35 protein-coding genes and 1 pseudogene (1 of these 36 running past the window's edge) are annotated in these 57,671 nt (G+C 72.1%); 14 read left to right on the top strand and 22 right to left on the bottom strand.

Annotated elements, in window-relative coordinates:
- The 13 genes from MTDSW087_RS07165 to MTDSW087_RS07105 all read right to left on the bottom strand — a co-directional run.
- Nucleotides 1–934: the 5' portion of a caspase family protein gene (locus MTDSW087_RS07165; RefSeq protein ID WP_186383764.1), read on the bottom strand. It extends 1,070 nt beyond the left edge of the window; the window shows 934 of its 2,004 coding nt (coding positions 1–934); it begins with the start codon at nucleotides 932–934; its stop codon lies beyond the left edge, outside the window.
- A complete protein-coding gene (locus MTDSW087_RS07160) occupies nucleotides 918–4,775 on the bottom strand; it encodes a beta strand repeat-containing protein (protein ID WP_144762199.1) in 3,858 nt (1,285 codons plus the stop codon). The genes MTDSW087_RS07165 and MTDSW087_RS07160 overlap by 17 nt, the downstream gene beginning before the upstream one ends.
- 52 nt (nucleotides 4,776–4,827) lie before the next feature.
- A complete protein-coding gene (locus tag MTDSW087_RS07155) occupies nucleotides 4,828–6,603 on the bottom strand; it encodes a ShlB/FhaC/HecB family hemolysin secretion/activation protein (protein ID WP_186383763.1) in 1,776 nt (591 codons plus the stop codon).
- Nucleotides 6,604–7,238: 635 nt separating this feature from the next.
- Entirely contained in the window at nucleotides 7,239–7,544 is a 306-nt protein-coding gene (locus MTDSW087_RS07150) for a hypothetical protein (RefSeq protein WP_238179067.1), read from the bottom strand.
- A gap of 88 nt (nucleotides 7,545–7,632) precedes the next feature.
- Nucleotides 7,633–10,392 (bottom strand): type VI secretion system ATPase TssH, encoded by a 2,760-nt coding sequence (gene tssH / locus MTDSW087_RS07145; protein ID WP_144762194.1) that lies wholly within the window; start codon nucleotides 10,390–10,392, stop codon nucleotides 7,633–7,635.
- Nucleotides 10,389–11,414, bottom strand: a complete 1,026-nt coding sequence (tssG, locus tag MTDSW087_RS07140) for a type VI secretion system baseplate subunit TssG (RefSeq protein WP_144762191.1) — start codon at nucleotides 11,412–11,414, stop codon at nucleotides 10,389–10,391. The genes tssH and tssG overlap by 4 nt, the downstream gene beginning before the upstream one ends.
- The gene (tssF, locus tag MTDSW087_RS07135; RefSeq protein ID WP_144762188.1) at nucleotides 11,411–13,360 is read right to left on the bottom strand and encodes a type VI secretion system baseplate subunit TssF; all 1,950 of its coding nucleotides are present in this window, start codon (nucleotides 13,358–13,360) and stop codon (nucleotides 11,411–11,413) included. Before tssF ends, tssG begins: the two co-directional genes overlap by 4 nt.
- Nucleotides 13,361–13,394: 34 nt before the next feature.
- Nucleotides 13,395–13,943: a type VI secretion system baseplate subunit TssE gene (locus MTDSW087_RS07130; RefSeq protein WP_144762185.1), complete on the bottom strand. Its 549-nt coding sequence runs from the start codon at nucleotides 13,941–13,943 to the stop codon at nucleotides 13,395–13,397.
- A gap of 170 nt (nucleotides 13,944–14,113) precedes the next feature.
- The gene (locus MTDSW087_RS07125; RefSeq protein ID WP_144762182.1) at nucleotides 14,114–14,596 is read right to left on the bottom strand and encodes an Hcp family type VI secretion system effector; all 483 of its coding nucleotides are present in this window, start codon (nucleotides 14,594–14,596) and stop codon (nucleotides 14,114–14,116) included.
- 371 nt (nucleotides 14,597–14,967) lie between these two features.
- Nucleotides 14,968–16,479 (bottom strand): type VI secretion system contractile sheath large subunit, encoded by a 1,512-nt coding sequence (gene tssC, locus MTDSW087_RS07120; protein WP_144762179.1) that lies wholly within the window; start codon nucleotides 16,477–16,479, stop codon nucleotides 14,968–14,970.
- A gap of 51 nt (nucleotides 16,480–16,530) precedes the next feature.
- Nucleotides 16,531–17,067, bottom strand: a complete 537-nt coding sequence (gene tssB / locus MTDSW087_RS07115; protein WP_144762176.1) for a type VI secretion system contractile sheath small subunit — start codon at nucleotides 17,065–17,067, stop codon at nucleotides 16,531–16,533.
- Between the two features lie 363 nt (nucleotides 17,068–17,430).
- Nucleotides 17,431–18,816, bottom strand: coding sequence for a type VI secretion system protein TssA (locus MTDSW087_RS07110; protein ID WP_144762173.1), 1,386 nt, complete (start codon nucleotides 18,814–18,816; stop codon nucleotides 17,431–17,433).
- 13 nt (nucleotides 18,817–18,829) lie between these two features.
- On the bottom strand, nucleotides 18,830–19,372 hold the full coding sequence (locus MTDSW087_RS07105) for an OmpA family protein (RefSeq protein WP_144762170.1): 543 nt from the start codon (nucleotides 19,370–19,372) through the stop codon (nucleotides 18,830–18,832).
- Between the two features lie 101 nt (nucleotides 19,373–19,473).
- Between MTDSW087_RS07105 and MTDSW087_RS07100 the strand changes: the two genes are divergently transcribed.
- The 10 genes from MTDSW087_RS07100 to MTDSW087_RS31400 all read left to right on the top strand — a co-directional run bounded on the left by MTDSW087_RS07100 (nucleotide 19,474) and on the right by MTDSW087_RS31400 (nucleotide 35,890).
- On the top strand, nucleotides 19,474–21,315 hold the full coding sequence (locus MTDSW087_RS07100) for a type VI secretion system Vgr family protein (RefSeq protein WP_144762168.1): 1,842 nt from the start codon (nucleotides 19,474–19,476) through the stop codon (nucleotides 21,313–21,315).
- Between the two features lie 10 nt (nucleotides 21,316–21,325).
- Nucleotides 21,326–21,880, top strand: a complete 555-nt coding sequence (locus MTDSW087_RS07095; RefSeq protein ID WP_144762165.1) for a DUF6931 family protein — start codon at nucleotides 21,326–21,328, stop codon at nucleotides 21,878–21,880.
- A gap of 244 nt (nucleotides 21,881–22,124) precedes the next feature.
- Nucleotides 22,125–23,579, top strand: coding sequence for a type VI secretion system-associated FHA domain protein TagH (tagH, locus tag MTDSW087_RS07090; protein WP_144762162.1), 1,455 nt, complete (start codon nucleotides 22,125–22,127; stop codon nucleotides 23,577–23,579).
- A 564-nt stretch (nucleotides 23,580–24,143) separates the two neighbouring features.
- The gene (gene tssK, locus MTDSW087_RS07085) at nucleotides 24,144–25,481 is read left to right on the top strand and encodes a type VI secretion system baseplate subunit TssK (protein WP_144762159.1); all 1,338 of its coding nucleotides are present in this window, start codon (nucleotides 24,144–24,146) and stop codon (nucleotides 25,479–25,481) included.
- Between the two features lie 175 nt (nucleotides 25,482–25,656).
- On the top strand, nucleotides 25,657–27,126 hold the full coding sequence (gene tssL, locus MTDSW087_RS07080) for a type VI secretion system protein TssL, long form (RefSeq protein WP_144762156.1): 1,470 nt from the start codon (nucleotides 25,657–25,659) through the stop codon (nucleotides 27,124–27,126).
- Between the two features lie 105 nt (nucleotides 27,127–27,231).
- Nucleotides 27,232–30,855, top strand: a complete 3,624-nt coding sequence (gene tssM, locus MTDSW087_RS07075; protein ID WP_144762153.1) for a type VI secretion system membrane subunit TssM — start codon at nucleotides 27,232–27,234, stop codon at nucleotides 30,853–30,855.
- Between the two features lies 1 nt (nucleotide 30,856).
- Nucleotides 30,857–31,546, top strand: a complete 690-nt coding sequence (tagF, locus tag MTDSW087_RS07070; RefSeq protein WP_144762150.1) for a type VI secretion system-associated protein TagF — start codon at nucleotides 30,857–30,859, stop codon at nucleotides 31,544–31,546.
- Between the two features lie 10 nt (nucleotides 31,547–31,556).
- Complete coding sequence (locus MTDSW087_RS07065; protein ID WP_144762147.1) at nucleotides 31,557–32,378, top strand: PP2C family protein-serine/threonine phosphatase; 822 nt, start codon at nucleotides 31,557–31,559, stop codon at nucleotides 32,376–32,378.
- Entirely contained in the window at nucleotides 32,378–34,240 is a 1,863-nt protein-coding gene (locus tag MTDSW087_RS30565; protein ID WP_144762144.1) for a serine/threonine-protein kinase, read from the top strand. The genes MTDSW087_RS07065 and MTDSW087_RS30565 overlap by 1 nt, the downstream gene beginning before the upstream one ends.
- Before the next feature lie 3 nt (nucleotides 34,241–34,243).
- Complete coding sequence (locus tag MTDSW087_RS31400; RefSeq protein WP_425324719.1) at nucleotides 34,244–35,890, top strand: transglycosylase SLT domain-containing protein; 1,647 nt, start codon at nucleotides 34,244–34,246, stop codon at nucleotides 35,888–35,890.
- Between the two features lie 207 nt (nucleotides 35,891–36,097).
- On the opposite strand, the gene MTDSW087_RS07050 is transcribed toward MTDSW087_RS31400, so the two are convergent.
- Together MTDSW087_RS07050 and MTDSW087_RS07045 are read right to left on the bottom strand one after the other, a co-directional pair.
- Nucleotides 36,098–36,400: a PAAR domain-containing protein gene (locus MTDSW087_RS07050; protein ID WP_144762141.1), complete on the bottom strand. Its 303-nt coding sequence runs from the start codon at nucleotides 36,398–36,400 to the stop codon at nucleotides 36,098–36,100.
- Nucleotides 36,401–36,427: 27 nt separating this feature from the next.
- Nucleotides 36,428–37,759: a tetratricopeptide repeat protein gene (locus MTDSW087_RS07045; RefSeq protein WP_186383762.1), complete on the bottom strand. Its 1,332-nt coding sequence runs from the start codon at nucleotides 37,757–37,759 to the stop codon at nucleotides 36,428–36,430.
- A 219-nt stretch (nucleotides 37,760–37,978) separates the two neighbouring features.
- Here MTDSW087_RS07045 and MTDSW087_RS07040 point away from each other — a divergent pair, with 219 nt between their 5' ends.
- The 3 genes from MTDSW087_RS07040 (at nucleotide 37,979) to MTDSW087_RS07030 (ending at nucleotide 40,363) form a co-directional block, all read left to right on the top strand.
- The gene (locus MTDSW087_RS07040; RefSeq protein ID WP_144762135.1) at nucleotides 37,979–39,175 is read left to right on the top strand and encodes a M23 family metallopeptidase; all 1,197 of its coding nucleotides are present in this window, start codon (nucleotides 37,979–37,981) and stop codon (nucleotides 39,173–39,175) included.
- Nucleotides 39,176–39,573: 398 nt separating this feature from the next.
- Nucleotides 39,574–39,885 (top strand): hypothetical protein, encoded by a 312-nt coding sequence (locus MTDSW087_RS07035; RefSeq protein ID WP_144762132.1) that lies wholly within the window; start codon nucleotides 39,574–39,576, stop codon nucleotides 39,883–39,885.
- A gap of 169 nt (nucleotides 39,886–40,054) precedes the next feature.
- Nucleotides 40,055–40,363 carry a hypothetical protein gene (locus MTDSW087_RS07030; RefSeq protein ID WP_144762129.1) on the top strand — a complete coding sequence of 103 codons (309 nt, stop codon included), beginning with the start codon at nucleotides 40,055–40,057 and terminating at the stop codon, nucleotides 40,361–40,363.
- Nucleotides 40,364–40,462: 99 nt separating this feature from the next.
- Here MTDSW087_RS07030 and MTDSW087_RS07025 read toward each other — a convergent pair whose 3' ends face one another.
- The 6 genes and pseudogenes from MTDSW087_RS07025 to MTDSW087_RS30740 form a co-directional block, all read right to left on the bottom strand.
- Entirely contained in the window at nucleotides 40,463–41,845 is a 1,383-nt protein-coding gene (locus tag MTDSW087_RS07025) for an HlyD family type I secretion periplasmic adaptor subunit (RefSeq protein WP_144762126.1), read from the bottom strand.
- Entirely contained in the window at nucleotides 41,845–43,632 is a 1,788-nt protein-coding gene (locus MTDSW087_RS07020) for a type I secretion system permease/ATPase (RefSeq protein WP_144762123.1), read from the bottom strand. The genes MTDSW087_RS07025 and MTDSW087_RS07020 overlap by 1 nt, the downstream gene beginning before the upstream one ends.
- Nucleotides 43,633–43,754: 122 nt before the next feature.
- Nucleotides 43,755–54,269 carry an Ig-like domain-containing protein gene (locus tag MTDSW087_RS07015; RefSeq protein WP_186383761.1) on the bottom strand — a complete coding sequence of 3,505 codons (10,515 nt, stop codon included), beginning with the start codon at nucleotides 54,267–54,269 and terminating at the stop codon, nucleotides 43,755–43,757.
- A gap of 317 nt (nucleotides 54,270–54,586) precedes the next feature.
- Nucleotides 54,587–55,528 (bottom strand): LysR family transcriptional regulator, encoded by a 942-nt coding sequence (locus MTDSW087_RS07010; protein WP_144762116.1) that lies wholly within the window; start codon nucleotides 55,526–55,528, stop codon nucleotides 54,587–54,589.
- A gap of 378 nt (nucleotides 55,529–55,906) precedes the next feature.
- Nucleotides 55,907–56,254: a hypothetical protein gene (locus MTDSW087_RS07005; RefSeq protein WP_144762113.1), complete on the bottom strand. Its 348-nt coding sequence runs from the start codon at nucleotides 56,252–56,254 to the stop codon at nucleotides 55,907–55,909.
- A gap of 203 nt (nucleotides 56,255–56,457) precedes the next feature.
- Nucleotides 56,458–56,587 (bottom strand): annotated as a pseudogene (locus MTDSW087_RS30740) (IS5-like element ISMra2 family transposase); the annotation flags it as partial.
- A 404-nt stretch (nucleotides 56,588–56,991) separates the two neighbouring features.
- Here MTDSW087_RS30740 and MTDSW087_RS07000 point away from each other — a divergent pair.
- Nucleotides 56,992–57,213: a hypothetical protein gene (locus MTDSW087_RS07000; RefSeq protein WP_144762110.1), complete on the top strand. Its 222-nt coding sequence runs from the start codon at nucleotides 56,992–56,994 to the stop codon at nucleotides 57,211–57,213.
- Nucleotides 57,214–57,475: 262 nt separating this feature from the next.
- Here the strand turns inward: MTDSW087_RS07000 and MTDSW087_RS30560 are convergent.
- The coding region (locus MTDSW087_RS30560) for a hypothetical protein (protein ID WP_210248273.1) at nucleotides 57,476–57,671 on the bottom strand (196 nt) is incomplete at its 5' end.

Here is a 57,671-nt window from a genome sequence, read left to right as displayed (position 1 = left end):
GGATGCGCTGCGCCTCCGCCGCGTGGGCCCCCTCGGGATAGCGGCCGACATAGACGCGCAACAGGCTCTGGTCGCGGCTCGTCGCGGCGAGCTGCCAGAGCTGGGTCTCGGGCGAGACGGGCGCCGGCTGGCCGGGCGAGAAGTAGAACTGCGTCGTCAGCGACGAGTTCTCCCAGGGGATCTGGTAGCCGCCCGTGGCCGCGATGACGTCCTTGCGGACCTCGATCATCATCGTGTTGATGTCCTGCCCGCGCGCGGGCAGATGGCTGAGGAAGGCCTGGGCGAAGGGGCTGTTGCGGCCGCCGCCGTCGAAGGCGACGTTGTCCGGCTGCGTGGCATAGGCGAACAGGAAGCCCGCCGCGCTGCCGAGGCGCGCGAGCCCGTCATGGATCTCCTTGCCCCCGACCTCGCCGGGATGGCCGCGCAGCGGGTTGTTGCGGCAGGCATCGAGGAAGATCAGGCGGCTGCTGCGGCCGTTCTCCAGGCCGGTGGTGAGCTGCTGCAGGTCGACCGTCTGCCCGCTCACCTCCTCCGCCTTCGTGATCGCGGCGTCGACCGGGACGAGGTAGTTCTTCTGGTCGACCTGGAAGCCGTGGCCGGCATAGTAGAAGATCGCCGCGTCCGCGTTCTTCGCCTCGGCCTGGAAGCGCTTGATCAGGTCGAGCATCTCGGCGCGCGTCAGGTCGTTGCCCTTCAGCACCTTGAAGCCCATCACCTTCAGCGCGGTGCCGATATCGGCCGCGTCGTTGGTCGGGTTCTTGAGCGGCTTGAACGCCTTGTAGTCGGCATTGCCGATCACCAGCGCCACCCGCGTCTCGGCGGCGCCCGCCGCGGGCAGATGGACGAGGGCGAGGATCCCGGCGGCGATCAGGCCGCGCGCCGTCCGGACGAGGCCCGGACGGCGCGTCGTGGCGGGATCAGAGGCCGACCGCACGCGAGAGGCGGTTGTCGACCGTGCGGAGGGCGGAGGCGATCGCATTGCCTTGTCTGACCTGGAGACGCGCCACCGCCGGTTCATCCGCCCGCAGGAGCGAGATGGCTTTCCGAACGGCCACCACGGCCACCCGCACCGCCGCCCGGGCCTCCGCCACCGTCGTCGCCGCGCGGACCTGGCGCGCCGCCTGGCGGATCACCGCCGGGAGGCTGCGGAAGGCGGGCGGCAACTGCTGGACCTGGATCTCCAGCGTGTCGGCGAAGCCGTCGAGCGCGTTGCTGTAGCAGGTCGTGGTGCCGCGCAGACCGGCGTTGTTGCTTCTATCGCAGGCGGCCAGCTTCCCTTCAAGAGTGTTCGCGGCGCGCTGGACCGCGGCAAGTGTGTTTTGAGCCCCCGCGCGCGTGGAACTGCCGCCGGCGTCCTGGCTGCCCTGCGCCGGTCCGATCGTCGGGCCGCCGCCGCCGATGGTCAGCGTGGCGACCGCGTCGGGCAGGGTCAGCGCCGGCGTCGTGAAGTTCGGCAGGAAGGTGGTGGTGTTCGGGGTGACGGTGGCGTTGGCGATCGCGCTCGCCTCGGCCGGCCTGTCCTGGACCGCCTGCCCGGGCGTGACGGTGAGCGTGCTGCCGGTCCCGGCGACGCGGTAGGTCACGCCGCCGATGCTGACGAAGGTCCCCGCGATCGGGCTGATCGGGTAGTCGCCGGCGGGGCTGGCCTGCGTGGCCGTGGTGGTGAGCAGGCTCGCGGCGCTCGGCTGCGTCGTGGAGGTGTCGAAGGCGTTGGTGCCGGGGCCGCCGAAGACCGTGCCGGTCAGCGGCGGGTTGGCCGCGCCGAAGGCGCGCGTCTGCGGATCCGCGGTCACCGCGATGACGCGCGCGGTGCTGTAGAGCTCGGGGTAGAAGCCCGCGCTCGGCGGCGCCCAGGTGGTCTGGAAGTTCCAGCCCTGGGCGGAGGCCGTCTGTACGAAGGCGGCCGGGTCCTGGAACTGGGCCGTGGTGAGGCCGGTCGCCCCGGTGAGGGTCGGCGTGTTGCCGGAGGCGGCCGTCTGGCCCGTCGTGGTCGTATCCCAAAACGAGGCCGTGACCCCCGTGCCGTTCGAGAAGCCGAACAAGCCGCCCGTGACGACCGAGGCGCCGGTGCCGGCCGTGACGGCGCCCACGCCGTAGGACTGGGTGACCGTGCCGGTCTGGTAGCCGATCAGGCTGCCGGTAAAGGCGTTGCTCGAAGCGCCGCCCGTCACCGCCCCCGTCGCGTAGGCCCGGGCGACGGGACTGGTGCCGTAGCCGACGAGGCCGCCCGTATAGCTGTTGCTCGTCGGCCCATTCCCGCCGCGGACCTGACCGGTGGCGTAGACCTGGTCGAGGTTGCCGCCGCCGCCGAAACCGATCAGGCCGCCGGTGAAGCTGCCGACGCCGACCGTGCCGGCCTCTCCGGTCGCCGACGAGTTGCCGCCGGTCACGGCACCGGTCGCGTAGGATTGCGTCACGGCCCCGCCATTGGTGCCGATCAGGCCGCCGACATCGTTGAAGCCCGCCGCGCCGTTGGCGCTGACGGCGCCGGTCGCGAAGGATTGCGAGACGGTGCTGTTGTTCTCCCCGATCAGGCCGCCGGTGGAGCTCGATCCGGTGCTGCCCCCGCCCGTGACCGCCACGTTCGCGACGGAGCGCGTCACCGTGCCGGAGCTGGTGCCGGCCAGGCCACCGGTCGCGGTGAAGGAGGCGGTGTTGGCGGTCGCGTTGGCGACCGCTCCGCTGACGCTCACCCCGAAGAGGGTCGCGTTGTTGGCAAGACCCACCAGGCCGCCGACGTAGCTGGCGCCGGTGCCGCCGTAGGTGCTGCGGATGTTGACGTTCGTGAGGTTCAGGTTCGCGATCGTGCCCCCGTTCACCGTCCCAAACAGGCCCACATACTGGTTCGGAGAGGTAATGGAGAGCCCATTGATCGTGTGGCCGAGGCCGTTGAACGTGCCGGTGAAGGGGATGTCGGCGCCGTTCGGGGCGGTGCTGCTCGGCTGGGAGGTGTTGAGCGGCCGCGTGAACGGGATGCCCGTGACATCGACGTTGGTGGCCAGGGCGTAGCGCCCGGCCGCCCCGGCCTGGGTGCTGAGGGCGCCGAGCAGGTCCGTCTGGCTGCCCAGGATCGTGTAGGGCAGGGTGTCGATCACCAGGGAGCGGGCGGTCGGCGGAACGGTTCCGGTGAACGAGGCGCTCGCGCCGGGGCCGAAGGTCAGCGTGCCGCCCGTGCCGCCCTGGTTGGTGTTGAGGACGAGGTCGCCGCTGCCGCTCACCGTCAGGTTCGCGTTCACCGCGATCGAGCGGTAGGCGCTCAGCGTCAGCGTCGTGCGGGCCCCGCCGGCCCCGGTGCCCCAGGTCACGGGCGCGGCCACCGTGATGTCGCCCGCCTGCGTGCCGGGGCTGCCCGCTCCGCCCGTCGTCACGGTGACGTTGGCGGTGGCGAGCGCGTTCTGGAGCGTCGTCGCGTTGATCACCGAGTCGTTGCCGGTGGCGGCGAAGCCCGTCTGGTTCGCGTCGGTCCCGCTGGAGATCGTGACGTTGTAGGGGTCGAGCAGCAGGGTGCCGAAGGCCCCGTTGGCGGCGGTGAGCACCGTCGTGCCGGTATAGGCGAGCTGCGCCTTGCCCGAGACCTCGGCCTGGCCGCCATTGCCGCCCTGCGTGCCGCCCGTCGCGCTGATCCGGCCCGCGAAATCCGTGAACCTGTCCGACCACACCACGATGTCGCCGCCATTGCCGGTCCGGCCGGCATTGGCGCTGATCGTGGTCCCCGCATCGACCGTGGTGGTGGCGGCCCGTTGCAGCGGGCCCTGGCCCTGGAAGCCGCCGCCGACGCGGATCGTGCCGCCGCCGGCCGTGCCGTCCGCCGAGAGTGTCGCGCCGTTCAGCCGGACGTCGCTGCCGGTCACCGTGATGGTGCCGCCGCGCGCGGGCTTGGCCGCGGCCTGCCGCGCCGCGCCGCGCGCCGAGGCGTTCAGCCGGCCCGAGACCGTGACCGTGCCGCCCTCGCCGCCGCCGAGCACGATCGCGCCGTTGCGCCCGCTGACGCTGCGCGCCTCGACGAGGCCGGACAGGTTGATCGCGTTGCGCGCGGCCTCGCGCGCGGTGGCCGCCTGCATCTCGACGCGCCCGCCCGTGGCGCTGATCCGGCCGCTGTGCCGGATCAGGGCGGCGTCCGAGCCGTCGCCCTTCGAGGGGATCGCCACCTGCAGGAAGCCGTCGCCCGAGAGGTCGAGGGTGGCCTGCTCGCCCGCGCCCAGGCCGACCCGGCCCATCGGCACGCTGATCACGCCGCTGTTCTCGACCCGGCCGCCGAGCAGCGCCGCGTAGCCGCCCTGCTGGATCGCGATGGTGCCCGCGTTCGACACGGCGGCCGACTGGCCGCTGCCGCGGAAGATGCGCCGCCCCGCGACGAAGTCCTGGTCCGCGATGTCGAGGGAGGAGGCGACGAAGCCGCCGGCATTCACGGTGCCGGTCGGGGTGATGGCGATGCCGTTCGGGTTGACGAGGTAGACCTGCCCGTTGGCGTTGATCTGGCCGGCGATGGTCGATGTCGCCGAGCCGGTGACCCGGTTGAGCAGGGCCGAGGAGGCGGAGGGCTGGCTGATGTCGACGCGGGCGCCGGCGCCCACCGAGAAGCCCTGCCAGTTGACGATCGCGGTCGGCGTCGTCTGCTGGATGGTCATCTGGTTGGCCGAGGGCGTCGCGATGCCGACGCCGCCATAGACCGTGCTGGCGCCGTGCGGCAGCTCGCCGGCGACGAGGGCGGCGGGCTGGGTCAGGGCGGTGCCGGCCAGAAGCGCCTTGATCAGCGGTTTGCAGGTGCGGTTCATCGGGCGATCTCGGCGGGCGATCTCGGGAAGACGGTGTGGCGGCGCGGCCGGCTCAGAAGCGGATCGAGCCGAGCACCGTGAAGCGGTTGGCGTCCGGCAGCGCGTCGTCGCGGAAGCGGCGGCCGAATTCGAGCGTCAGGGAGGTCAGCGTGCCGGTGGGCTCGGCCTGGCTGATCAGGCGCACGCCGAGGCCGACCGAGGAGACGTGCAGGGTCGCCCGCTCGACCGCGGTGGGGCGCTCCAGGTAGAGCGCGCCGGTGGCGCCGAACACGTAGGGCGCCACCGAGAGCGGCAGGCCCTCCGGGTTGACCGCGAAGGGCGCCGAGAGCTCGCCGCGCACCACCCAGCCGCTGTCGCCGCCGAGACTGCCCGCGTCGAAGGTGGAGAGTTCCTGGAACGAGGCGAAGCCGATCTGCTCGCTGCGCGGCAGCGCCTGGCCGAACGAGGTCTGGCCGCGGGCGTAGAGGCCGAGCACCAGCGGATCGAACAGCGGCTGGGTGTAGCTGACGACGGCGTCGAACTTCTGGAACTCGGCATCGGCACCGAGGCGCGAGAGCGGCAGGATCGGCGTCGCGTCGGCGGCGCTGCGCGCGCCCAGCCCGTCGAGGCCGAGCGACAGCGTGGCGCTGCCGGCGAGCAGGCCGCCATTCTCGAAGCGCAGGTCGCCGAGGCCGCTCAGGCGCAGGATGCGCAGCCGGTCGAGGCTGAGCGGGGCGAAGGTCGGCGCCACGAGCAGGCCGAGCTCCTCGCGCGTCGCGTCGAAGGCGGCCTCGGAATAGAAGTTGGCCGTGCGGCTGCGCAGCCAGGGGTAGCGCAGGCGGAAGGACAGGCGCTCGTAGTCGCTCGCCGTCTGGAAGTTGGCGAGCCGCGGCGCGGTCTGGCTCTTCGTCGCCTCGAAGTTGAAGGTCAGGCCGTCGGTGCCGAGCGGCAGGATGAAGCCGCCCGCGAAGGTGCGCAGGCGCGGGAAGTCGCTGAACGAGCCGCCGACGCCGTTGGCGTCGTTGCCGCTCGGATTGCCGAAGCTGCGGAAGTAGAGCGTCTCGCCGTAGCCGAAGGCGGTGTTGACGTCGAAGCCGCCGCCGAGGGTGAAGCCGCCGAGCTGCGGGCCGACGGTGTTGTCGCCGCCGAAGAAGCCGGTGACCGGCTTGTAGACCGCCTCGATGATCAGGTTCGTCGCGCCTTGCGCCGAGCTCGGCGCCAGCGTCGAGCGCAGGGCGGTGCCGGGCGTGTCGCCGGCGAGCAGCAGGCGGCGCTCGATCTCGCCGATCTGGAGGTCGCGCCGGCCGACCAGCGGCTCGAGCAGGAGGGCGACGCGGTCGCGGACCGGGTCCGCCACGTTCCGGAACTCGACGCGATCGATGAAGCCGTTGACGACCACGAGGCGCAGGCGCCCGCCGTTGCGCAGGGTCTGGGCCGGCAGCACGACGCGGGTGAGCACCGCGCCGGAGCGGATGATGGCCGCCTCGAGCTCGCGGGCGGCGGCGAAGATCTCGGCGGCCGGGATCTGGCGCCCGGTGAGGCGGCTCTGCAGCGCCTCGACCTCGGCGGCGAAGGCCGGCGGCGCGTTCTCGATCGTGACGCCCGACAGGCGCACGTTCAGGCGCTCGGCGCCGGCGGGGGTCCCGAGACCGGGCTGACCGGAGAAGACGAGGCCGCCGCCCGCATTCTGCTGGCCGGGGCGGAAGCTCGGCGGCGTGATCTGGCTGGCGGTCTGGGCGAGCGCCCCGCCGGCGCCGACGCCGCCGATCACCAGCCCGAACAGGGTGGAGCGCGCCAGGGCCGCTCCCTTCGCAAGCCCGTGGCGGGGGGAGAGCCGAGACTCACGCATCCTGGGCGCCGGGCTCGTTCTTGCGGGACGTGACATCGGGCATTCCGTGTTCAAATCGAGCGGGCATTGGGGGAGATCTGGTTTCGGAACCGTTAACCAAGTTTCTTGACCCCAGAACGACGTGCAATTGTGCAGTCGTCCTCCGACGCAATCCTGCATATGCCAAGCCGACCTGGAGAATAGATGAGACGCCGCTCGTCTTGGGCCATGCGGGCCGAAGTGTAGATGAAGCGTGGCGTCAAAGTATCGTATTTCGGCCGCGATTCCGGACCGAACCGGCTCGGTACTGAGCTAATCCGGGCGCTGTGCCCAATTCGCCACAACCCCGAGGCCGGCTACACGTCGCCTGGCCGGCCGCTTGCTGAACTCGGCCGTCGCGTCATCGCTCATTTGGGGTAGGCGGACTCGCCAAGGCTGGCCGGTCGCGTATCGGCCGGAGATGCGGCGGATCGAATCGCGAGCGGCCGCCTGTCGTCGCGGGGCAAGGTTTGCGGATCCCCTCTCCCCGCTCGATCTCGGGCTTGCCCGACTTCGGTTCCCCGTTGCCGATCGCGGGCAAGCCCGAGATCGGTCGGGGAGAGGGGGGCGTGTGTGGGCCGGCCGAAGGGATCAGCCGGAGCTGGTCCGAGCGACGCTCACGGCGCCGGGGGCGCCTCGGCCTCGGTGTCGTCCTCCCGGTAGAGGGTGCCCCATTCGGCCTGCCACAGGCCGTCGGGATCGATCACCACCATCGGCACCTTGAAGTCGTTGGCGAACTTGATCGCCGCCCGGAAGGCTTCCTTGAGGGGCATCTCGGCGCTGCGGAAGCCCTTCGGCAGGCTCCCGCCGGTGGCGGAGGCCGGGCAGGTCACCGTGCCGGACTGCTTGTCGCCGTCCCGCGCCAGCGTCAGCGCCATGGCGTCGGCGGGGGCCTCGTCGACCTGTTCGAAACGGTTGGGCACGGCGCGTCTCCACGTTGGACATCCGTCGGGACCAGTCGGACGGGTCCCCGGCCCGGACCGCGACGGCCGGCCGGACCGGGGATCGCCGTCACGCGTCGGGGGCGGGCGCCTCGCCCTGGGGCCCCTCGCCGTTCACCGCATAGGCGAAGGACCCGTCCGCGATCGTCACGTCGATCGAGGCGACCGGCTGGCCCTCCAGCGCGCGGTTCAGCAATTCCCGCGACAGCTCGGGCAGCAGCGTGTTCGTGATGATGTTGTCGATCATCCGGCCGCCCGAATCCGGGTCGTTGCAGAGCGAGACGATGTGCGCGACCACGGCCTCGTCGTAGGCGAAGGCCGCGTCGTGGTTCTCGCGGATGCGGCGGCCGATGCGGTCGAGCTGGAGGCGGACGATGCCGCCGAGCATGTCGGGCGAGAGCGGGAAGTAGGGGATCGTGACGATGCGCCCCAAGAGGGCGGGGGGGAAGACCTTCAGGAGCTGCGGGCGCAGGGCGACGGCGAGCGCCTCCGGGTCGCTCGCGTAGGAGGGGTCCTGCGCGAGCTGCACGATCGTGTCGGTGCCGACGTTGGAGGTCAGGATGATCAGGGTGTTCTTGAAGTCGATCCGCCGGCCGGTGCCGTCCTCCATCACGCCCTTGTCGAAGACCTGGAAGAAGATCTCGTGCACGTCCGCGTGCGCCTTCTCCACCTCGTCGAGCAGGATCACGCTGTAGGGCCGGCGCCGGACCGCCTCGGTCAGGCGCCCGCCCTCGCCGTAGCCGACATAGCCGGGCGGCGCGCCCTTGAGGGTCGAGACGGTGTGCGCCTCCTGGAACTCGCTCATGTTGATGGTGATCATGTTCTGCTCGCCCCCGTAGAGGGCCTCGGCCAGCGCCAGCGCCGTCTCGGTCTTGCCGACGCCGGAGGGGCCGCAGAGCATGAACACGCCGATCGGCTTGTTCGGGTTGTCGAGCTTGGCCCGGTTGGTCTCGATGCGCTTGGCGATCATCGCGAGCCCGTGCGACTGGCCGACCACGCGCCGGTTCAGGATCTCGGGCAGGCGCAGCACCGTCTCGATCTCGTCGCGCACCATCCGGCCGACGGGGATCCCGGTCCAGTCGGAGACGACGGAGGCCACGGCCTGCTCGTCGACATGGTCGTAGATCATCCGCGCCTCGGGCTCGATCGCCTCCAAGGTGGCGGCCTTGGCACGCAGCGCCGTGCGGCGCTCCTCGGCGCCCTCGGGCACCTGCGGCGGCGCCGCCGCCCCGCCCTCCAGGTCCGCGCCGACCGGCCCGGCGGCCTCGGGCGCCGCCGCCGGCGCCGCGGGCCCGTCCGCCTGACCCGCCAGCGCGGCGCGCAGGGCGCGGATCTCCGTGACGAGGCCGGTCTCCTCGGCCCAGGCCGTCTCCAGCCGGGCGAGCTTGTCCCCGAGATCGGCGATCTCGCCGTCGAGCCCCGCGAGCCGCTCCGGATCGTCGAGGCCGAGGTCGCGGTCGGCCGACAGCGCCGCGCGCTCGCTCTCCTTGGCGCGGATCGCCGCGCGGGTATCGGCGATCGCGGCGGGCACGGCGGTCTGGCTGATCGCGACCCGGGCGCTCGCGGTGTCGAGCAGGCTCACCGCCTTGTCGGGGAGCTGGCGGGCCGGGATGTAGCGGTGCGAGAGGTTGACCGCCGCGACCACGGCCGCGTCCGAGATGCGCACGCCGTGGTGCGTCTCCATCGGCGCGAGCAGGCCGCGCAGCATGTCGGCGGCCTGGAGGATGCCGGGCTCGCCGACCTGGATCGCCTGGAACCGGCGGGTCAGCGCCGGGTCCTTCTCGAAATACTGGCGGTACTCGGCCCAGGTGGTGGCCGCGATGGTCTTGAGGGTGCCCCGCGCCAGCGCCGGTTTCAGCAGGTTGGCGGCGTCCCCCGTCCCGGCCTGGCCGCCCGCGCCGATCAGGGTGTGCGCCTCGTCGATGAACAGGATGATGGGCTTCGGGGAAGACTGGACCTGGTCGATGACCGAGCGCAGGCGCTGCTCGAACTCGCCCTTCATCGAGGCCCCGGCCTGCATCAGGCCGATATCGAGGGCGTGCAGCCGCACCTCCCGCAGGGAGGGCGGCACCGCGCCCGCGGCGATGGCCTGGGCGAAGCCCTCGACCACCGCCGTCTTGCCGACGCCGGCCTCGCCGGTGAGGATCGGGTTGTTCTGGCGGCGGCGCATCAGCACGTCGATGAGCTGGCGGATCTCCTCGTCGCGCCCGCGCACCGGGTCCATCTCGCCGGCCTGCGCCTTGGCGGTGAGGTCCTGGGAGAAGCGGTCGAGGGCGGTCTGGCCCTTCTGCGCCGCGGCGGCCGGCGTGCCCGCCGCCACCGGCCCCGCCCCGTCCATCGGCCGGAGGTTCTCCTCGTCGGAGCGCGCCCAGACCGAGCGGTGCTCGCTCATCAGGGTGTCGACCGGGATCCGGCCGAACTCGGGCGACAGGCCGAGGAGCGCGCGGCGCAGCTCGTTCGACTTGAGGGCGCCGATGAGCAGGTGGCCGGAGCGGATCTGGGTCTCCCCGAACAGCAGCGTGGCGTAGTGCCAGCCGCGGTCGAGCAGGTCGACGATGTGGTTCGAGACCGCGGGCATCTCGGTCTCGTTGCGCCGCAGGGCGTCGACCGCCTTGGCGAGGTCGGCGGCGAGGCGCCCGCGGTCGAGCTTGTAGGCGTCGGCGGTGAGCGCGAGGTCGGAGGCGTCCTGCCCGTGCAGGCAGCCCAGCCAGTGGGCGAGCTCGACATGGCGGTGGCCGGCCGAGCGCGCCTGGCGCAGGGCCTGGATGAAGGCGTCGTAGCCGACCCGGTTGAGCTTGCCCGTGACGGTCTCGAGGCTGATGTCGCTCACGATGCACTCCCTGCGCGCTGGTCAGCACGGCCGACGCGCTCGGCTGGATGGAAGCGGGCGTCGCGCCGGTGGCTGCCGCCGGACGCGTCGGCCCCGCTGGCGACCCAGCTCGTGTAGCCGAGGCGCCCGAAGGTCCCGAGGCGCAGCGGCTCGACGGAGGCGACCGGCAGGGCCAGCTCCACGTCCCAGTCGAGCTCGTCGCCGAGGTAGAAGAACACGATGTCGGCGAGCATCCGGCAGCGCTCGCCGCCCGGCAGCAGCCGCTCGTAGGCGGGGAGGTCCGCCGCGTAGATGCGCAGGCGGATGCGGTCCTCCACGGAGAACACGCTCTTGCCGATCAGCAGGTCCTGCCCGAGGCGGGCATTGGCGCGGCCGAGGCGGGAACGGTCGTCCGGCTCGAATTCGAGGAAGGTGCCGACGAATTCCTCGAGCTCCACCGTGACGCCGAGGAGCCCCGCCAGCGCGTTGCGCAGGCGCGAGCCCGAGCGGGCGGCCGGGGCGAGCAGGCCCGCGAAGGCGATCTTGCCGGCATCCGGCACCGTGTCGAGGTTGCGGAAGACCGGCGAGCCGAGCCCGATCGCGGCGCCGACATAGCTCTCGAACCGGTCGGCCGCCGGGTGCTCGTGCTGGGCGATCGGCCGGGCATCCGCCCAGGCGCGGTAGAAGAGCTGCAGGAAGCGGTGGTTGATCACGTCGAGGAAGCGCGGCAGCGCGTCGTCGCGCTCCAAGAGCCAGCCATAGGCCTCGTCGGTGGTGGCGAGCGGCAGGGCGCCCTGCGGCCCGAGCAGCCCGAGGAAGCGCACGAACAGGCGCAGCCGCTCCGCCCCGTCGCGGTCCGCCGCGCCGATGGTCGAGGCGGGGAAGTCGAGGAAGGGGTTCTGCCCCAGCGTGACGCCGTCCTCGCGCCGGCTCGCGCTGTCGCCGATCCGGGGGCGGTCGGGGAAGCTGCGCTCGATCCGGCGCAGGGTGGCGAGCAGGTCGTGGGCCCAGGGCTCCCCGAGGAGGCGGTCGGTGAAGCTCACAGCAGCCTCCGCCCGCCCGCCCGCGGCGGCCCGCGCAGGATCTCGCCCCGCTCCACCGTGCGGACCACGGTCTGGGTGAAGTGGTTGAGCGAGGCGTACTCGGCGAAGAAGCGGTCGAGGATGGCGCCGAGGAGGTAGGGTCCCGTGCCCTCGAAGGCCTTGTCGTCGAGGGTCACGGTCACCTCGGTGCCGCGGGCCGTGCCGGTGCCGATGCGCTGGCGCAGGCGCCGCACCACGGGCCGGCTGTCGACGCTGCGCAGGCCGCGGATGCGCCGCTCCACGGTGCTGTCCGAGAGGTCGGCGAAGAGCATCAGCGCCTCGCGCAGGGCGGCCGCCCCCCGGCCGGCCCCCGATTCGACGAGGCCGAGGCGGTTGAGGCTGAGCAGGCTGATCAGCCGCCAGGAGACGGCGCCCGTGTACAGGGTCTCGGAGCGGCCGTGGAGCTGGGCCACGACGGGCTCGCGCGGGCGGGTCGGCCCGGCGACGCAGACCACGTCGAGGGCCTGGTCGTCGGCGAGGCGGAAATCCGCTCCCGCCTCGCCGACCGGCAGCAGGTCGGGCAGGTGCCGGTTCGAGCAGAGGGCGCGCACGCTGAGCTCGGCGACCGCGCTCTCGTCGTCGATCCCCGCGGGCTCGAGCAGGGAGAGGAACAGGTCGGTGCCCGTGTAGTCGGAGGCGGTGCCGAGATGCCGCTCCTTGCTGGTGCGCCGTCGGGGCATGCGCCGCACGGTGTAGAACAGGCCGGCGGTCCCGGAGGCGTCCGGCGGCGCGTAGAGGGGCTGGACGGGGATCTTGCCCGGGCGGCCGGGCTGGTGGGCGTAGACCTGCAGGATCCGGTGCGGCTCGAAATCGAGGGTGCGGCTGCGGTCGGCCACGAGATGGTACTCGTGCTGGTTCGCGCGCACCGCGACCCGGTCGAGGCTCATCTCGAACAGGTTGACCGCCGGCACGGCGTAGAGGGCGAAGGCCTCCGGCCGCACGGCGGAGCCCAGCCGCGGGCTCGCCTCGTCGAAGCAGAACACGATGTCGAGGCTGCGCGTGCGCACCGCCTGGAGCGCCCGGTGCAGCCGGCTCAGGCGGAAGCCGAGGAACTTGCGCGGGAAGGCGAAATACTCGCGCAGCAGGTCGAAGCCGTCGAACAGCCGGTTGTCCTTCGGGATCAGGGTCTCGCCCGGGCCGAACCCGACCGGCTCCAGGGTGTCGGTGGGCAGGGACACCAGCACCGGGTCGCCGAAGGAATCGAGGTAGCGCAGGTAGATCCCCGTGCAGTCGGCGAAGATCTGCTCGTAGATCGCCACCGCCTCGGCCTCCGGCCCGACGAGGTGCACCGGCAGGCAATCCAGGGCGCAGCCCGCGAACCAGGTCTGCGGATCCGCCGCCGCCTTGCCCGCCGCCTCGTCCTCCACGGGGCCGGTGCGGTGCACGAGCGTCAGCCGCAGGCCCGCGACGACGTCGCTGCCGCCGATGCCGAGCGCCTGGAGGGGGCCGGGATGGGTGAAGTACTCGGCCGCGGCGATGTCGAAGGGCCAGATCCGCAACTCGTCCGTCGTCCGGAAGCGGCAGGCGATCTGGCGCTCGCGCTCGCGATAGGTCGCGTCGAGATGGGCGCCGCGCGGGATCCGGGGGCCGTCGCGGAGCGCCGGGTCGCCGAAGGCGGGCTTCACCTTCGCCAGCAGCATGGAGGGCGTCGGCGCGAGGTAGTTCGGGACGAGCTGCTCGAGGAGGTTCTGGGTGAATTCCGGGAATTCGTGCTTGATCTTGAGCTGGACCCGGGCGGCCAGGAAGGCGGCGCCCTCGAGGAGCCCGGTGATCAGCGGGTCGCCCTGGCCGTCGAGGAGGCCGCCGAGCCGCTCCGCGATGCCGGGATATTCCTCGGCGAACTCGCGCGCGTGCTCGCGCAGGAAGCCGAGCTCCCGGTTGTAGAGGTCGAGGAACTCGCGGTTCACCGGGCGCGCCTCGATCGGGGCGTCTGCCGCCCGCTCATCGCTGCGCGACCCGGATGCGGCCGGTATCGCGCTCGAGGTCGGCGACGAACTCCACGGGGACGTTGAGCGGGTCGGCCCGGATCTCGGCCCGCACGAGGAAGCGCAGCTTCAGCTCGGCCGGGTCGACCGTGGCATCGCGGCGCGCGGTGATCGATCCCGGCGCGAGGCGCGGCTCGAAGGTGCGCAGGGCCGCCGCGATCTCGGTGGCGATGCCGTCGACGCCGCCCTCGTCGATCGTCATCCGGGAGATGTTGACGAAGCCGTGGTTCAGGATCGAGCGGCGGATCTCGGGGAAGGCTTCGAGGTCGAGGTCGGCGGCGAGATGGACCGCGTTCATCAGCCGCTCGAGGTCGCGCGCGACGCTGCGCTGCAGGTCGGCCGCGCCGACGGCGATGCGCGGGCTCGTCCGGCGCCCGGCGACGATGCGGCCGCCCTCCTCGTCGCGGATGTCGAGGTGCTGCCGGGCGTCCCGGTCCCGGTTGGCCGCCCGGAAGATCTCGATCAGCGGATTGCGGACGCGTCCCGCATCGGCCCTGGCGGCCATGTCCTCGCTCCTGAACGCGCCGTGTCCCGCGCGGCGGCGGGAAGGGATGGTCCTGCATGGGGAGGGCGCCGTCCCCGCCTTCCGGCGGCCGGCGCCCCGTGGATGTCGGGAAGGAGGCCGCCGCCGGCGCGTCCCGGGAGACGGGACCGCGCCGGCGGCGCCGGAGACGCTCAGCCGGCGATGTTCTTGGCGATGTGCCACTTGTGCTCGGTCTCGGCGCCCTTGCTGCCGTCGGCGTTCTGGACGGCGTACTTCACGTGGAAGGTGCCGAAGTTCAGCGTCACGTTCTCCGTGAGCCGGTCCTCGCCGCCCGAGCCGCCGAGGGAGACGTGGGTGACGATGATGTCCTCGAGGTCCACGGTGAGGTACTCGAGCGGCTTCTCGCCGGCCTTGCGGATGATGAGCTTGCCCTTCTTGATGTGCTTGCCGTTGCAGCAGTGCTGGAACAGCGTCGCGCTCGACTTGTCGATGTACTTGGTGATGCTCAGGTCCTGAACGCTCACCTTGCCGGCACCGGAGCCGGAGCCGCCATGCGTGGTGCCCGACTGCGCGGCGCCCCACGACCAGGCGAGGACGTCGATCTCGTCCTTGTATTTGTGGTCCTGCGACTCGCCCTTGATCCCGTCAAGTTTGAGGAAGATATCAACGGCCATGGCTGCATCCTTTATCGAGTTGTGATCTTTATCTTCGTATCGACACAACAGCTGATTGCAGCGGCTTGGGGCGCTGACGCATCCGGCCGCCGACCCGATCGGGACTTTCGAGAGCAAGTCGAAGACTTGAGGAAAATCCCTATCCGGAATTCAAGAGCATTTTCCGACAAGACGCGGTGTGAAACATCACGCTCTGGACCGGTTTCGACGTTCGATGCCGCTGCGCGGCCCCCTCCCGGCCCGTTCTTCTATTCGATCGGCGACGCGAGACCCCGTTCGTGACCGCGCTCCGGGCGCGGTTTCCGACCCGGAGCGACCCTTCCCGCCGGCACGGCCCCGTGGCGGGGCGCGTACCGGATCCCTGCACGCCGCTACTGCTTCGGAGCCGGCAGCCGCGAGACGAGGCTCATGCCGATATCCATGCCCTCGAGCTGGTAGTGCGGCCGCAGGTAGAACTTCGCGGAGTAGTATCCGGGGTTCTCCTCGTCGGCGAAGATGTCGACCCGGGCGGCGGAGAGGGGCTTGCGGGCCTTGGTCTGCTCGCTCGAATTGGTCGGATCGCCGTCGACGTACTCGTTGATCCACTCCTGGAGCCAGCGCGTGAGCTGATCCTTCTCCTTGGTGGCGCCGATCTTGTCGCGAACCATGCATTTCAGGTAGTGCGCGAAGCGCGACACGGCGAACATGTAGGGCAGGCGCGAAGACAGGTTGTCGGACGCCGTCGCCTCGACGCCCTTCTCGCCGTAATACTGCTTCGGCTTGTACAGCGACTGGGCCCCGATGAAGGCGGCCTTGTCGGTGTTCTTGCGGTGGATCAGTGGGATCAGGCCCGACTTGGCCAGTTCCGCCTCGCGCCGGTCGCTGATCGCGATCTCGGTCGGGCATTTCAGGTCGATGCCGCCGTCGTCGGTCGGGAAGGTGTGGCAGGGCAGGTTGATCACCTCGCCGCCCGACTGCACGCCGCGGATCCGCACGGTCCAGCCGCAATCCTTGTAGGCCCGGTTGATGTTCACCGCCATGGCGTAGGCGGCGTTCATCCAGGCGTACTTCTCGCCGGCATGGCCGTCGGTATCCTCCTCGAAGGCGAATTCCTCGACCGGCTCGGTCTTGGCGCCGTAGGGGACACGGGCGAGCACGCGCGGCATGCACAGGCCGACATAGCGGGAATCGGGAAGGTCGCGCAGGCTCTTCCACTGGGCGTAGTCGGGCGTGTCGAAGATCTTGCCGAGGTCGCGGGGATTGGCGAGCTCGGTGAAGGCGTCCATGCCGAGCAGCGTCGGCTCCGCCGCGGCGAAGAACGGCGCGTGGGCGGCGCTGGCGACCTTGCCGAGCTCGCGCAGCAGCTGCACGTCCTGCGGCAGGTGGCTGAAATAGTAGTCCGAGATCAGGCAGCCATAGGGCTCGCCGCCGAGCTGGCCGAACTCGGCCTCGTAGACCTTCTTGAACAGCGGGCTCTGGTCCCAGCGGGCGCCGGGGAAGAGGCGCAGGTTCTTGAACAGCTCCTGCTTGGAGACGTTCATGACCTTGATCTTCAGGGTGGTGTCCGTCTCCGAGTTGAAGACGAGGTAGTTCAGCCCCCGCCACGCGCTCTCGATCTTCTGGAACTCGGGCGCGTGGATGATCTCGTTGACCTGCGCGGTCAGCTTCTCGTCGATGCGGGCGATCATCTCCTCGATCGTGTCGAGGACGTCGTCCTTGATCAGCGAGGTGTCCGACAGGGCCTCGCGGATCAGGGTGCCGACGGCGTTCTCCACCTCCGTCGCCGCCCGCTCGGTGCGGGGCTTGAAGCTCTGCTTCAGCAGGTCCGCGAACTCGCTCGCCTCCGCCGTCTGCTGACCGGCGGGCGCCGCGCCTTGCGCGAGCTCAGTACTTTCGGCGGCCATCGATGCGCCTCTCGGGTCGGGAATGGAACGGAGCGGGGCGAAGCCCGAATCTTACGATTCGGGCGTCTCGGACTTGTCGGAGGCGCCGGAGGGCGCGGCGAGACGCGCCTTCAGCGCCTCCATCAGCGCCGGGTCCTTCAGGAGCGCCTTGATCTGGTCGCTCGCGGCGACCTTGCCGTCCATGTAGCGGAGCAGGTTCGAGAGCTGCTCGCGCGCCTCGAGCAGGCTGGCGAGGGCGGGAACCTGGCGGGCGACCGCGGCGGGGCCGAAATCGTCCATCTTCTTGAAGTGCAGCTCGACCGACATCTTGTTGGCGTCGTCGCCCGAGAGGCGGTCCTTGACGTTGAAGCGCGTGCCCGGATCGATCGCGGCCATGCGCTGCTCGAAATTGTCCATGTCGAATTCGAGGAACTTGCGGTCGGCGACGTCCGGCTTCTCCACCGTCGAGGCGTTGCCCGAGAGGTCCGAGAGCACGCCCATCACGAAGGGCAGCTCGACCTTGCGCTCGGCGTCGTAGGGATCCTCGTAGGTGATGTGGACGCGCGGCGGCCTGTTGCGCTTGATGAACTTGTGGCTCGAATCGGCCATTTGAGCGGCCCTCCCGTAGAATCCGTTGGAGGCAGACAGGTTGCCTTAGCCAACCAAATGCGCAGACTCTCTACACAGCGAATGCCCTGCGCCGCCGACAGCAACCCAACAAATTTTCTCAGTGCATGCAAGAGGCAATTTCGGTCGGCCCCCTCTGTTTTCCAGTAGACGAAACCGCTTCGAAGGAAAGGGATTTTCGCACAGGTTGCGGCGTGACTTGCCGGACCGGCAATGCGTCCGGCCAAGATCCGGAACAGCGCTTGCAAAGCCCTCGGCATCATAGCCCGGATGCCGAATTGTCGCGAGATGAAATGAGATTGCGTCGGTCCGGGCTCTACGTGAAACCTGCCGGATACTTCGCGGTCATGTGCTCTCGCTGTCGGAGAGCACGTCCTTGAGGATGGCAAGGAAATCCCGGTCGGCGAAGCTTGCCGCCTTCTCGAGGAGGAGCGGGATCGGGCTCGCCGGCTCCGCCCGCCGGAAATGGGTTCCGACCTCGCGCAGCAGCGCCATGGCTTCCGCCCGCGTCGCCGCCTTGAATGCCGGCGGGGGGGCGGACTCGGCCTCGGCGGGTTCCGCCTCGCCGCCGTCGACCGCCTCGGCGGGCGCGTCCCAGGAATCCTCCGCGTCTCTGCCGTCCCGGCCCTCCTGCTCGTCCGGCACGGCGGCGAGCTGGTCGAAGGTCAGGCGCAGCCCGCGGCTCGCGCCGATGACGATGGCGGCGTCCGAGACCTGGTTCGGCATCAGGATCCGCATCACGTCGAGGAAGGACTTGCCGACGAGCATCCGGGCCTGCCGCACCAGGACCTCGGCCGGGCTCGACGGCTCGTGCGCGCGCAGATAGGCGGCGGCCGCCGCCAGCGCCGCCGCCGCCTCGGCGGTGGTCGCGATCGCGCCGACCGGCCGGGCGGGCGCCGCCGCCGCCACGGGGGCGGATGCCGCGGGCGCCGCCTCGGAGCCCTCCGGCGTCGGTGCCGCGGCCTCCGGCGCGGGCGCCGCCGCGCCGAGGAAGGCCCGGATCCGCCCGACGAGGCCGCTCAGGCGCTCGAGGATGACGGCGTTGCCGTAGCCGCCCCGGGCGAGGGTGACCGCGCCGACCCGGTCGGCGGCGTCGGCGATCGTCGCCAGCGCCGCCTGGATCGGCTTCAGGGCGTCCGGGTCGGCCTCCGCCAGGACGCGCTCGACCGCGCCGCGGTCCGGCCCGGGCTCGCCGTTGCGCGGCGGCACCTCGCCGTCGGCCACCATCACCGTGCGGAAGCTGACCGGCCCGTGCCGCCGGCTCTGGATCAGGGTCACGTGCTGGAGCGGCAGGACGATGGTCGGCACGTCGTCGAGCCCATGGAGCACCGCCGTGCGCAGGTCGTAGCTCTCGCCCTCGCCGCGCGGATGCACCGCCTCCCACTGGGTCTCCAGGAGCCCCGCGACGGCCGCGAGCACCTGCCCGAACCCGCGCAGGTCGCGGTCGAGCATCGCCAGCCGCGCCAGCAGGGTCAGGACCCGCAGGTCGCGCGTGCGGTCGAGCAGGCCGAGGAGCCGCTTCGATTCACGCCCGAAATCGATCGTGGAGCGGTCGAAGACCTGCTGGTTGCCCTCGTCGTCCCGGCTGAAGAACGAGGACGGGAGCTGGGCCTCGACATGCGCGAGGCTGTTGAGGAAATCGAGGTCCGCCGCCTCGTCGAGGTCCTCGCCGCAGGGCAGGTCCGCGCCGAGGGGCTCGACCAGTCGAGCCGCGTCGAGATCGAGCGCCACGGTGCGGGGATGCCTATTCGGTCTTCAGGCGCGTCTCGACCCGCCGGTTCTGGCTGGAGAGCGGATCATGGACCAGGGGCTTCTGCTTGCCGTAGCCCTTCGCCTCGAGCCGCGCGTCCGCGACGCCGTGCGTCTTCAGGAAATCCACCACCGAGCGCGCCCGCCGCATCGAGAGGTCGAGGTTGAAGGCGTCGCTGCCCATCCCGTCCGTATGCCCCTCGACCACGAACTGGGCGCTGGACAGGGCCGGGTCGTTGAGGGCGCGGGCGAACTCGTCGAGGTTCAGGCGGGCGGAGGGGGTGAGGTTGGCCGAGTTGTAGTCGAAGTTCACCCGCAGGTCGAAGCCGTCGACGGGCTTCGAGCGGTCCTGGACCTGCTTGCCGCACTCGCTCTCGGTGCCGATGCAGAGCGCCCGGGTGCCGCCGAGGCCGGGCTGATTCGGGGGCGCGAAATGCGCGACGATGTCCGACGCCTTGTAGGCGGGATCGGCATGGGCCGCGGTCGCCGCGAGGACGAGAGGCGCGAGGAAGGCGAGGTGCCGGACCGAGTCTCTCATGGGATATGTCTTGACAACGGAAATGGCAGGTTGACGATCCTCGGATCGCGCGAGAAATCATCTAGCGCGAACACGGTCGGAAAGCTAGCGCGGATCAGATTGTGGATTACGGCGATTACTCCGGCTCCTCGCAGCAAGGCCGTGTGGCCGAACTCGTCACATCGGCAGGACGCGACAAGTTCGTCCTTGTCCATTTCGAGGCCGAGGAAGGCCTGAGCTCACTGTTCGAGTACAGAATCGATACGCTCTGCGACGATCAGAACTTCAATTTCGACAGTCTTCTCGGCAAGAACGCCCATGTCCGGTTCCGGTCCTATGACGGGATCGACCGCTTCTACAGCGGCATCGTCGTGGACGCGCAGTGGACCGGGGTGCAGCAGGACGCCAACGCCTACCGGCTCACCCTGCGCCCCTGGCTATGGCTGCTCGGGCGGCGCGCCGATTGCCGCATCTTCAAGGACAAGTCCGTGCTCGACATCGTCGAGGACGTGTTCAAGAAGGCCGGCTTCAGCGATTTCGAGATCAAGGCCAATCGCGGCGACTACGACAAGATCGAGTATTGCGTGCAGTATCGCGAGAGCGATCTGAACTTCGTCAGCCGCCTGCTCGAGGAATGGGGGATCTACACGTTCTACGAGCACAGCGCGGGCAAGCACAAGCTCATGCTCGCCGATTCGCGCTCCTGCCACCGTCCGGTCAAGGCGGGCGGCGGCACCATCCCGTTCATCCCGGTCGCCGGCCAGGACCGGCGCGAGCGCGAGCATCTCTCGGCCTGGCACGCCGCCCGGAACTTCCGCACCGGGACCTTCGCCACCAACGACTTCGACTACATGAAGCCCGCGGCCAACCTGAAGGCCGATGCCCGCGGCTCCGAGCGCTACGAGAAGGCGAGCTTCGAGGCCTACGATTTCCCGGGCCGCTACACCGAGCAGGGCCTCGGCAAGAAGCGCGCGAAGGTGCGGCTCGAGGCCGACCAGGCGCTCGACCACCGCCGCAACGCCATCGGAGATGCCGCGAGCCTCTATCCGGGCAGCCTCGTGACGGTCCAGAAGCACCCGGCCGATAACGGCCAGTACCTCGTCGTCTCGGCGCGCCACGTCATCAGCCCGGAGACCTACCGCAGCGGCCCCGGCGCGGGCGCGGGCGACGTCTACCGGGGCGTCTACGAGCTGCAGCCCGTCGACCGGCCCTTCCGCGCGCCCCTCGTCACCCCGCGGCCGCAGGTGCACGGCCCGCAGACCGCCATCGTGACCACCCGCAAGGGCAAGGAGAGCGAGGAGATCGACGTCGACGAGGAGGGGCGCATCTTCGTGCAGTTCCACTGGAACCGCGACAAGGACAAGATCTCGCGGCCCGTGCGCGTGGCGCAGATGTGGTCCGGCAAGTCCTGGGGCTTCCAGGTCATCCCGCGGGTCGGGCAGGAGGTCGTGGTGCAGTTCCTCGAAGGCGACCCCGACCAGCCGCTGGTGGTGGGGACGGTCTACAACAAGGACTATCCCTATCCCTTCAAGCTGCCCGACGAGAAGACCGTCTCCGGCATGAAGTCGGATTCGACCAAGGGCCACGGCGGCTACAACCAGCTCACCTTCGACGACAAGAAGTCCTCGGAGAAGATCAACCTCCGGGCCGAGAAGGACCTCGATTCCGTGGTCCGCCATGCCGAGACGCGCGAGATCGGCGTCGCCTTCGAGACGCCGAGCGGCAAGCCCTCGCGCTCGACGGTGATCAAGAACGGCGACGACAGCTTCAAGGTCGAGAGCGGCAACTGGAAGTCGGTCGTCGCCCAGGAGGTCCACATCAAGGCGGGGACGAAGGTCGTGATCGAGTGCGGCACGAGCAAGATCACCATGGATCCGGCCTCGATCACCATCGAGGCCGGCAAGATCACGCTGCAGGGGACGGCGCTGATCGAGGAGAAGGCGCCCCTCATCACCCTCAACTGAGGGGCCGCCCGTGACGGGAACCCGCTTCAGCACCGCCCGGGATCTCTACGCCGCGTTCCCGAGCACGGAGCGCGACATCAACGCGGAGCCCACCGACGAGCCGCCGCTGACCTTCCTGCAGCGGCTGCGCCAGAGCGAGACGCCGGAGGATGCGGTCAGCTTCCTCGCCTACGCCCTCGGGCGGCGCGAGGGGGTGTGGTGGGCGGCCCAGAGCGTGCGCCTCCTCTGCCGGATCGCCGCCGGCCAGGAGGACGCGCCGTTGCAGGCCGCCGAATCCTGGGTCCGCGACCCGGACGACCTGCGCCGCCGCGAGGCCCTGCGCCTCGGCATGACCGGCAACCACCGCCTCGCCACGCCCTGGGTGGCGCTCGCGGCGGGCTGGTCCGGGGGCAATGTCGGGCCGAGCGCCCAGGCCGTGGTCCAGGCCACGCCGGAGATGACCCCGAAGGCGGTGCGCACCGCGATCCTCGTGGCGCTCGCCACAGTCAGCGCCCGCGACCGCTCGAGCCGGCTCCAGGCCTGCATCGATCTCGGCGTGCCGCTGATGCGCCGCACGGAGGGGTGACGGCCCGGAACGCCGCGCCCCGGCCCGTATTTCCACCGCCGAGCCAAGGGCTTGACGAGGATCCCGGTGGGGACCCTAGACTCGCTCCCGGTGCTCCCCGGCCACGGCGGCCGCCGGATCCCGCATACGCGGCGCGCCGGCGCGCGGCCTTGACCGGGACGCAGGGGCGCCGCATCCGGGCGCGCGGCCGGGGCCTGCAGGGGTTCTGTCAGGTTTTGCCGGGGTTCTGCCAGAGAGACGGACGATGACGCTCACTCTGACGATCGAGAACTTCTCCGTCCTGCCCGATGCGGGCCCGCTGAGCATCAGCCTGTCGGGGCGGCGCGGCATCGATATCGGCCGCGACCAGTATCTCGACTGGACGCTGCCCGATCCCGACCGGGTGATCTCGGGCAAGCATGCCGAGATCCGCCACCGCGACGGGGGCTACTGGCTGCAGGACGTCTCCCGCAACGGCACCTTCCTGAACCGCAACCCGCAGCGCTTGCAGGAGGCCTGCCGGCTCAAGGACGGCGACCGGATCCAGATCGGCCAGTACGTCATCCTGGTCCGGATCGAGGGCGCGGCGGCCCCGGCGGAGGAGCCGCCCCCGGCGGGGCCGGCCGATCCGCGGGACTACTGGGACCTGCCGGGCGCGGCGCCGCCGGTTCCGAGCCACAGCCTGAGGCCGGCCTCGGCCTTGCGCCCGGTCCGGCCGGACTTCATCGACTGGGCGGTGGACCTGCCGGGAATCCCCGGCCCGTCCGCCCCGCCCCGCCCCGAGCCGTCGCCGGAGATGGACTGGAGTCGCGCGAGCCCGCCGCCGCCCGCACCCCCGCCGCCGGCCATGCCGACGCCGCGCCGGCCCGCCGAGGCGCCCTACGCCTTCGATCCGCCCTTCTCCGCGCCCCCCGTCGCCGCGCCCCCGCCTTTCGCGCCGCCCCCCTTCCCTGCATCGCCGCCAATCCCTGTGTCGCCTCCCTTCGCCGAGCCGCAGCCGGCCGAGCCTCCGGCCGCCGCGCTGCCGGACAGCCCCTGGAACGTGCCCGATGCGCGCCCCACGGCGCGCGCGCCGGAGAGCGCTCCGGAGAAGGCGCCGGAGCGGGCGGAGCGGGGTGCGGACGGGCCGGCGCGGGGGGGCCTCGACGGCGACGCGTTCGTCCGGCGCTTCGCGGCGGGCCTCGGGATCCCGCCCGAGATCCTCGGCTGGCAGGATCCCGGGGACCTCGCCGAGGAGGCGGGCGCGCTGCTGCGCCTCAGCGCGGACAACGTGAAGCAGCTCCTCGCCGCCCGCACCGAATCGAAGCGCGTCGCCAAGGCGTCGAGCCAGACCACGATCCAGGCCCTCGACAACAACCCCCTGAAGTTCTCGCCCACCGTGGACGATGCCCTGCGCATCATGCTGGGGCGCCCGTCGAGCGGCTTCCTGGAGGCGCGGCGGGCGATGGACTCGAGCTTCCGTGACCTGAAGACGCATCAGGTCAAGACCTACGCCGCCATGCAGAACGCCCTGCGCCTCCTGATGGAGGATCTCAGCCCGGAGGGGATCGAGGGATCCGACGAGAAGGACCGCGGCCTCGGCGGCCTCCTCGGCTCGCGCAAGGCCCGGCTGTGGGACATCTACACGGCGCGCTGGGACGCCCTCGCCTCGCCGCACGACGACGGCATGGTCGACGTCTTCATGATGTTCTTCTCGGATTGCTACGACAAGAGCCGATAGGGCGCTCGCAAGCCGAAGCGGACACCGGTTCGGCTTGAGAGCGCGTCAAGACAACGGCTCTAACCCGTCGCTTCGACGCGCGCTCTCGCGCCGGGCCGGTCTCCGTCCCGGCGGAGGAGGCGTGAGGCCGTCCGCGCCCGGGCGGCCTCACGGTTAGCCGGGATAGTGTCTTCGCCGCACGGCATGACAGTCGATCGCGATGTATCCGCGCCGGATCCCCGCGGCATGCCGCGAAGAATTTCCGGTGGAAACCGAACATCCTCGATCGAAATACGTCGCCACACAATCCGATCGGCCCGATCACCTGTGTGTCGCCGCTGTTCGTACTGAACAGCGGCATGGGGTGCACAGGTCCGGAACGCGCGGGCGGCGGCTGGACGCCCTATAGGTGGTGACTTTTCCGGGATTTAGCCTGTGCCGGGGCCGGCGAGCATTGGCCCTGTCCGAAAAAGCCGCTATGCCTTCGGCTGCGGTACGGGGTGCGACGGGCGGGCCCGGAGCGGTCTCGCGCGAGACGTCGGCGTCGCGCGTCGGCGCCTCTTTGCACCGGGAGAGCTGGCAGCGATGTCTTGGCGTAGCAAGGTGGTCTGGACCGAGGGGCTGTTCCTTCGGCCGCATCATCTTCAGCAGAGCGACCGCTACGTCGAGGGGCTGGTCGAGAGCCGGACGCGCCACGTCACCCCCTATCCGTGGGGGTTCTCGACCCTCGAGATCGACCGCGACCTCGCCCAGCAGAGCAAGTTCGCCCTGCGCCGCGCCACCGGCATCATGCCGGACGGCACGCCCTTCGACATCCCGGCGGAATCGCCGCCGCCCCCGCCGATCGAGGTGCCGGAGAACGCCGGCAAGTACGTGGTCTGGCTGACCCTGCCGGTCGGGGCGCCGAACACCCGCGAGGTCGAGGCGGCCGAGGCCGAGAGCGCGAGCCGCTTCGTGCCCGCCAGCGTGCGCCTGATCGACACCACCTCGGCCCTGCGCATCGAGGAGGAGATCGAGGTGGCCCAGCCCCGCCTCGCCTACGAGCTGCGCAAGACGGCCAAGCCCGGCTATGTCGGCCTGCCGATCGCCCGCATCGTCGAGGTGCGCGACCGCGCCATCGTGTTCGACGAGACCTTCGCGCCGCCGGTCCTCACCAGCGCGAGCCACCCGGTGGTCCATGGCTGGATCGAGCGGGTGATCGGCTGGGTCGAGAACAAGCTGGAGGAACTCGCCCGCTACGCCGCCGACCCGACCGCGGGCGGCGGCCTGCAGAGCGCCGACTACTTCATCCTGCAGGTGCTCAACCGGCACATCCCGGTGCTCCAGCATTTCGAGCAGTCCCGCTTCGTCCATCCCGAGCGCCTCTTCGAGGAGTTCCTGCGGCTGGCCGGCGAGCTCGCGACCTTCACCACCGCGGAGCGGCGCGCCCGCACCTACCCGCCCTACGACCACGACGACCTCGAGAAGGTGTTCGCGCCGCTTTTGCGCGACATCCAGGACTTCCTCTCGGCGCAGCTCGGCCGCCGCGCCATCCGCCTGGAGATCATCGAGCGTGCGCCCAACGCCTTCGTCTCGATGATCCGCGACCGCAACCTGTTCCGCAACGCGAGCCTCGTGCTCGAGGTCGCGGCGCGCCGGCCGCTGACCGAGATCCAGGCGCAGTTCCCGCACCTGTTCAAGGTCGGCCCCAACACGAAGATGAACGAGATCGTGCACGCCCACCTGCCGGGCGTGCCCCTCGTCCACCTGCCGACCCCGCCGCCGCAGATCCGGGCGATCACCGACCACGTCTACTTCCTGCTCGACCGGCAATCGCCGCTCTGGCCCGAATTCTCGGTGGCGAGCTCGGTCGGCATGCACTTCTCGGGCGACTGGCCGCAGCTCGAACTGGAGCTGTGGGCGGTGCTGGAGGGGCGGCGGTGAGCGCGCCGCGCCGAGGCCTGATCCGCTCCGGCGCACTTGCATGCGCCGAGCCGGGATCCGCTTCGGCGGAGAGCGCTGCTTCGGGTCCTTGGTTTGACGCGCTCTCTTTCGCCGAACCGGTATCCGCTTCGGCGGAGAGCGCTGTGGAGAGCGCTCCTGCCGGGGGAGGGCCGCCGTGAACGACCCCTTCGGCCGCAGCGACCGGACGATCATCCTGCCGGATCCCGGCGGGCGGCGCCGGCCGGCCGAGGCGCCCGCGGCCCCGCTGCCGCCGCAGGCGCCGGCCCCGCAGCCGTTCCAGCCCGTCCCCTATCCGCAGCCGCAGCGCCCCGCTCCGCCTTCCGCCCAGCCCTCCACCGCCGACGGGCAGGACGACTGGGCGAATTCCGACTTCTCGGCGCGCCGCCCCCCGCCGGAGCCGGTCGAGCGCCAGCGCGCCCTGGTGATGAAGCGCGACGTGGTGGTGGCGCCCAACACCAACCCGTTCCTGCGCGCCGCCGCGCCCCTCCTGCTCCTGCTCGGGCGGCTGCGCGTGCAGCTCGCCACCGCCTCGTTCTCGAACCTGATGGAGCAGGTCGCCGCCAGCATCGAGGATTTCGAGAAGGAGACGCGCGGGAGCGGCGCCTCGGCCGAGCAGGTGCGGGCGGCCAAGTACATCGTCTGCGCCACCGCCGACGACATCGTGCAGAACATCCCCACCGACGAGCGCCACGTCTGGGCCCAGTACAGCATGCTCAGCCGCTTCTTCGGCGAGCGGGTCGGCGGCGTGCGCTTCTTCGAGGAGCTGGAGAAGGCGAAGCTCGACCCGGGCGGCAACTACCACCTGCTGGAGCTGATCCACGCCTGCCTCGGCGTCGGCTTCCAGGGCATGCACCGCACCAGCGGCGGCGGGGCGGCGGCCCTCCAGCAGATCCAGCGCAACCTCTACGAGCTCCTGCGCCGCACCCGCGCGCAGAGCCGCGAGCTCTCGCCGCGCTGGCAGGGCCAGGCGATCGCGCCGGAGGCGATGCGCTTCCAGGTCCCGCTCTGGGCCTCGGTCGCGGTGGTCGGCGCGGTGCTGCTCGGCCTGTTCCTGCTGCTGCGCACGCTCCTCACCGGCAATGCCGAGGCGACGGCGACGGAACTCGCCCTCCTCCACCCGACCAGCGAGATCGGCATCCAGCGCCGGGTCTACGCTCCGCCGCCACCCCCGCCGCCGCCGCCGCCCGAGAGCCAGGCCGGCCGCTTCCAGGACGCGCTGAAGGCGGAGATCAACGACAGCTCGGTCGTGGTGATCGAGTCCGGCAACCAGGTCGTGCTGCGCCTCGCCGCGGCCCTGTTCCCGCCGGCCGATGCCCGCGTGAAGCCCGCCTTCACCGGCCTGCTGCAGCGCCTCGCCACCCTGCTGGAGAAGCAGACGGGGCCGATCAAGGTGGTCGGCCACACGGACGCGATCCCGATCAAGACGGTGCGCTTTCCCTCGAACTTCGTGCTGTCGGAGGCGCGGGCCAAGGCGGTCGCCGACATCCTCAAGGCCGGCCTGTCGAAGCCCGACCGCGTCGCGATCGAGGGCAAGGGGTCGGACGTGCCGATCGCCAGCAACAAGACGCCGGAGGGCCGTGCCCGCAACCGGCGCGTCGACATCGTCGTTCCGCGGGAGCGCTGAGGAGGCCGCGATGCGGGGCGAGGCGGGGGAGAAGCGCGTGGGGACGCGCATGGGCCGCGCCCGGGGCGACGCCGCCGGGCACGGACGCTTTGGGGTTTCGGGGTCATGACGCTCCAGGCCTGGCTGCGCAACACGGCGCTCGTTCTCGGCGGGATCTGCCTGTCGGTCCTGATCTGGTGGGCGGGGCCGCTCCTGGCGGTGGCCGACGTCCGGCCGCTGGAGGCCGCGTGGCTGCGCGCGATGCTCTGCGCCCTGGTGCTCCTCGCCGTCATCGGCGTGGTGGCCTGGGACCTCTACAAGCGCCACAAGGCGACGCGGGAGCTCCAGACCGAGATCGCCGGCAGCGAGGCCGAGGCGGGGGACGGCGAGACCCTCAAGGAGCGCATGGCCGACGCGCTCGCCACCCTGAAGAAGGCGCGCGGCGGCAAGGGCAGCACCCTCTACGACCTGCCCTGGTACATCATCATCGGCCCGCCGGGGGCGGGCAAGACCACCGCCCTCGTGCGCTCCGGCCTGAAGTTCCCGCTGGCCAAGGGCCGCACCCCTGAGGCCGTGGCCGGCCTCGGCGGCACCCGCTACTGCGACTGGTGGTTCACCGAGGACGCCGTGCTCATCGACACGGCCGGCCGCTACACCACGCAGGATTCCTCCCCCAAGGGCGACCGGGCGAGCTGGCTCGCCTTCCTCGACCTGCTGCACCGGACCCGGCCGCGCCAGCCGATCAACGGCGTGCTCGTGGCGATCAGCCTGGAGGACCTGCTCACCGGCGGCGAGGAGGGCATCGAGGCCCACGCCTCCGCGGTGCGCAGCCGCCTCGTGGAGCTGCACGAGCACCTGAAGGTCGACTTCCCCGTCTACGTGGTCTTCACCAAGGCCGACCTCGTCGCCGGCTTCACCGAGTTCTTCGGCCAGCTCTCCGAGGCCGAGCGGCAGATGGTCTGGGGCCACACCTTCCAGACCACGGAGAAGACCCGCAACATGGTCGGCGAGGTGCCGGCCGAGTTCGACGCCCTGGTCGAGCGGCTCAACGAATGGCTGCCGGACCGGCTGCAGGACGAGGTGGCGCCCACCGCCCGCGTCGTGCTGTTCGGCTTCCCGAGCCAGGTGGCGGCGATCCGCGGCCGGGTGGTCGACTTCCTCGGCCGGGTGTTCGAGCCGAGCCGCTTCCACGTGAACGCGACGCTGCGCGGCTTCTACTTCACCTCCGGCACCCAGGAGGGCACGCCGATCGACCAGCTCATCGGCGCGCTCTCGCGCAGCTTCGGCTCGCAGGACGTCGCGGCCTCCGCCTATTCGGGCCGGGGCAAGAGCTACTTCCTCACCGACCTCCTGCGGAAGGTCGTGATCGGCGAGGCGGGCTGGGTCTCCACCAACCGCGCGGCCATGCGGCGCTCGAACCTCCTGCGGCTCGCCGCCTATTCCGGGCTGGCGCTCGCCGCGGCGATCCTCGTCGGGCTGTGGTGGACGAGCTTCCTGCGCAACGGCCAGCTCGTCGCGCTCACCAACGGCCTGACCGGCAAGTACCGCGCGGACGCCGCCGAGATCCTGCGCGAGCCGGTGGTCGCCGACCGCAACTTCTCGAAGGTGCTGCCGCTCCTCAACGCGCTGCGCTACCTGCCGACCGGCTACGCGACCCGCGACGAGGGCGAGCCGATCCTCGCGACCTTCGGCCTGAGCCAGCGGCCCCGCCTGCGCTCGGCCGCCGAGACGAGCTACCGGGCCGGCCTGGAGCGCCTGTTCCGGCCGCGCCTGATCTTCCGCCTGGAGGAGCAGCTCGAGGCCAACCGCGCCAATCCCGGCTTCGTCTACGAGGCGCTGAAGGTCTACCTGATGCTCGGCGGCCGGACCGAGGCGCCCCTCGACCGCAACCTCGTCGTCGCGTGGTTCCGCCGGGACTGGGCCGAGAACCTCTATCCGGGCGCCGGCTTCGCCCGCGGGCGCCAGCTCCTCGAGGACCACCTCCAGGCGATGCTGGATCTCGACGACGGCAGCACCCCCCTGGTCTCGGTGAACCAGGCCCTCGTCGAGGATTGCCAGCGCACCCTCGCCCGGCTCAGCATCGCCGAGCGCACCTACGAGATCTTGAAGTCCGAGGCCCGGCCCGCCACCGCCCGCGACTGGACGGTGCCGAAGGCCGCCGGGCCCGATGCCGGCCTCGTCTTCGAGGCGGCGGGCGGGGCCGACCTCGACAGCGTGCGGGTGCCGTTCTTCTTCACCTATGACGGCTTCCTCGACGCCTTCATCGACCGCTTCGGCGACGCCGCCGACATCGCCGAGCGCGACCGCTGGGTGCTCGGCGCCGCCGGCGAGCAGCCGGCCTACCGCGCGCAGTACGGAGCTCTGTTCGGCGACCTGCTCAAGCTCTACGCCCGCGAGTTCCAGCAGAGCTGGACCGCTGCGCTCCGCAAGCTGAAGCTGCGCCCGCTCGCCGCCGACAAGCCGCGCTACCTCGCCCTCCAGGCGATCGCGGCGCCGACCTCGCCGCTGCGGCAGATCATCGAATCGATCCGCGACGAGACGCGCCTCACCCGCGAGCGGCCGGTGAGCGCCACCGATCAGGCCAAGAAGGCGGCGATCGGCGCGGTGGTGAAATCCGCCGAGCAGCGCATCGGCGCGGCGATGCCCTCCGGCACCGGCGACGCGGCGGTCGCGCTCGGCCGCGCCACGGCCGGCAATGCGATCTCGGCCACCGGCATGGCGCCGGTCGACCGCTTCGCCGGGGCGGCGCAGGCGCCCGGCGCCAATATCGAGGCCGCCTTCCGCCCGTTCCACGTGCTCACCGAGGGCGATGCGGGCCGGCGCACCACCGACGCGCTGATCGCGATCCTCAACGAGATCAAGAACGCGGCGCTGGAGGCGACGAATCCGAGCCAGGCGGCGGCGGCCAACAACACCCTGGTGACCCAGACCGCGGCCCTGCGCGCGCTCGCCGCCCGCTTCCCCGCCCCGTTCGAGCCGATGATCCGCCAGATCGCCGCCGAGTTCGAGGGCAGCGCCACGGGCGCGGCCCTCTCGCAGCTCGGCAAGGCGCTCGCCGACGAGGTGATCCGCGACTGCCAGCAGATCGCGATGAACCGCTACCCCTTCACCCGCGGCAGCGACCGCGAGGTGCCGCTCGCCGACTTCGCCAAGCTGTTCGGCCCGAACGGCAGCTTCGACCGCTTCTTCACCCAGAACCTCGCGGCCCGGGCCGACCGCTCGCGCCCGCAATGGGCGTGGCGGGTCGACGATCAGGTGGCGCGCGGCTTCTCGGCGGCGACGCTCCGCGAGTTCCAGCGCGCCGCCGAGATCCGCGAGGCCTTCTTCTCCACGGGCGGCACCATGCCCGCCGTCACCTTCTCCGTCACGCCGCTCACCCAGACGGGCGATGCGGGCCAGGCCAAGCTCGACGTGAACGGCAGCGTCGTGGCCATGCAGGGCGGCGTCGCCACGCCCACCGCCGTGCAATGGCCGGGCCCGGCCGTACCCGGCCGGACCGTGCTGCAGATCGAGAGCCCGCCGAGCTTCTTCGGCACGTCGAGCGCGCCCACCACCGTCGTGGAGAAGACCGGGGCGTGGTCCCTGTTCCGGCTGCTCGATTCGGGCTCGGTGCTGAAGCAGGGCGACGCCGTCGTCGCGACGCTGAATGCGGGGTCGCGCCAGATCTCCTACAAGTTCGGCGTGAACACCCTGCAGAACCCCCTCGCGCTGCCCGCCCTCCGCGAGTTCCGCTGTCCCACGGGGATCTGACATGCCCTGCGGCCTCTACGGCAAGCTCCCGGCCAAGCGCGACTTCGTCGCCCTCGCCATGCCCCGCGCCCTCCTCAACGCCTGGGAGCCCTGGATCCAGGGCGGCCTCTCGGCGAGCCGCCAGCATCTCGGCGAGGGCTGGACCGAGGCCTATCTGCGCGCGCCGATCTGGCGCTTCTGGCTGGGCGCCGGCATCGCGGGCGAGCCGGTGCTCGGCGCCTTCATGCCCTCGGCGGACGGGATCGGCCGCTACTTCCCCCTGTCGCTCCTCTGCCGCGGCGAGGGCGCCGAGAGCCTGCCGCCGCCCGAGCTCGAGCCCTTCGAGGGCTGGTTCGGCCAGGCGGAGGCCTTCCTCCTGTCCACCCTCTCGGACGGCGCCGCCTTCGATGCGGTCACGGCCGGCCTCGCGGCCCTGCCCGACGCGATGCCCTCGGGCCTGCCCGCGCCGACGGCCGGGGCGCGCCGCCTGCGCGGGGGCGCGCTGATCGCGCCGGCCGAGGGCAACGACTTCGCCGCCGCCCTGAACCGGCTGCGCCCGCTGGCCCATGCGGGCCTGCATGCGGGAATGAGCTATTGGTGGACCGTCGGGGGCTCCGGGTTCCCGGCCCTCGCGCTCACCGCGCGGGGCCTTCCCGACCCCTACCTCTTCGCGGGCTTCCTGACGGGGCAGTTCGATGCGGTCGCCATCTGATCACGTCCCCATGACCGGGACGCTGCCGATCGACCTGCTGCAGATCGAGTGCGGCAGCCTCAGCCATCCCGGCAAGGTCCGGTCCGAGAACGAGGATTGCTGCTTGGTCGCGCCCGAGATCGGGGTCTTCGCCGTCGCGGACGGCATGGGCGGGCACGAGGACGGGGCGCTCGCCAGCAGCACCGTCGTCGGGGCTCTCGCCTCGATCGGCGCCGCCGTCTCGGCCGCGGACCTGATGGCGCGCTTCGAGGACCGGATCCTGCGCGCCAACGCCGTGCTGCGGAGCGCGGGCCTCGCCCGCAGTTGCGTGGTCGGCTCGACCGCGGCGGTGCTGCTGATCTTCGGGCGCGACTTCGCCTGCCTGTGGTCCGGCGACAGCCGCGTCTACCGCATCCGCGGCGAGGCCATCGAGCAGCTCACCCGCGACCATACCGAGGGGCGCGACCTGTTCGAGCGCGGCATCCTCTCGGCGGCGGAGATGGCGGCCTGGCCGCGCCGGCACGTGCTGACCCGGGCGGTCGGGGTGCGCGACCGCCCGGAGATGGACCTGGAGCAGGGCCAGGTGATGACCGGCGACATCTTCGTGCTCTGCTCGGACGGGCTCACCGGCCATGTGGAGGACCGCGACATCCTGCTGGCCGCCGGCACCTCGGCGCCGCAATGGGCCTGCGCGGCGCTCGTCGACCTCACCCTCGAGCGGGGCGCCTCCGACAACGTCACCGTCGTCGTCATCCGCTGCAGCGACCACGGCGAGCCGGCGGGCCGCCCGGCCGCCGCCAGCCCGGCGACCGTGATGCTGCCCGTCCGTCCCGCGGGCGGAGGAGCCTCCTGATGGCGGCCGACCGCACGATCGTGGACCTGCGCACCGGCAGCCGGGTCGGCCCCGGCACGCGGCTCAACGATCTCTACGAGATCGACGCGCTGGTCGCCGTCGGCGGCATGGGCGAGGTGTTCCGCGGCCACGCGATCGAGACCGGCGACCCGGTGGCGATCAAGGTCATGCGCACGGAGTTCGCCGAGAACGCCCAGGCGCTCGCCCTCTTCCGCAAGGAGGCCTCGGCGCTCCACAACCTGCACCACGGCGCGGTGGTGCGGTACTACGTGTTCTCCGTCGACCGCCAGCTCGGCCTCCCCTATCTCGCGATGGAGTACGTCGTCGGCGAATCCCTCGCCGACCGGCTCCGGCGCGGGCCCCTCGACTACGAGGCCGTCGAGGTCCTGCGGCGGCGCCTCGCCGGCGGCCTCGCCGCGGCGCACGAGGCGGGGATCGTCCACCGGGACGTCACGCCCGACAACATCATCCTGCCCGCGGCCGACCCGGCGCGGGCGAAGCTCATCGATTTCGGGATCGCGCGGCTCGCCGCGACGCAGACGGTGATCGGCGACGGCTTCGCCGGCAAGTACGCCTATGCCTCGCCGGAGCAGCTCGGCCTGCAGGGCGGCGAGATCACCCCGCGCTCGGACATCTACAGCCTCGGCCTGGTCCTGGCGCAGGCGAGCCTCGGGCGCGCCCTCGACATGGGCGACCACCCGGCCGCCTTCATCGCCAAGCGCTCCGCCGTTCCCGACCTCACCGGCATCGACCCGCGGCTGGTCCCGCTCCTCGAATCCATGCTGCGGCCCGACCCGCGCATGCGCCCGGCGAGCATGGCCGAGATCGAGGCCTGGCAGGTGCCGGCAACCCGGCTCGCGCCGCGTCCGGCCGGCCCGTCCGGCGCGAAGCGCGGCCGCAAGGGGCTCGCGATCGGCGGCGTGGCGCTCGCGCTCGCCGGCGGCATCGCGGCCGTCGCCCTGCTCGGGACGGGCGGCCCGCAGGCCCCGGCCCCCGAAACCGGCGAGATCCTGAAGGAGCGCCGCGAGGAGCCGCGCGAGCGCACGGCGCCGCCGCCCCAGCCTCCGAAGGAGGAGGCCCCGCCGCCCGCGCCGCCGCGGCCGAGCTCCCAGCCGGAGACCGGACGGCAGCCGCCGGCCGATTCGCAGCCCCGCCCCGCGCCGCCCGAGCCCGAGCCGAAGCCCGAGCCGAAGCCCGAGCCGAAGCCCGAGCCGAAGCCCGATGCGACCGGCCCGGGCGGGACGACCATGGAGCAGGTCGCCGCCTATATCCGCAGCTATCGCGGCGGCGAGTGCTTCTTCCTCAACCCGACGACGGTCAGCGGCCAGGAGGCGGTCGTCGAGGCCTACGGGACCACCGCGCGGCCGTTCCAGGACTTCGACGAGGCCTTCCGGCGGACCTTCGGCTTCGAAGCCAAGATCCAGCTCCGGCAGATCGAGCGCGGCCAGTGCCCGGTGGTCGACCTGCTCGCGCGGCAGGCGCAGCTCCGGCCGACCAACGTGCCCAAGCTCCGGCTCGACGGCGACCGGCTGCGCAGCGGCGAGGAGCTGCGCGGCACCGTGGAACTCGGCGAGGCGCCGGAGATCACCCTCCTCCTGGTCGAGCGCGACGGCTCCGTGCACGACCTCGCCCGCTACCTGAAGCGCTCGGGCCGGCAGGCGAGTTTCGCGGTCCGCCTGGAGGTTCCGCCCGCCGGCAACGGACGGTCGCAGCTCATCCTCGCCGTCGGAAGCCGGACGCCGATCGCCACGGGCAGCGCGCAATCCGGGAGCGATGCGATCCTGACGAATCTCGCGCAGGAGCTGGGCCGGCCGGGCTCGGGGCTCGGCCTCGCCGTGCGCCTGATCAAGGTCTGGAACTGAGCCATGCGCGGCGCAGCCGACCCGCACCTGACCGAGGAGACCTGCCTCGACGAGGTGATGCGGCTGCGCTTCGGCGACGCGCCCTGCGCCGCCTGCGGCAGCCGCCAGGGCTTCCAGCGGGAGAGCCGCAACCGGGCCTTCTCCTGCCGCTCCTGCGGCCTGAAGGTCTTCCCCTGCCAGGGCACGCCCTTCGCCAAGGGGCGCCCCGCCTTGGTGGAGTGGTTCCTGGCCATCGACCTCGTCGCGCGGGAGAAGGCGGGGGCGCGGGCCCTGCGCGGCCGCCTCGGCCTCGACCGGCGCGCGGCGGCCGAGGTCGAGGCGGGGATCCGGCGGCTCAAGGCCGCGACCGACCCGACGACCGACGCGCGCTGGTTTCCGGAGATCGCGGCCTTCGTCGCCGCCCGCCGCGCGGCCACCCATCTCCGGCCCACGCTCCGGGCCTCGACCGATCGCGAGACCCTGTGGGAATCGCTGCGTGCGAGCGCGGTCTTCGCGCAGGTCGAGCACCGGCCCTTCCTCGGCCTCGCCGCCATCGCCGTGCTGATGCTGGTCGGGGCCGGGATCGGCTGGCTGATCGTGCCGCAGAGCCCCGAGCCCGACGAGGAGGTCGCTCAGGCCACCGCCATCCTCAGCCTCGGCGAGGACAAGCCCGTCATCCTGGTGAGTCCCGATCTCGCGGCGCAGCTCTACGACGTCACCGACGTCGATGCGCAGCCGAACTCCCCGCTCGCCTCCTCCATCCGCATCGCGCCGCGGCCCGGCTCGGGCGACGCCGTGGTGCTCTCCGGCGCGCAGCCCGTGGCGCCGCCCGCGGTGAAGCTCTCGGCCGATGCCGGCAAGTCGCTGGTCGACGGCGATATCGGCGCCGTGCAGGCGCGGGCCGGCAACCGGCCGGAGCTCGCCGCCTACACGGCGCTGGCGCGCGAGCTGGAGGGCAAGGGCCCGCGCAACCCGGACGAGCTTCTCGTCTTCGGGCCCATGCGCATCCGCCGCTACCTCGTGGAGAAGATCGTGCGGGCCTCCCGCGTCACGAGCGTCGACCCGGTCCTGCTGATGGCGATCGCGGACAAGGAATCGAGCTTCAAGACGGAGGCGCAGGCGCAGACCTCGTCGGCCTCGGGCCTGTACCAGTTCATCGAGAAGACCTGGCTCGGCGTGGTGCGCGAGTTCGGCCCCCGCTACGGCCTGGACAAGGAGGCGGCCCTCATCGCGAGCGGCGATGTCGGCGCGCAGCGCGCCCGGATCCTCGACCTGCGCCGCGACCCCTACCTCTCGGCGGTGCTCGCCGCGGAGATGCTGAAGCGCGACAGCCTGCGCATCGCCAAGCGGATCGGCCGCAACCTCACCGGCGGCGAGGTCTACCTCGTCCACTTCCTGGGGCCGGACGGCGCCGAGCGCATGATCGACGAGATCACCCGCAAGCCCGACACGGTGGCGGCCGACCTGCTGCCGAAGCCGGCGGCGGCCAACAAGCCGATCTTCTACGGCACCGGGAGCGATGGCGGCGCGAAGGGCCTCTCGGTGGCCGAGGTCCGCAGCAAGTTCGAGACGATGATCTCGCTCCGCCTCGACCGCTACCGCAGCGTGAAGACGGTGAGCGTGCCGACCGGCCCCGAGACCCAGGTCGCGCCGGGCGCGGCGGGGCGGTGACGGTCTCGTCGCAGACCTTCAACGGAAATCAATCGATCGCTTCGGTTCGCGACGGGGCTCTCCTCCCCCTTGCGGGGAGGAGCCGGAGGTGGGGGTGCTGCAGGAGGCACCGCCACGCCTCATCCTGAACCACCCCCACCCCCTTGCCCCTCCCCGCAAGGGGGAGGGGAGGCCGCGAGCGGCCTGTCCGATCGACCGGAAGCGGCCTCAGCCCGCGGATTCGCCGATCAGCACGGTGGGCAGCCCCACGACGATCACGCCGCCATGGGAGGTCATGTCGCCGATCCGCGCCGCCATCTGGCCGCCGATGAGCACGGTGGGCGAGCCCTGGACGATCACGTCGGGCGGGCCGACGCAGATCGCCATGTCGCCGACCCGCGCCGCGGGCAGCTTCCCGATCAGCACGGTCGGGCAGCAGGGCGCGGTGATCGGGCCGCCGACATGGGGCACCACGCCCGTGACCATGGGGCAGGTGTGCATGTCGGTGATGCGGGCGGCGGGCTTTCCCATGGGGCGACCTGTCGGGTGGGGGGGCGTTCAGAGCTTGCGGGCGGTGACGATGAGGCCCTGGACCGCCTCGCCGCGCTCCATGCGCAGGCCCTCGGAGCCGATCGATTCGATCCGGAACCCGGCCTCCGTCAGCGCGCGCTCCACATAGGCGCGCGCGTGGCTGTAGCGGCCATGCGGGTGCAGCACGAAGTCCGGGCCGTCGCTCTCCTCGACGCTGAACACGAGATGCCCGCCCGGACGGAGCGCGCCGGCCGCGGCCTCGCCGAACGCCTCGAGGGGGCCGAAATAGCAGAGCGTGTCGGCGGAGACGACGACGTCGTAGGCGCCCGGCCGGTCGCGCAGGTACTGGGTCAGCTCGCCCGCCTCGAGGCGGTCGTAGCAGCCGCGCTGGCGCGCCTTGTCGAGCATCCGCTCGGACAGGTCGACGCCGTCCAGTTCGCGGGCATGGGCCCGAAGCGCCGGGCCGCACAGGCCGGTCCCGCAGCCGGCATCCAGCACGGCGAGGTCGCCGCGGGGCGCGTGCACGGCGTCGACCGCGGCGGCGACGAGGGTCGGCGCGCGGTAGTCGAGGCGGGCGAGCTTGTGGTCGAAGCTCGAGGCGAACCCGTCGAACAAGGCGGTGACGTAGCGGTCGCTGGCGCGCGCGGGGACGTTCTCGCCGGAGATCGCCGCGACGAGATGCTGCGCGGAGGGGTTGTCGGGCTCCTCGCGCAGCCAGTCCCGCAGGATCGCCAGCGCCCGGTCGTGCTCGCGCGTCGCGGCATAGGCCGCCACGAGGAAGCGGCGGGTGCCGGCATCGGCCGGCTCCAGCTCCAGCGCCCGCGCGTGGCAGGCGATCGCCTCCTGGATCCGCCCCTGGCTCCCCAGCAGGCGCCCGAGATTGTTCCAGACGTCGCGGTGCTGCGGATCGAGCTCGATCGCCTCCCGGTAGATCGCCTCCGCCTCCTCCGGCCGGCGCAGGACGCGCAGGGCGACACCGAGATTGTTGCGCGCGTCGATCTCGTCGGGCTCGAGCAGGATCGCCGTGTTGTAGGCCTTCACCGCGAGATCGGGCCGGTCGAGCTCGAAGAACACGTTGCCGAGGTTGATGTGCGCGCTCGGATCCTCCGGCTCGATCTCGATGGAGCGGCGGATCAATTGGACCGCCTCGCGCGGCCGGTTCGTCTGGTGGTGGAGCACGCCGTAGAAGTGGAGCGCGACGGCGTGGTCGGGCGCCACCGCGAGGATGCGGCCGTAGAGCGCCTCCGCCACCGGCACGTCGCCCGCCCTGTGGGCCCGCGCGGCGATCTCGAGGGCCTCGTCGAGGCTCAGCGAATCCGCCGACCCGCCGGATTCGGGGCTGCCGCTGGCCGTGTCCATGACAGTCTCCGTCTCGTCGGCGCGAATTGTCTTCCGGCTTTCGGACGGGGTCAATGCAATCGGGGCCGCGAAACACAGACACGGCCGGAGGCGCCTGTGGCTCAAGGCATTGGTCTTGCTGGCTCGAGGCATTGGTCATGCTGTAAGAGCGGCGGGACCATCCATCGGCCGAACGCATCCCGCCGCCGACGCGGCGGCCGCCGTCCATGAGGGCGACACGTGACATTGAGCAGAAGCCGGAGGCGTCCGCCCGCGCGCGCCGCGCGGTCCGCCGAGCGCGGCTCGGGCCCCCTGCCCTGGATCCTGCTCGCGCTCTGCGCGGTCTGGGCGGTGCCGGCCACCTATCTCGCCGTCACGCAATACGGCGCGGTGGTGCGGCTGACCGACGAGGCCGCGATCCGGCAGGCGGAGCACGAGGGCAAGATCCGCGCGCTGACCCGCCGGCTCGTCGGCGTGGCGAGCCACCAGATGCTGGAGCAGGACGGCCTCGCCGAGCGGCTCGCCGACATCATCGTGCGCCAGGTCGACCTGGAGAACCGCGAGGCCGCCCTCGCCGCCACGCTGGAGCGGGCGCTCGCGAGCGGCGTCGCGCCCCAGCCCGAGCCGCCCGGCCGGGTCGAGGAGCCGGCCCGGCAGCCGCCGGCCCGGAAGGGCGCGGCCGTGGAGCGCAGCTTCGCGGGCAAGCCGCTGCGCGAGCAGTTCGAGCAGATCGAGACCCGGCTCGGCCGGACGGAGGGGCGGCAGTTCCGCCTGGCGGAGCGCTTCACCGTCTTCGCCCGCGAGCGGATCGAGCGGGTGCGGGCGGTCCTGGCCGATCTGCACCTCGCGCTCACCCCGGGGCCGGCGGCGGCCCCGCCCGGTCCGGCCCCGCGCGACGCCTTCGGGCGCGCGCTCGCCGCCGCCGACGCGTCGCTGGCCGAGGCCGGGCGCTGGCGCAGCCTCGGCGACACGATCCCGGTGCGCTCGCCCATCGAGGGCGATTCCAGCACCTCCAGCAATTTCGGGCTGCGCAAGGACCCGTTCACGGGCGAGCGCCGGATGCATGCCGGCATGGATTTCCGCAGCCCGGTCGGCACCCTCGTCCGCACCGCCGGCAACGGGCGCGTCGTCACGGCCTCCCAGAGCGGCGGCTACGGCAACCTCGTCGAGGTCGATCACGGCCACGACCTCGTCACGCGCTACGCCCATCTCTCCAGCATCGGCGTGAGCGTCGGCCAGGCCGTGCCCGCGGGGACGGTGGTCGGCGCGGTCGGCTCGACCGGGCGCTCGACCGGCCCCCACCTGCATTACGAGACGCGCCTCTCCGGCAGCGCGGTCGATCCGGGCCGCTTCCTCGCGGCCGGCGCGAAGCTCCTCGGGGCGCCTGCCCGCACGGAGGCGCCGCCGGATCCGGACGCTGTGGAATCCGCGGATTAGAGCATTTTCCGCGGAAGTGGTTGCCGGTTCCGCGAAAGAAAATGCGGCTCAATCAATGTGATAGACCATTTTCCGCGATCCAAGGATCATGGAAAATGGTCTCAAGCGGCGTCTGCGAAGTGGATCCTGCTCGAAGCCGGGACCGCTTCGAATCGAGCGACCTCAAGCGGAATATTGGTCTCGCCGTTCAGGAGCTCGGCCGCGATTGATGTCGCGATGAGCAGCCGAGCGGGGCCGTGCCGGCCGACCGCGCGTGCGGAGCATCACATCTCCGTTATATCGGCCCCGCTTGCCTAGCGCTTCTGCATGCAATCCGAACTACGTGGCCGTACCGTCCTTTGCATGACGCGCGCGCTTCCGGCGCCCGCGACCGAGAACAGCGCCAGCGGGGAACAGACATGTCCCATTCCGATCCGAGCCGTCCGGAAAGTGTCCGCGAGACGGACGCGTCCGGGAGTGGCGGGCAAGCACCCGTCGAGCTTCCGCCGGCCGCGCAGCGCACCCTGGACGAGCTCGCGGCGGCGCTCGGCGTCACGACGGCCCTGCTCGGCGGACGCACGGGCACGGCGGACCTCGGGAGCGAGGATCCGGCGACCCTGCTCGAAGCCTCCGCGCTGCTGCAGGCCTTCGTCCAGATCGACGATGCGCAGGCCCGCAAGCGCTGCCTCGCCTTCGTCCAGCGCGCCGCCGACGAGGTGACGGGCGCGTGATCCAAGACCGCCTTTGCCAAGACCGCCTTCGCAAAGTCTTCACGCTACCGGCCGAAAGCCTGACAGGGGCATAGGCCGCGATCGCGCAAAGGGCGTACAGGATACCACCGGATTCGCCGTAGGCCGCCGGAAACCATGCGGCGGCGCCGAGCCGCCAGGGACGTGAGCCATGGGCTACGCCGATCCGGATCTCCCCAAGGGTGACGACAGCGCGCGGCGGGCGGAGGCGGGGATTCCCCCCTCGGTGCCGCTCCCGGAGGCCGCAATGCGGTCGCTCGACGCGGTCGCCGCGGCCCTGAACGTGACGACGGCGCTCCTGGCCAGCGGCCTCGGCGCGCCGCGCCCCGCGGGGACCGGGCCGGTCGCCCTGCTGGAGGCGGCCACCCTGCTCCAGGCCTTCATCCGGATCGACGACCCCGCCATCCGCAGCCGCTGCCTGGCCTTCGTGAAGGCGGAGGTCGGGGCGGTCCGCGCCTAGGATCAGGCACCGGCCGGCGGCGCAGCTTCGCGAACCGAACGCGGCGCACCCCCGCTCCCGTCCGGGAGCAGGGGCCGCGTCGTTCGCGAGGCTCCGGGACTACCGCTCCCGCCAGGCCTTCGCGACCTGATCGGTGAGGGGCTTCGTGAGGTAGCTGAGCACCGAGCGCTCGCCGAGCTGGAGGAAGGCCTCCACCGGCATGCCCGGCACCAGGCGCAGGCCCCCCAAGCGCTCCTTCTGCGTCTCCGGCACCTGGATGCGCGCGGTGTAGTAGGTCGCCCCCGTCTTCGGGTCCTGGCTGACATCGGCCGAGATGCGCGAGACCTGTCCGTCGATCTCCGGCGTCGTGCGCTGGTTGAAGGCGGAGAAGCGCAGCATCGCCCGCTGCTCGACGCGGACGCTGTCGATGTCCTGCGGCCGGATCTTCACCTCGACGGCGAGCTGGTCGGCGCTCGGCACGATCAGCATCGCCGGCTCGCTCGGGATGACGAGGCCGCCGATCGTGTGCACGGTGAGCTGGTGCACCGTCCCGTCCTGCGGCGCGCGCAGGTCGACGCGCTTGAGCTGGTCCTCGGCGGCGACGCGCTTCTCCACCAGTTCCGACCACTTGGCGCGGATCTCGGCGAGATCCTTGCCGACCTCGGTGCGCATGTCTCCGTCGATCTGCAGGATCTGGAGCTGCGTCTCGGTGATCTTGCCCCGCGCGGACGCGATCGAGGCGGTGAGCTGGCCGCGCTCGCCTTCCAGGCGGGCCGCGTCGCGCTCCAGCGCGGTCACCCGCGCGTAGGGCACGAGGTTCTTGCCGTAGAGCTCGCGCACGCCCGTCAGCTCGGTGCCGATCAGCGCGATCTCGCGCCCCTTGGCGGCGACCTGCTCGGTCAGGCCCATGATCTCCTGCCGGAGCTGCGCCACGCGCTCGCGCAGCTGCGCCTTCTGGCCCTCGCGCCCGCTCACGCGGGCGGCGAAGAGCCGCCGCTCGCCGGCCAGCACGTCGGCCACCGTGCGGTCGCTGCCGGCGCGCGCCAGGAGCGCGCCGGGGAAGGCGATCGCCGCCGCCCCGTCCCGCTCGGCCTCGTTGCGCGCCTGGCGCGCCGCGAGCTCGTCGAGGGCCTTGAGCACGATGTCGAGGCCGGCCCGGGTCTGGGTCTCGTCGAGGCGGATCAGGATGTCGCCGGCCCGCACCCGCGAGCCCTCGTGCACCCGCAATTCGCCGACCACGCCACCGCTCGGGTGCTGCACCTTCTTGACCTCGGACTCGACCACGAGCTGGCCCGGGGCGATCACCGCGCCGGAGATCTGGGTCAGCGTGGCCCAGCCGCCGAGGCCGACCACCAGCACCGCGGAGAGGCCGAGGGCCACCGCGAGATGCCGCCGGATCGCGGCGTGGGCGCGCGGGCGCGGCAGGGTGGGGGCGACCGGCGCGGCGCGGGGGGCCCCGAGCGGGATCGGGGCGGGCCCGGACGGGTTGAGGCTCACGGCCATCAGGCGCTCTCCTGCAGGGGGGCCGCCGGGACGGGCGGCGCGTCGAGTCTCGCGTCGGCTCTCGCATCGTCGCCCGTATCGGGCGTCGGGACCGGCGCCGGGGCCGGGCGCAGCACCCGCCGGAAGACCTCGTCCTTCGGCCCGAAGGCCTGGGCGCGGCCCTCGGCCATCATCAGGACGAGGTCGACCGCCGCCAGCGCGCTCGGGCGGTGGGCCACCACCACGCAGATGCCGCCGCGGCGGCGCACCCCGAGGATCGCCTGGGTCAGGGCGGCCTCGCCCTCGTTGTCGAGATTGGCGTTCGGCTCGTCGAGGACCACGAGGAACGGATCGCGGTAGAGGGCGCGGGCGAGGCCGACCCGCTGGCGCTGCCCGGCCGAGAGCCCGGCCCCGCCCTCGCCGATGCGGGTGTCGTAGCCCTCGGACAGACGCAGGATCAGCGCGTGCGCGCCCGCGGCCCGCGCCGCCGCGATCACCAGCTCGGGGTCGGGCTTGGGCTCGAAGCGGCAGATGTTGTCGGCGATCGTGCCGGCGAACAGCTCGACCTCCTGCGGCAGGTAGCCGAGATGGCGCCCGAGATCGGCGCTCGACCATTGGTCGAGGGCGGCGCCGTCGAGGCGGACCTTGCCGCGGCCCGGCGGCCAGACGCCGACGAGCGCGCGCACCAGCGAGGACTTGCCCGAGGCGGAGGGACCGATCACGCCGAGCCCCTGGCCGGCCTTCAGCCCGAGCGAGAGATCCTGGACGACCACGCGCAGGGTGCCGGGCGGGGCGATGCTGACGCCCTCGACGGTGAGCTCGCGCGACGGCGGCGGCAGGGCATGCGGCTGCCCGGCGGCCGGGATGCGGGCGAGCAGCTCCGCGAGCCGGGCCCAGGCCTGGCGCGCCTGGACGAAACCCTTCCAGTTGGCGATGGCGAGCTCGGCCGGCGCCAGCGCCCGCGAGACCAGGATCGAGGAGGCGATGATCACCCCCGCGCTCGCCTCGTCGTGGATCACCAGCCAGGCGCCGAGCGCGAGCACGCCCGATTGCAGGGCCAAGCGGAAGACCTTGGACAGGGCGCCGATGCCCCCCGCCACGTCCGCCACCCGCGCCTGCGCGTCCATGTATTCGCGGTTCGCCCCGGCCCAGCGCGCCGCGAGGCGGTCCTGCATGCCGAGGGCGGCCAGTACCTCGGCGTTGCGCCGCCCGGCCTCGGCGAGGCCGTTGCGGCGCAGGCCGTGCCCGGTGGCGGCCCTGGCGGGCTCGCGTGTGACGCGGTCGGTGAGCCAGGTGAGCAGCGCCAGCACCGTGGCGCCGCCGAGCGCCATGGCCCCGATCAGCGGATGGAACAGGACGCAGATGGCGAGATAGACCGGGAGCCAGGGCAGGTCGAACAGGGCGGAGGGGCCGCCGCCCGCGAGGAAGGCGCGCACCTGATCGAGGTCGCGCAGGGGCAGGAGGCCGTCGGCCGGGGGCGCCCCCTTGAGGGGCGCGCGCACCACGAGATCGAAGACGCGGCCCGAGAGGGCCTCGTCGAGGCTCGCCCCGATCCGGGCGAGGACCCGCGAGCGCAGCATCTCGAGGGCGCCCTGGAAGACATAGAGAACGAGGGCCAGCCCCATCAGCCCGACGAGGGTCGGGACCGACCGGCTCGGGATGACCCGGTCGTAGACCTCGAGCATGAAGAACGAGCCTGTCAGGTAGAGCAAATTGATGAGCCCGCTCGTCAGGCCTGTTCCGAGGAAGGCTGTCCGGCACGGCGCCAGCGCCGTCACGAGTTCGGCACGTCCCTGGTTCGCGATCACGCTACACACTCGCTGCAAGGGAGGGGCACGGCACCGCGGCGACAGTCGCCGCGGCTGCGATGCGGAGGGGAGGAAGCGGCCGGGCGCGGCCGGGAGGCGCGCGCCCGGCCCGGTCGTCAGGCTCAGACCGTCGCGCGGCCGTCCTGGAGGCTGTGCTGCAGGTAGTAGGTCAGCGGGTCGATGCCGGCCTGGGCCGCGTCGGGATGGCCTTCGAGGAAGGTGTTGGTGTCGAACGCCGCGCTCGGGTTGCGGCCCTGGAGCCAGCCGACCTCCTGGTAGTGGAGGAGCGGGTTGGCGCCCGATGCGGCCACGTCCGGATTGTGCTGGAGGTAGTAGGCCGTATCGAACAGCGCGTTCGGGTTGCGCAGCTCGTTCGCCCCGTAGGTCAGGTAGTGCTGGAGGGCGAAGGTGCCGGGGTTCTCACCGCCGGGCACGGCTGCCGCCACGTCCGGGTTCTGCGCGAGATAGAAGGCCGGATCGAAGGCGCCGATGTCTGGGTTCGGCCCGCGGGCGTCGCCCTCGTAGATCGTGCGTCCCTCGGCCTGGCCGTATTGCAGGTAGTGCGCGAGGGCGTTGACGCCCGCGGCCGCCACGTCCGGGTTCTCGTGCAGGTAGGTGACGGCGGTGAAGTCCGGCCCGGGGCTGCGGCCCTCCCGCTCGCCGTTCTGCACGTAGTGGTCGAGCGGGTTGATCCCGGCGGCCGCCACGTCCTGGTACTCCGCCAGATAGGCCTTGGTGTCGAAATAGGCGTTCGGGTTGCGGCCCTCCTTCCAGCCGAAGATCGCGAAATGGACATCGGCATCGACATGCGCCGTCCAGACGTCGTGGTTGTTGGCGTAGTAGAAGATGTCGTTGACGAGCGGATTGTCGTCCCTGTTCTGCACCTCGCCGTCGGTGAAGCGCAGGGTGTCGATGCCGCTGATGTCCCGGACGACGCCGTCGGGGCCGATCAGCACCAGGGACTCGCCCGCGAGCTCGACCCGCGCGTCGACGAGCGCGAAGTCGAAGGCGGCGCTCGCCTGCGGGGCGTGCCCGTCGATGCGGATGTCGAGCGCGGCCTGCGCGCTCTGCCCCGCATCGGTCTCGGCCGTGTAGGTGAAGTGCTCGATGGCGCTCGCCCCGTTCAGGAGGCTGTTCGAGCCGATGGCCTGGTAGCTGTAGCTGCCGTCGGCCGCGACCGTCAGCGTGCCGTGCTGCGCCACGACGTGGACGCTGCCCTCGCCCGGGACCGCGACCGTGAGGCCGTCGGCGAACCGGATCTCCGTCACGTGCAGGCCGCTGCCCGCGTCGTTGGCCAGCAGGTTGCCGCTGACCGCGGGCGCGTGCGCCACCGCCTGGTTGGCGTCCGCCGTCAGGGCCGGGGGCGTGCCGCCTCCGCCCGGGCCGCCGGGGCCCGTATCGACCACCACGGAAACCTGCGCCGTCGCGCTGCCGCGGTTTCCGGCCGGGTCCACCGTCCCGATGGTGAAGGTGTAGCTCCCGTCCGCCAGGGTCGGCACGTCGATGGACCAGTGGCCGTCGGAGCCCGTGGTCCCGGTGAGGACGGCGGGGCCCTGCGGGGTGCCGTAGGCGACCTCCACCGTGCTGCCGGGCTCCGCCGTGCCCGCGAGCGTCGGGGTGGAATCGCTCACGGTGCCGGTCCCGTCGTCGCCCACCACGCCCGTGAAGACGGGGGGCGCCGGAGGCGTGGTGTCGATCACGATCCGGAGCGGCTCGGAGGGCGTCGAGACGGTGCCGTCGGGGGCGGTGGCGGTCGCCACGAGGCTGTAGCTGCCGTCGGCGAGCGCCGGCGCGGTCAGGCTCCAATGGCCCTGCGCGTCGATGGCGGCGGTGAGCGGCTGCGATCCGGGCAGGCCGTCCGAGGTGACCTGCACGGTGCCGCCGGGGATCCCCGTCCCGGAGAGGGTCGGGGTGTTGTCGTTGGTGATGCCGTCCCCGACGACGCCCGAATCGGTGTCGAAGTTCGTGATCCGGGGCGGCTCGAGCCCCGGGGCGCCCCCGACCGGCCGCGAGGCCGGCGCGAGGGTGGCGGCGTTGCCGGCCGCGTCGGCGATGTCCGAGCCCGCCGCGAGGGCGAGCGTCAGGCTGCCGCTGCCGGTGACGCCCGCCACCGTGACCGTGTAGGCGCCCCCTGAGCCGGTGACGGCGGTGATGGTGCCGCTGGCGCCGTTCGTGCCGGTGAGCACGAAGTCCTCGACGCCGACCTGCGTCACCGCCTCGGGGAAGCTCACCGCATAGGTGAAGCTCGTCGCCCCCGCGCCGCCGCTGGTATCGGCGACCGCGGTGCCGGCCGGCGCCAGGGTGTCGAGGCTCAGGGTCGGCCCCGCGACATTGGCGGGATTGCCGGCGGCGTCGGTGACGGCGAGGCTCGTCGTCACCGGGCCGTCGAGCCCGCGCAGGTCGGCCGTGTAGGTGCCGTCGGCGTCGACCGCCACGCTGACCACGTGGGTGCCGTCGCTGAACAGGGCCGTGCCGGTGGCGCCGGCACCGAACCCGGCCACGGTGAAGGCCGTGGCTGCCGCCTCGGCGGCGTTGAGGATCCCGTCCGCCGTCGTCGCGACGGTGAAGCTGACGGGCGCCGCGGAGTCGACCACGACGTTGACCGGGGCGGAGGGCGCGCTGGCATTGCCGGCGGCGTCGGTGAGCTGCACGGCGAGGTCGTGCGAGCCTTCCGCCAGCGGGTTGGTCGGGCTGACGCTGAAGCTGCCGTCCGCCCCGACCGTGGCGCTGCCCACGGGGGTGGTGCCGTCGAGGAGCGTCACGGTGGTGCCGGGCTCGCCGGTGCCGGTGATGGCGGGCGTCGTGTCGGTTGTCGTCCCGCCGCCGCCGGTCACCACCGGGGTGACGGGCGCGGTGGTGTCGACGACGACGCCGACCGGGGCCGAGGGCGCTCCGACATTGCCGGCCGGATCCGTGAGCTGCACGGCGAGGTCGTGCTGACCTTCCGTCAGCGGATTGGACGGGCTGACGGTGAAGTTTCCGTCCGCCCCGACCGTGGCGCTGCCCACGGGGGTGGTGCCGTCGAGCAGCGTCACCGTCGCGCCGGGCTCTCCGGTTCCGGTGATGGCCGGCGTGGTGTCCGCGGTCGGACCGGCGCCGCCCGTGATCACCGGAGTGACGGGAAGCGTGGTGTCCATGATGACGCCGACCGGGGTCGACGGGGCGCTGGCATTGCCGGCCGCGTCTGTGAGCTGGACCGCGAGGTCGTGCTGGCCTTCCGTCAGCGGGTTGGTCGGGCTGATCGTGAAGGTCCCGTCCGCGCCGACCGTGGTGCTGCCGATCGGATTGGTGCCGTCGAGGAGCGTCACGGTGGCACCGGGCTCGCCGGTGCCGGTGATCGCGGGCGTCGTGTCCGCGGTCGGGCCGGCGCCGCCGGTCACCACCGGGATGGCGGGAGCCGCGGTGTCGATCGTCACCTGGACGGGTGCCGAGGGCGCGCTCACCTGGCCGGCCGCGTCGGTGGCCGTCGCGGTGAGGTTGTAGTTGCCGTCGCCGAGCGGCGTCGTTGGGGTGAAGCTGAAGGCGCCGTTGGCGTCGGCGACCGTCGTGCCGAGCACGGTGCCGCCATCGCTGATCGTGACGGTGCTGCCGGCCTCGGCCGTGCCGGTCAGCGTCGGCGTGGTGTCGTTGGTCGGGCCGAGCGGCGCCAGCACCGGCGCGGCCGGAAGCCCCGTGTCGATGACGACGGCGACCGGCACGGAGGGTGCGCTGGCATTGCCGGCGGCGTCGGTGAGCTGGACCGTGAGGTCGTGCGCGCCTTCCGTGAGCGGGTTGGTCGGGCTGACCGTGAAGGTCCCGTCCGCGCCGACCGTGGCGCTGCCGACCGGGTTGGTGCCGTCGAGCAGCGTCACGGTGGTGCCGGGCTCGCCGGTGCCGGTGATGGCGGGCGTCGTGTCCGCCGTCGTGCCGCCGCCGCCGGTCACCACCGGAACGAAGGGGGCCGCCGTGTCGACGACGAGCTCGACCGGGCCGGAGGCGGCGCTGACGTTCCCCGCCGTGTCGGTGGCCGTCGCGGTGAGGCTGTAGCTGCCGTCGCCGAGCGGCGTGGCCGGGGTGAAGGCGAAGGCGCCGCTGGCATCGGCGACCGTGGTGCCGACGACCGTGCCGCCGTCGCTGATGATGACCGTGCTGCCCGCCTCGGCAGTGCCGGTCAGGGTCGGGGTGCTGTCGTTGGTCGGGCCGAGCGGCGCGAGCACCGGCGCGGCCGGGGCAGTGGTGTCGATGACGACGCCGACCGGGGCGGAGGGCGTGCCGACATTGCCGGCCGCGTCCGTGAGCTGCACGGCGAGGTCGTGCGAGCCTTCCGTGAGCGGGTTGGTCGGGCTGACGCTGAAGGTCCCGTCCGCCCCGACCGTGGCACTGCCCACGGGGGTCGTGCCGTCGAGAAGCGTCACGGTGGTGCCGGGCTCACCCGTTCCGGTGATGGCGGGCGTCGTATCGGCGGTCGGGCCGGCCCCGCCCGTCACCACCGGGGTGACGGGTGCGGTGGTGTCGACCGTGATCTCGACCGGGGCCGAGGGGGCGCTCACTTGGCCGGCGGCGTCCGTGGCGGTGACGGTGAGCTGATGGCTGCCGTCGCCCAGCGGCGCGGTCGGGGTGAAGCTGAAGGCACCGTTGGCGTCGGCGATCGTGGTGCCGAGCACGGTGCCGCCATCGCTGACGGTGACCGTGCTGCCGGCCTCGGCCCTGCCGGTGAAGGTCGGCGTGGTGTCGTTGGTCGGGCCGAGCGGCGCGAGCACCGGCGCGTCCGGGGCGGTGGTGTCGATGACGACGCCGACCGGGGCCGAGGGCGCGCTGGCATTGCCGGCGGCGTCGGTGAGCTGGACCGTGAGGTCGTGCGAGCCGTCCGCCAGCGGGTTGGTCGGGCTGACCGTGAAGCTGCCGTCCGTTCCGACCGTGGCGGTGCCCACCGGATTGGCGCCCTCGAAGAGCGTCACCGTCGCGCCGGGCTCGCCGGTTCCGGTGATGGCCGGCGTGGTATCCGCGGTCGCGCCGCCGCCGCCCGTGACCACCGGGGCGACCGGTGCGGTGGTGTCGACGACCACGGCGACCGGGGTCGAGGCCGCGCTGGCATTGCCGGCGGCGTCCGTGAGCTGGACGGCGAGGTTGTGCTGGCCTTCCGTCAGCGGGTTGGTCGGGCTGACGGTGAAGGTCCCGTCCGCACCGACCGTGGCCGTGCCCACCGGATTGGTGCCGTCGATGAGCGTCACGGTGGTGCCGGCCTCGCCGGTGCCGGTGATGGCGGGCGTGGTATCGGCGGGCGGGGCGGCCCCGCCCGTCACCACCGGGATGGCGGGGGGCGCCGTGTCGATCGTCACCGCGACCGGGGCCGAGGGCGCGCTGACATTCCCCGCGGTGTCGGTGGCCGTCGCGGTGAGGTTGTAGCTGCCGTCGCCGAGCGGCGTCGTCGGAGTGAAGCTGAAGGCGCCGTTGGCATCGGCGACCGCGGTGCCGAGCACGGTGCCGCCATCGCTGATCGTCACCGTGCTGCCCGCCTCGGCGGTGCCGGTGAGGGTCGGGGTGGTGTCGTTGGTGGGCGCGAGCGGAGCGAGGACGGGCGCGCCCGGCGCGCCGGCATCGATCGTCAGGGTGATGCCGGCCGAGACCGGGCTGACATTGCCGACCGCGTCCGTGGCGGTCGCAGTGATCAGGTTCGCGCCGTCGGCGAGCGCCGTGCCCGGCGTGAAGGTCCAGTTGCCCGCCCCGTCCGCCTGGACGGTGCCGATGGCGGTCCCGTCATCCAGGATCGTGACGATGGCGCCGGCCTCGGCGGTGCCGGTGAGGGTCGGCGTGGTGTCGTCGGTGGTGCCGGCCGGCGTGGTGATCACCGGGGCGCCGGGCGCCGTGGTGTCCACCAGCACGGTGACGGCGGCGGAGGCCGCCGAGCCGTTGCCGGCCGCATCGTGGGCGATGGCCGTGAGCGTCGCGCTGCCCTCCGGCAGGGGCACGCCCGGCGTCAGGCTGAAGCTGCCGTCGGCGGCCGCCGTCACCGTGCCGAGGGCCGTGGCGCCGTTGTAGAGCGTGACGGTGGCGCCGGCCTCCGCCGTGCCGGTGATGGTCGGGGTGGCGGAGGCGATCGCGCCGGGCAGGCCGGCGAGGACGGGAGCCGCCGGCGGGGCGGTGTCGATCGCCAGCGTGACCGGGGCGGAGGTGGCCGAGAGGTTGCCGGCGTCGTCGCGCGCCGTCGCCGTCAGGTTGATCGTCCCGTCGGGAAGGGCGGTCGCCGGGGTGAGCGTGTAGGTGCCGTCGGCGCCGGCCACGACGGTGCCGAGCACGGTCGTGCCGTCGAGGATCGTGACGGTGCTGCCGGCTTCCGCCGTGCCGGTGATGGTCGGCGTCGCGTCGCTCGTCACCGCCGGGAGCCCGGCGATGGTCGGCGCGCCCGGGGCGGCCGTGTCGACCGTGAGCGCGACGCCGCCGGAGACGGGCGAGAGGTTGCCGGCCACGTCCTGCGCCTGGGCGGTCAGGGTCGCGGTGCCGTCGGCGAGCGGGGCCGTCGGCGTGAAGGTGAAGGCGCCGGTGCTGTCGGCGACGGCGGTCCCGAGGACGGCGCCGCCGCTGCGGATCGTGACGGTGCTGCCGGCTTCCGCCGTGCCGGTGATGGTCGGCGTCGCGTCGTTGGTGGGGCTCGGGAAGCCCGTCAGCGCGGGCGTGGGCGGCGGGATGGTGTCGACGAGGACGGTGAGGGGCGCCGCCGGGGAGGGCGTGCCGCCTGGGCCGGTGGCCATCACGGTGAGCGCGTTGCTGCCCTCGGCGAGCGGGGTGGTGAGCTCGATCGAGAAGGTGCCGTCCGCGGCCACCGCGCCGCTGCCGACCAGGACGCCGCCATTGAAGATCGCGATCGCGTCGCCCGCCAGCGCCGTGCCGGAGATGACCGGCGTGGTGTCGTTGGTCGGCGGGACGTAGTCGACGCCGGGCGCGCCGGGCACGCTGGTATCGACGGTGAGCGCCACGGCGGCCGAGGCCGGCGAGAGGTTGCCGGCGGCGTCGCGCGCGGTCGCCGTCAGCAGGAGGTTGCCGTCCGGCAGCGGCGCGGCCGGGGTGATCGCGAAGCTGCCGTCCGTGCCCGCCACCGCGGTGCCGAGCACCGTGGTGCCGTTGAGGAGGGTGACGACCGCACCCGCCTCGGCGGTGCCGGTGATGGTCGGCGTGCTGTCGGCGGTGATCCCGGGGGGCGCCAGCGCCGGCGCGGCGGGCGCGGCGGTGTCGATGGTGAGCGGGATTGCCGCCGAGGCGCCGGAGACGTTGCCGGCCGCGTCCGTGGCGGTAGCGGTGAGGCTCGTGGTGCCGTCCGGCAGGGCGAAGGTCGGCGTGAAGGCGAAGCTGCCGTCGGCGCCCGCCACCGCGGTGCCGAGCACGGCGCCGCCGTTGAGGATGGTCACCGTGGCGCCGGCCTCGGCCGTGCCGGTGAGGGTCGGCGTCGCGTCGTTCGTCGGCCCGAGCGCGGCGAGGGTCGGCAGGCCGGGCGCGACCGTGTCGATGCCGAGGGCGACGGAGGCCGAGGGGGCGGAGACGTTGCCCGCCGCATCCGCCGCGGTGGCGGTGAGATTGGCGGTGCCCTCCGCCAGGGGCGTCGTCGGCGTGAAGGTGAAGCGGCCGTCCGGCGCGGCGATGGTGGTGCCGAGCACCGCAGTCCCGTTCAGGATGGTCACCGTGGCGCCGGCTTCCGCCGTGCCGGTCAGGGTCGGCGTCGTGTCGTTCGTCGTGCCCGGCGGATCGAGGACGGGGGCGCCCGGCGCGGCCGTGTCGACGGTGAGCGGCAGCGCCGCCGAGACCGGCGAGGTGTTGCCCGCGGCGTCCTGGGCGGTGGCAGTGAGGCTCGCGGTGCCGTCGGCGAGCGCCGCGGTCGGCGTGAACGAGAAGGTGCCGTCCGCGGCCGCCACCGTGGTGCCGAGCACCGCGGTGCCGTTGAGGATCGTCACCGTGGCTCCGGCCTCTGCCGTGCCGGTCAGGGTCGGGGTCGCGTCGTTCGTCGGCCCGAGGGGAGTGAGAACCGGGGCGGCCGGCGCCACGGTGTCGATGGTGAGCGGCACCGCCGCCGAGGCGCCGGAGAGGTTGCCGGCGGCGTCCCGGGCGGTGGCGGTGAGGCTTGCCGCGCCGTCGGCCAGCGCCGCGGTCGGCGTGAACGAGAAGGTGCCGTCGCCAGCGGCGATGGTCGTGCCGAGGATCGCGGTGCCGTTGAGGATGGTCACCGTGCTGCCGGCCTCCGCCGTGCCGGTGATGGTCGGCGTCGCATCGTTCGTCGGCCCGAGCGCCGCGATGACCGGCGCGGCGGGCGCGGCGGTGTCGATGGTGAGCGGAACCGCCGCCGAGGTGCCGGAGAGGTTGCCGGCCGCGTCCCGGGCGGTCGCCGTCAGGCTGAGGGTGCCGTCGGCGAGCGCGGTGGCGGGCGTGAAGGAGAAGCTGCCGTCGGCTGCCGCGACCGTGGTGCCGAGCACCGCGGCACCGTTGAGGATGGTCACCGTGCTGCCGGCCTCGGCCGTGCCGGTGATGGTGGGCGTCGCATCGTTCGTCGGCCCGAGCGCCGCGATGGCCGGCAGGCCGGGCGCGACCGTGTCGATGCTGAGCATCGTGGCCACGGAGGCGGCGGAGACGTTGCCGGCCGCGTCCCGGGCGGTGGCGGTGAGGCTCGCCATGCCGTCGGCGAGCGCGCTCGCCGGCGTGAACGAGAAGGTGCCGTCGGCCGCCGCGACCGTGGTGCCGAGCACGGCGGTGCCGTTGAGGATGGTGACCGTGGCTCCGGCCTCGGCGGTGCCGGTGATCGTGGGCGTCGCGTCGTTCGTCGCGCCGATCGGGTTGATGGCCGGCGCGGCGGGGGCCGTGAGGTCGAGGGTCACGCCGAGCGCCGCCGAGGCGGGCGAGGTGTTGCCGAGCGCGTCGCGCGCGGTCGCGGTCAGGCTGTAGCTGCCCTGGCTCAGGGGCGTCGCCGGGGTGAAGGAGAAGGTGCCGTCGGCCGCCGCGACCGCGGTGCCGAGCACCGTGGCACCGTTGAGGATGGTCACCGTGCTGCCGGCCTCGGCCGTGCCGGTGACGGTCGGGGTCGAGTCGTTCGTCAGGCCGCCGCCGGCGGTGAAGACCGGCGCGCCCGGCGCGGTGGTGTCGATGGTCAGCGCCACCGGGGACGAGGCCGTGCCGACATTGCCGGCGGGGTCGCGCGCCACCGCGGTGAAGTTGTAGCTGCCGTCCGCGAGCGCGGTGACCGGCGTGAAGCTGTAGCTGCCGTTGGCGCCCGCGGTCGCGGTGCCGAGGGCGGTGCCGCCGCTGTAGATCGTCACCGTGCTGCCGGCCTCGGCCGTGCCGGTGAGCGTCGGCGTGTTGTCGGCGGTGGCGGCGACGCCCGCGCTCAGCGTCGGGGCGGCGGGCGCGGTCAGGTCGATCACCGTCGCGGTCGCGGTGGAGCGCGCGCTGACATTGCCGGCGGGGTCGGTCGCCGTCGCCGAGAGGCTGTAGCTGCCCTGGCCCAGGGGCGTCGTCGGCGTGACGCTGTAGCTGCCGTTGGCCGCCGCCACCGTGGTGCCGAGCACGGCGGTGCCGTTGTAGAGCGTCACCGTGCTGCCGGCCTCGGCCGTTCCCGTGATGGTCGGGGTCGGGAGGTTGGTCAGGGCCGGGGCCGCGACGGTCGGGATGCCGGGGGCGGTGGCGTCGATCGTCACGCCGAGCGCCGTCGAGACGGTGCTGACATTGCCGAGCGCGTCGCGCGCGGTCGCGGTCAGGCCGTAGCTGCCCTCGCTCAGGGCGGTGGCGGGGGTGAAGCTGAAGCTGCCATTGGCCGCGGCCACCGTCGTGCCGAGCACGGTAGCGCCGTTGTAGATCGTCACCGTGCTGCCGGCCTCGGCGGTGCCGGTGAGCGTCGGCGTGGTGTCGTTGATGAGGCCGCCGCCGGCGGTGAAGACCGGCGCGGTCGGCGCCGTCGCGTCGATCAGCAGGCCGATGGCGGCAGAGGGGGCGCTGACATTGCCGCTCGCATCCGCCGCCCGGGCGGTGAAGCTGTAGGTCCCGTCGGGAAGCGGCGTCGTCGGCGTGAAGGAGAAGCGGCCGTCCGCGCCCGCGGTCGCCGTGCCGAGGGCGGTGGCGCCGTTATAGACCGTCACCGTGCTGCCGATCTCGGCCGTGCCGGTGAGCGTCGGCGTGGTGTCGGCGGTGGCGGCGACCCCTGCGCTCAGCGTCGGCACGAGCGGGGCGGTGGTGTCGGTGGTCACGACGTCGTCGATCGCGAAGCCGACGCCGATGTTCACGTCGAGCAGGTCGCGGGAGAAGACCCGCACCTCGGTGATGTTCTGCCACTGGCTGCCGGTGAAGGTGACCGGCTGGTCGCCGATGCCGATCAGGTTGCCGGCGACCTGCGTGGCGACCTGGACGCCGTTCCGGTAGCCGACGAAGACGGTGCTGCCGAGGACGGAGATGTCCCGGTCGATCACCAGGCTGTTCAGCGTGAAGGCGGTGCCGGAGGCCTGCGAGATCGAGAGGTAGCCGGTGGTCGAGTTCAGCCCGAGCACGGCGTCGCCGAGGAGCTCGCGCTGGACGGCGAGCGTGCCGGTCGAGGCACCCGCATTCGTCCGCAGCGCATAGACGTATCCGCCGATCGTCAGCGGGTTGCCCGAGGCGCCAACGGAACCGTCAAATGTCTGCGTGGCCATCTGCGAATACCTGTCCAGATTCGATGGCTCCGATCGCGGAGCGGCGACAGTCGTTAACCGGCCATTCAGCACAAACATTCGGCCGAATAGTCAGCGACTTCGCTAGAGAAGCTGGAGCAGCCCCTGCTGTATCGACAGTCGTCTTGCTGGAAAGGACCTTTCCACGACATGGATGACGCATGCGCGTTCCGGCTGCGCATGCAGGGTGCGTGGAGCGGGCGCGTGGAGCGGGCGCACGGAACCGGCCCGCTCCGGTCGTCCGGAGGGGCGGCTCGGGATCGGGATGGGGAGGGGGCTGCGGCGTCGAGGGCGGGCGCTCAGCCCGCCGCGCTCCGGCTCGCGGCGGGGTCGGCGGTGCGGCGGCCCTCGGCGAAGGCCGTTCCCAGGCGCTGCACGAGGAAGTCGATGAAGCCCCGCACCTTCGCGGGCACGAGGCGCGAGGTGGTGACCACGAAGACCTCGGTCGGCGGGAGGGACCAGCCGTCGAGGATCCGCTCCAGCCGGCCTGCCTCGAGGTCGAGCCCGGCATCGCTCAGGCTGAGCGCCGCGATCCCGCGGCCCGCGAGGGCGAGGTGCCGGACGAGGCTCAGGCTGCTGCAGGACAGGCGGCCGCTCACCTCCGCGGTGTGGGTTTGCGTGCCGCGGCTGAGCGGCCAGGCCGCGCTCGCGCCCGTCAGCAGGACCTCGTGCCCGCCGAGGTCCCTCGGATGCTCGGGCCGGCCCCGGGCGCGCAGGTAGTCCGGCGCCGCGAACAGGCCGTTCTCGAGCGCGCCGACCTTGCGCACGATGAGCGAGGCCTCGCGCGGGACCTCCGTGCAGATGGCGAGGTCGTAGCTCTCCTGGATCAGGTCGACCGGGCCGGAGCGGAGGTCGAGATGGACATGGACCTGCGCGTGCTGGCGCGCGAAGTCGGACGCGATGCCGGAGAGATGCTGCGTGACCCAGAAGTCGGTCGGCACGGCGACGGTCAGATGGCCGCTCGGCCCTTTCGCCTGGGCGACCAGGTCCTCGAAGCTGCGCTGCGCCTCCTCGACCACCCGGGTCGCCTGCACGAGATAAGCCTCGCCATAGGCGGTCAGAGCGAGCTTGCGCGTGGTGCGATCGAGCAGCCGCACGCCGATCGTGGCTTCGAACTGGGTGATCCGGCGCGACAGCGAGGAGATCGGCATGTCAAGGGCGTCCGCGGCCCGGCTGAAGCTCTTGCGCTTCGCCACTTCGACGAAGAGAGCCAGGTCACGCAGGACTTGCGGATGCGACATCGACCTGCGGCTCTCTGCGGATCAGCTCGGGCGGGTTCCCCTTGAGGGATCTACAACCAGAGGTAGCAAAGATACTGCGGACATCAACCTTCTCGATCCGGCAAGATGTCGCCGGATTAGAGCGTTGGTAAAATTTTACTTAACCTGCGATGAGCTTCGTCTATGCCGTCGTATCAACTCCGAATACTGGCTTATTCGCACCCTGACGGGTGCGTCGTTGCGCGGGCCGGTTCAGTCTTCCTGCACCCTGATGGACGCGCCACGCGCCGACATCAATCCCGGCCGCTGCGCATCGCACCGGATCTTTGGTTCTTCCAGAGGTTCTGTCCGGCGGAGCGGCACGATCGTCTCGATCGCGCCGCTCCGGAGGTCTCCTGTTCAGATGAAATGGATGTGCCGGTCCGACGAATGCACGGGGCTCTGGCCCCGCCTCGGACCGGCGTCGCGGTCGTAGGCGGGGCCGACATGCCCGGCGCTGCGGGTCTCGTCGAACATCACCACCTCCACCGCCCGCTTCCCGCGCCAGACGACGGAGCAGGGCCGCGGGGTGAAATCCGGAGCGACGGCGAGGCTGAACCCGCTCGGCAGGTCGCGCGCGAGATTGGTCGTGACGAGCGCCAGGCCACCGCTCAGATACGACACCCTGCACTCATACAATCTTGGCCAATTGCGCAGGACGATCCGCGCATCACGCTGCGCATCCGACGGATTGTCATTTGCAGTCATCTGCATATGCTCCTCCAAGCCCGTTTTTATGAATGGCTAGACTTTGCCGGGCCGCTTTCAGGAACCTTCCCGGCGTCCGTAAAAAGCCGCGCATCTCGGGCAAATGATTTTTCGCCTGGTGGCGGGAACGCCGCGGCCTCGAGGCTGCTTGGGGGCCGGGCGCCATCGGTTTTCGGGTGCGCAGGCCTGGAGCCGTTCTCCCGGAGCATGGTGATGCCGAGCGTGACCATGGCGAGGCGATTGGCGGCCCGCTTCTCGTGAGCCGAGTGGCGATACGGCTCGAGCCGGCTGACCACGCGCTCGACCGCGTGACCTTTGCCTGAGGGCTGCGCGAGGATCCCTTCGAGCCCAATCTCTTCCGCATGCCCGTTGCGCGGTCGATGCCGTTCGGCTAATCACAGGGCGGCTCAGCACCCGTAGCTCAGCTGGATAGAGCGTTGCCCTCCGAAGGCGGAGGACCCAGCTCTCCAGAGCACTTCGTAGCCTCAATTATATCAATAGGTTGGCCTGTTTGCCGCAGCGCGATGGTGTGCGCCTACGTTTTCGCGGCGCATAGGGGCCGCAACGGAGTTGCTGACAGCTGCTGCAGGCTCGCATCTGAGGATGCTAAAGCCCCCAAACTACTGATGCCGGTGGTTCTCCTCCGCCGGCTCGGCAATCCCACGAACTTGCCGGAAGCCCAGGCGAAGGGTGCTGAGGCGAACAAGGCTCGAGCTGACCGCGAAGTCCGGGAGCTCATGCCCCTCGTCCAGCAGCTGCGCCAGGCGGGCAAGGAGAAAGCGCACGAGATCGCCGAGGGCCTCAACGCGATGGGCCGTCAGACGTCCCGTGGCGAGTCCTGGAAGCCCACCAACATCCGGCGGCTATCCAAGCAGGTCGACGAACTGGAAGCCGCACAGAGGGCCGCGGAGGAGGCCAAGCGCTACGAGGGCAACCCGAGCTGGGGCGCCTTCAGCTAGACCTGACACGCGTAGCGATTTCGAGCTTTCGCGACATCGATCCCGAAAGTCGAAGTCTCAGGGCTCCCGACAGACCTCGAGGGCCTTGAGCCCTGGGTCCGGCGGCTTCCGAAACACGTCCTTGGATGTGGCGAAATCGCGGTATCGCCACGCCAGCGGGTGCGGGGCCCACTCGGCTCCCTACTGCGTCGAAGCACGCCGACGCCGCCAGCGGCCGAATTTCGCGATTTGACGCTATGCCTAAATCGCGACGCGCGGCGGCTCAGTCGAGAATGACGAACGTGCTGCCGTAGGTCGAGCAGCCGCCGTTGTGCCAGCACTTCGGCAGGGCGTCGCTGCCGTCGCGGTTCACGATGTAGGGTCGTGTCCCTTGGCGTGGTGTAGCTCGTTGAGAGCCATCGCGATCACCGGCTTGGGCCGGGAGGATCAGGCTGCCAGGGTGGGCAGGCTGACGAGGG

It is taken from the genome of Methylobacterium dankookense (assembly GCF_902141855.1).
Lineage (GTDB): Bacteria > Pseudomonadota > Alphaproteobacteria > Rhizobiales > Beijerinckiaceae > Methylobacterium > Methylobacterium dankookense.
Note: the sequence above shows the minus strand (reverse complement) of the source record. Positions and strands in the feature narration are given on the sequence as shown.

What these genes read in the sequence shown, in the direction of transcription:
- MTDSW087_RS07000 (WP_144762110.1), top strand. Translation starts at nt 56,992, where the DNA reads ATGCCCCTCGTCCAGCAGCTGCGCCAGGCGGGCAAGGAGAAAGCGCAC.
- MTDSW087_RS07030 (WP_144762129.1), top strand. Translation starts at nt 40,055, where the DNA reads ATGGGCTACGCCGATCCGGATCTCCCCAAGGGTGACGACAGCGCGCGG.
- MTDSW087_RS07025 (WP_144762126.1), bottom strand. Translation starts at nt 41,845, where the DNA reads ATGGCCGTGAGCCTCAACCCGTCCGGGCCCGCCCCGATCCCGCTCGGG.
- tagH (WP_144762162.1), top strand. Translation starts at nt 22,125, where the DNA reads ATGACGCTCACTCTGACGATCGAGAACTTCTCCGTCCTGCCCGATGCG.
- tagF (WP_144762150.1), top strand. Translation starts at nt 30,857, where the DNA reads ATGCCCTGCGGCCTCTACGGCAAGCTCCCGGCCAAGCGCGACTTCGTC.
- MTDSW087_RS07005 (WP_144762113.1), bottom strand. Translation starts at nt 56,254, where the DNA reads ATGACTGCAAATGACAATCCGTCGGATGCGCAGCGTGATGCGCGGATC.
- tssB (WP_144762176.1), bottom strand. Translation starts at nt 17,067, where the DNA reads ATGGCCGATTCGAGCCACAAGTTCATCAAGCGCAACAGGCCGCCGCGC.
- MTDSW087_RS07160 (WP_144762199.1), bottom strand. Translation starts at nt 4,775, where the DNA reads ATGAACCGCACCTGCAAACCGCTGATCAAGGCGCTTCTGGCCGGCACC.
- MTDSW087_RS07045 (WP_186383762.1), bottom strand. Translation starts at nt 37,759, where the DNA reads ATGGACACGGCCAGCGGCAGCCCCGAATCCGGCGGGTCGGCGGATTCG.
- MTDSW087_RS07065 (WP_144762147.1), top strand. Translation starts at nt 31,557, where the DNA reads ATGACCGGGACGCTGCCGATCGACCTGCTGCAGATCGAGTGCGGCAGC.
- MTDSW087_RS31400 (WP_425324719.1), top strand. Translation starts at nt 34,244, where the DNA reads ATGCGCGGCGCAGCCGACCCGCACCTGACCGAGGAGACCTGCCTCGAC.
- MTDSW087_RS07015 (WP_186383761.1), bottom strand. Translation starts at nt 54,269, where the DNA reads ATGGCCACGCAGACATTTGACGGTTCCGTTGGCGCCTCGGGCAACCCG.
- tssC (WP_144762179.1), bottom strand. Translation starts at nt 16,479, where the DNA reads ATGGCCGCCGAAAGTACTGAGCTCGCGCAAGGCGCGGCGCCCGCCGGT.
- MTDSW087_RS07035 (WP_144762132.1), top strand. Translation starts at nt 39,574, where the DNA reads ATGTCCCATTCCGATCCGAGCCGTCCGGAAAGTGTCCGCGAGACGGAC.
- MTDSW087_RS07130 (WP_144762185.1), bottom strand. Translation starts at nt 13,943, where the DNA reads ATGGCCGCCAGGGCCGATGCGGGACGCGTCCGCAATCCGCTGATCGAG.
- MTDSW087_RS07125 (WP_144762182.1), bottom strand. Translation starts at nt 14,596, where the DNA reads ATGGCCGTTGATATCTTCCTCAAACTTGACGGGATCAAGGGCGAGTCG.
- MTDSW087_RS07155 (WP_186383763.1), bottom strand. Translation starts at nt 6,603, where the DNA reads ATGCGTGAGTCTCGGCTCTCCCCCCGCCACGGGCTTGCGAAGGGAGCG.
- MTDSW087_RS07010 (WP_144762116.1), bottom strand. Translation starts at nt 55,528, where the DNA reads ATGTCGCATCCGCAAGTCCTGCGTGACCTGGCTCTCTTCGTCGAAGTG.
- tssM (WP_144762153.1), top strand. Translation starts at nt 27,232, where the DNA reads ATGACGCTCCAGGCCTGGCTGCGCAACACGGCGCTCGTTCTCGGCGGG.
- MTDSW087_RS30565 (WP_144762144.1), top strand. Translation starts at nt 32,378, where the DNA reads ATGGCGGCCGACCGCACGATCGTGGACCTGCGCACCGGCAGCCGGGTC.
- MTDSW087_RS07050 (WP_144762141.1), bottom strand. Translation starts at nt 36,400, where the DNA reads ATGGGAAAGCCCGCCGCCCGCATCACCGACATGCACACCTGCCCCATG.
- MTDSW087_RS07105 (WP_144762170.1), bottom strand. Translation starts at nt 19,372, where the DNA reads ATGAGAGACTCGGTCCGGCACCTCGCCTTCCTCGCGCCTCTCGTCCTC.
- tssK (WP_144762159.1), top strand. Translation starts at nt 24,144, where the DNA reads ATGTCTTGGCGTAGCAAGGTGGTCTGGACCGAGGGGCTGTTCCTTCGG.